Below are 57,671 nucleotides of genomic sequence, written 5' to 3' on the forward strand. Positions count from 1 at the left end.
GGAGCAGACATTCACGCGCAAGATCGTGGAAATACTGCTGGCCCCGGAAATCGAAAAGGAATACTCCAAAGCAGATATCATGGAGTTCTACTGCAATACCAATTTCTATGGCCATCAGTGTTATGGGGTGGAGGCTGCCAGCCGGTACTATTTCGGCAAGCATGCAGCTGACCTGAGGGTGGATGAGGCCGCTGTCCTTGTGGGCATCAGCAACAGTCCCTCCGCCTATGACCCGGTGGCACATCCTGAAGCATCCCTTGAAAAGCGAAACGATGTCCTAAAGAGCATGCACGAGATCGGTGAGCTCTCGGATGAAGATTACCAGTCAGCCGCTGCCCGCCCATTGATCGTGGTGCAGCAGGAATCCGAGGGCACGGACGAGAATTACCAGAGCAGCTATGCTATCCACTGCGCGGCCCTGGAACTGATGAAAAAAGATGGATTTGATTTCCGGTACACATTTGAGGACAAGGAAGACTACACGGAATATACAAACCGGTATAAAAGCGCGTACACGGAAAAGTCGGACCTGATCCGGGCAGGCGGCTTTCAGATCTATACCTCCCTTGACAGCAGCCTTCAGGAAATGCTCCAGTCTGACATTGACCAGGGTCTTTCCTCCTACACCGAACTCCAGGAAAACGGCAAATTCGCCCTCCAGGGCGCCGGCGTGGTGGTGGACAACCGCAGCAATTATGTGGTTGCCATTGTGGGGGGCCGGGGCACAGAGGACCAGTTTAACCGGGCCTACCTGAGCGCCAGGCAGCCGGGAAGCACGATCAAGCCCCTGATTGATTACGGCCCTGCTTTTGACACGGGCGAATACTACCCCACCAGGATCATGGACGACCACAAATGGGAAGACGGCCCCTCCAACAGCGGCGAACACTACTACGGAAATGTGACCGTGAGGGAAGCCCTGAACCGAAGCCTGAACACGGTGGCCTGGCAGATACTGGAGGACATTGGCGTAAACTACGGCCTGGACTACCTTGGCAGGATGGAATTCCAGAAACTGACCTATGTGGATAACGGAGTGCCCTCCTTGAGCATCGGCGGCTTTACCAACGGCGTGCGGGTGGTAGACATGGCCAAGGGATACAGTACGCTGGCCAATAACGGCGTGTACAATGACCGGACCTGTATCACAAAGATCCTCCACGAACATGACGGTGAACTTTCCAAAGATATGAAGCCTTCCGCCAGTCAGGTGTACCGCGATGATTCCGCCTTTATGCTCACGGACATCCTGAAGGGCACCCTGAACGAGAGCTACGGCACGGGCCATGGCCTGGCCCTGGACAACGGTATGCCTGCCGCCGGCAAGACAGGCACCACCAACAGCAGCAAGGATACCTGGTTCTGCGGTTATACCCGTTACTACACCACCGCTATCTGGGTGGGGTACGACATTCCCAGGGACATGCCGGGCATCTACGGCGCCACCTATGCCGGGAGAATCTGGAAAAATATTATGAATCAGATCCACTCCGGCCTGGAGCCATGGGATTGGGAGCAGCCCGAGACCGTGGAGCGGCGGGCCGATACCAAAACAGGAATCGAGGATTATTTCAGCACCACAGCAGAGCTGCGGTCCCAGCAGAGCCTTCATGACAAGGAGCAGAGGGCGCTCACCGCTCAGCTGGAAGCTGACGTGGAGGATTTTACCGCCCGTGAGATCAGCACGGTGGAGGATACCTACGCGGTCAGGAGTCTTTACCAGAGCATCACTTCCCGCCTTCCCCTTCTGGATGACGGGGATCTGCGCGCCCGTATGCTGGATCAGGTCGAAAGCCGTTACGATTATTTTGAGGGGATCATTTCCCAGATGTCGGACACCATTGCCCTGTATGAAAAGCAGAAGGCGGCTGACGAGGCCCGGGCCCAGGAACAGGCCATGAAGGACGCCGAGCAGCGGCGCATACAGACAGAAAAGGATACAAAAAAGAACGAATTCCTTCAGGCTCTGCGTCTTGTGGAGGAACTTGAATACCAGCAGGACAACGCACAGTCCCTGGTACAGGATGCCATTACCAAGCTCCCCCTGGTGTCCGGCGACCCGGAACAGCAGGCATTTGCAGACCGGCTCCAGGCAGCGATCCAGAGGATCTCCACACTGCCCACCGAGGATGAATGGAATGCGGCCCAGGAACAGGAGCGGGCCGCCCAGGAGCAGGCTCAGATCCAGGCAGACCATCAGGCTCAGATGCAGCAGAACCAGCTGCAGTCAGCCCTGGACAGGGAGAAGTTTAAGTGGAACAATCTGGAATACTATGGACCAGGAGGAAGACCGGACTATGACAAATAAGATATGGAAAAAAATAAAACATAAGCGCACCGCCTCCGTTCCTGCCTGTCCCAAGGGAACAAACCCTTATTCCATGCCCTGCAGCGCCTGGTTCTTCACCTTTATGTGCATGAATATCCCCATTGCCGGATGGATCTACCTGCTGCATCTGGCTTTTGGAAAAAAAGAAAACCAGCTGCGGGATTTCGCCAAAGCCTATCTGGTATATAAACTGGTATTCCTGGCGATCGCACTGGTGCTGCTCGGGATCATGGTCTGGATCGGCCTGGATCTCGCAGATAAGGTGCTGGCTTATATGGAAATGCTGTGACGATTTTTGCTGCGGCAACCTTTGCTGTATCAACTTTTACCCCATCAACAAAATGCGGCCCGCCTACAGAGTTTTCTTCTGTAGGACGGGCCGCATTATAGTTCAAGCCTGCATCTGCGCCAGCTGCTCCTTAAGGGAAGCGATCTCGGCCTCATATTCCTGAAGCTTCCTGTCCTTCTCCTCCAGCTTTCTCTTCTGTTCTTCCACAATGCGCTGGACCATATTGCGGTCCATCATGGATTCGATCATAAGTCTCAGCTCATCCACGGTTTCTCCGGGAGTCTTGCCTTCCTCATCTATGGTGATATCCGCATATTTTTCATAATAAGGCACCCTTTCATTGTAAAGGTCCCTCAGGGTAAAGCCCGGCTTTAGGGCCACGCCCCGGTCCACCACGTTGCCGATACGGTTCTCCATCTCCTCATAACTCATCTTCAGGTAAACCACCTCGCTGATCTCCTTCAGATGCTTCATGGCTTCCTCACCGTAGATTACGCTGCCTCCCGGTGCAATGACGGAAAGCTGTACATCCAGCCCTGCATTGATGCGTTCCTCCACCTTCAGGAATCCATCCATGCCTTCCTCTGCTATGATTTCCTTCAGCAGCCGGCCCTCCTTTTCCTGGATCACAATATCCACATCCACAAAGGAAAATCCCAGCCTTTTGGCCAGCAGCACGCCTATGGTGCTCTTACCGGAAGAGGGCATCCCTATCATGGTTATATTTGGTTTCACTGCAGTATCCTCCTGGTCTATTTCTTCTTGGACGTATTCCTGCCCTTTTTTGCAGGAGCAGCGGACGTCTTCCGTTTTTTAATGGTCTTTTTCACCGAATACCCGAAGCTGCCCAGCTTTTTCCCCAGCTCAAAATATTCGCCGTGGGAATAACTCACAAGCCCGGAGGCATTCAGATTGAATTTCCCCCTGTCGTCCATATACTGGTTATCAATGGTCACACCCATCACCTTGGCGATAAACATGTCATGGCTTCCCAGTTCTTTTATTTCCACTACCTTGCACTCAATGTTCACCGGACTCTCCTCAATCCCCGGAGCCTTTACATACCGGGATTTCTGGGGCGTCAGCCTGGTCTCCGCGAATTTATCCACATCCCGGCCGGATTTGACGCCGCAGTAATCCGTGGCGCGCACCAGCTTCTTATTCACCAGGTTGATGACAAACTCCCCGGTATCCTTGATAATATCATGGGAAAAACGTTCTTTTCTCACAGAGATGGACACCATGGCCGGATCGGAGCAGATGGTTCCCGCCCATGCCACTGTCACAATATTGGGCGTCTCCTCCTCACGTCCGCAGCTTACCATTACCGCCGGTACAGGGTACAGCATGTTGCCCGGCTTCCAATACTCTTTTGCCATATATTCTCTCCTAATCCTGTTCCGCCAGCATCAGCTCCGGAATCAACTGCTTTTTACGTGACACCACTCCGGGAAGGTTAAGGATGGGTTCCTCCTTTTGTGTTGCCTCCTCCAAATCCAGATGAAATGCCTTGGCCGCAAGCTGTACGGCGCCCTGGCCCTGGCAGATCAGATCCGTGGACTCTGTCAATATGTTGGTCAGCATAAAGAATACCATATCCAGTCCGCTTCCCTCCCTGGCCTTTTCCATAAATTCCGGCATACGGTGTTTCAGCCCTTCCAGCTCTCCCCCGTTCAGGGAAGTGATCTGGCCCACGCCGATCATCACCTTGCCTGCGGTAAATCGCTTAAAGTCCTGGTAAAAAATCTCTTCATCGGACTTATCTTTCAGGTTGCTGCCCGCCCCAAACATTTCCATTGCGTATTTCTCTATGTCCAGTCCTGCAATGGCTGCCAGGGATCTGGCCGCCATCTCATCCACCGGCGTACAGGTGGGTGAACGGAACAAAAGGGTATCGGACACAATGGCGCTGCACAAAAGCCCTGCAATCTTTTTCTCTATGTCCACACCGGCTTCCTGGTACATCTGATAGATAATGGTGGCCGTACAGCCAAGAGGCTGGTTACGGAAAAATACAGGAGCCATGGTCTGGACCGTGCCCAGCCTGTGGTGGTCGATGATCTCCTGGATCTCCGCGCTCTCGATCCCTGCCACTGCCTGGCTCTTCTCATTGTGATCCACCAGGATCACCTGCTTGCCCTTTGCGCCCAGCAGGTTCCGGCGTGAGATCATTCCCAGGTATCTGCCTTCCTTGTCAAGAATGGGGAAATCGCGGTGACGCTTGCTGGCCATCACCTCCCGTATCTCATCCGTATAATCATCACTGTTAAATGTGATCAGATGTTCCCTTGTCATAAAGTAACTGATGGGCATGCTTTGATTGATCAGACGTGCTGCCGTATAAGTATCATAGGTGGTGGCGATCACCGTGCATCCCCTGTCCTGTGCGATCTTCTTAATGGTCATGGAAACGCCCGCGCCCTCGCACACGATAATTGCGGCCGCGCCCATCTCAATGGCGCACAGCTGGGACTCGTACCTGTTTCCCAGGATCACCAGGTCGTGGGGTTCAATGTAGAATTCCATCAGATCAGGGTTGGCTGCAGCGATCAGCACCTTACCCTTATCAAAATACACATCCGCGTCCCCCACCAGCAGGTCCGCCTCCAGAGTCTCAATAATATTGGAATACTGGGTATTGGCTTTGGACAAAATGCTGCTGTCGTAAATATTCATGTAGGTCTTTGTAATATCGCCCACCGTGATCAGCCCCTCCAGGGTTCCGTCCGGACGTACCGAGGGAATGGTCACCACGTTATTCTCCTGCATGATCTTCCACGCCTTTTTCAGGGAAATGTTGTCCGCCACCCCCCTGGTCTTGCGGATCTCAATATCCTTGACCTGGGTCCTTACATCCTCCACCAGTTTGGGCTCCTCCACCCCAAAGTAGTCCAGCACAAACTGGGTTTCCCCGTTCACATGGCCCGCCCTGGCAGGCACATACTCCTCTCCTGTCAGCTTATTCTTTAAGTTGGCATAGCAGATGGCCGAACAGATGGAATCCGTATCCGGGTTCCTGTGGCCGATCACTGTGGTCTTTCTCTTTAAATCATGTTCCATCTTTCTTCCTCTTCTCTCTCCCTCTGTTCTTCAAGTCTATGGTAATTTTGTGGTATTCCGGAATCTTTCATAATCTGTTTACATGGGATTCACATTTCGTTCACATTTATTTTTTATACTATTTTCATAAGAGTTATATAATTTCAAACAAGTTTAATAGTAAAATTGCACATAGATTTTTCATAATTGCCCCGGTTGAATTTGGACCGGGGTCTCCTCATATTATGGGATATCCGGATCCCTTTTAATATCACGATTCTTCCCGCCATTTCAGTATATCAAACCAGTTTTCTTTTTTCAACCAGATTCATCTCGTAAATCCGGACAACAAATAGGTTTCCTTTCAGCAAAAGAGGCCGCAGCCCGCGGTTAACAGCGGTTGCGGCCATATTTCCAGGCCATATTTCCAGACATATTCCAGACTATATTTCAGGCCTGGGTCCGGCCTGGTGCCTACTTCAGCTTATACTCCTTCTCACACTTAAATTCCGGAAGTTTTTCACCCTTTTCCAGCTTCTTTCCTTTGTTCCCGCTGCTGTCCGCACTGTAAACAGTTCCGGAATCCACACGGTATGTGTACTGATCATCCACCTTATATGCCTTTTCATTGGTCTGTATCTTGCCGGCAGCGTTCACCAGGTATATTTTCCCATCTACCTGAAACGCCTGGTAATCCATGTCATCCCCTGCTTTCACCAGAAGTCCCTCTGAGTACAGGAATCCATCCTTTTCCCCTGTGTATCCGGAGCCTTTTGCGGAGCCGGATGTGGCAAAATAAAATGTCTGCATTTCTCCCGATCCGTCCTCGACCCCATCAATCCGGCCCGTGCGCATCCGGCCATCGGAATCTTTATCGCCAAAATACCCGTTCAGTACCAGATTCCCTGAGATCACTCTCACAAGCCCGGTCTGACGGCATCCATACTGATCCAGGAAATAGCTTTCCCCATTGACCTTGGTAATGGCGCCGTTCATGGTCGTGGCCGTGGTCTTCAGATAGGCAGGTGTACCGTCATTCTCAAAGTAATACCACTCTTTATCCCCTTCCTTTGGCCCTTTGCCGGAATCCAGTTCTTTCAGCACAGTTTGATCCGAGGAGTTTCCGGGATGCTCAGAAAGCTGCTTCCACTGTCCTTTTGTCATATATCCCTCATCCGGTCCGCCCAGGTAGATAAAACGGCTGATCCCCACAGCGTCCCCTGACTGGGCTGAGTTTTTAACCGCATGCCATCCCGTAAGCATGACCCCATTCTCATCAAAGTAATACTTCTTCCCATCTATGGTCGCAGGATTGTACTCCTTGGATGTGGAGCGCTTTGCCTTTCCATTGGACTGGAAATAGAACCACCTTGCATTTTCTCCGGCCTTTTTGTACTCCTTGGAGCTGTCGCCTTCCCGGGGCAGCTGATCTTCGTCAAACTCCAGACACTGCCAGCCCCTTCGCATGGCTCCGTCATCTTTATCCCCCAGATAATAGATGTTGTTACCCTCGTAATACCAACCCGTGCGCATTCTCCCATCGCTGTCAAAGCAGTACCTGCCATCCTCTATATTCTTCCAGCCGTCCTCCTCAGCCTTGCCGTCCCGGCCCAGGAAATACCAGCCCGCCTCCTTCAGACCATCCTTACCGTCAGTATGGATCCAGGAATTTCTGACCATGGCCCCCTCGCCGTCCACATAGTACGTGTTGGCAATCCAGGTGTTTTTCTCCACGGTTCCTTCACTGCCCAGATAGTAGGACACCCCGTCCCTGGTCTTCCAGTCATTAGTCACATAATTGCCCTTGCTGTCCGTGTAGCGCATGGTTCCGTTCTCTTCCACCCAGCCGCTGTCAGCCTTTTTCACCCCTGCTGCCACCGTGCCGTCCGCCGGTCCTATCTCTTTTGTCTCCTCTTTCCTGACTCCTGGGGCAGCAGTCCCTGACACCGGCCCTTTGCCCGCGGGAACGGCTTCCTCTCCCATGGCCGTTCCTGCTGCTATGGACGCCATCCAAAGACCTGCCGTTATTCCCCATATTAATCTCTTTACGGTCATAAACACCACCTCCTGGTTATGAGCACTTCAATACATGTTCTGCTGAGCGCAATGGCTTATATAAATCATTTTACCAGAAAGCGGGTAAAAATAACAGGAATACAAAAGGCAAAAATACATAAGAATTCTTTAATATTCCTGTGTCAGCCATCTCCGGTACGTGAGATCCACAAGAAAGGCTCCCAGCGGCGCTGTGATCAGGATTGCCAGCACAGCCACGGTGAGCACAATATTTCCGCAGGCCAGCCCCATGGACAGAGGCACTCCGCCGATGGCGGCCTGTACCGTGGCCTTTGGCATATACGCCGCCATGCAGAACATCCGCTCCTTCAGATTCAGCTTTGTTCCCACAAGACAGCACATTACCCCTGCCATGCGAAATACCAGCACGCCCAGGATCAGAAGAACAGCCGCGCCCCCAGCAGCAGCGGCGTAGCTTATATCCACAGTTGCACCCACCAGCACAAACAGCAGGATCTCCGCCCCAACCCACAGCTTATTAAATTTAAGTGACAGGCGCCTTGCAACCGGTTCCCGTTTTTTCTGAAGGGCGATCCCCATACACATCACGGAAATAAGGGAAGAAAAGCTGAAAACGCCCTTTAATGAGTCCTCAAGGGATACCAGCACAAAGGAAATACACAGCAGGATAATGACCTTGACCGTGTCCCTGATATGCATTTTCTTAAAATAAACAGCCAGCAGGATCCCCACAGCCGCTCCGATGAGTATGCCCGCCAAGATGGAAAGGGGGATCTGCACAAAGCTGGCTGCAGATACCTGCGCGCCCTGGGCCAGGCCCGTGAAAGCGGAAAACAGCACGATCACAAACACATCATCCACGGAAGCGCCTGCCAGTATCAGCTGAGGAATGCTGTTTTCAGTGCCGTATCCCTCCTCCATCAGCCTGATCATCTTTGGCACGACCACGGCAGGGGACACCGCCGCCACCACCGATCCCATGATGGCTGCCTCCAGCATGGAAATTCCCAGCAGCCGCGGCGCCAGCGCCACCATGCCAACGATCTCAAAACATGCGGGCACAAAACACATCAATATGGCAGGGCGCCCCACCCGTTTAAGGTCATCCACATCCAGGGACAGGCCGGCCCGCATCAGAATGATGATCAGGGCAATCTTCCTGAGTTCAGCCGAAATCCCCAGTATGGACCCATCGATCAGGTCCAGGACATAGGGCCCCAGGACAATCCCCGTAAGGATCATTCCAGCCAGACTTGGCAGGTGCAGCTTTCTGCAAAGCCACCCTGCGGCCATGCCCACCATTAATACATACGCAATACTTAAAAGCATTTTATTTCCTCCTTAAAACGCAGAAAAGCCGATGGTTTCTGCGTAAATTTACGCAGAAGTCATCAGCTTGATAAGCGGTTTTAGTATTCACTAAGGGAGAACCTCATTCCCATACTCACGTTATATAATATAACCTGCGGCGGGATGTTTGTCAATACTATATGATATTTGAGTTGGTTCTAAGGTTTTTGTCCTAAGATTTTTGTGCTCTCTCTGACCACAAGCCTTGGTTCATAGATCGTGGTCCTCTCTATCTTTTTATCTGGGTACATCAGGTTTTCAATGATCTTCTCAGCCGCCTTGTATCCCATATCAAAGGCCGGCTGATGGACCGTTGTCAGACCGGGGCTGAAAAAGTCCGAGTACGCAATATCGTCATACCCCACCACCGATATCCGCTCCGGTATATCAACCGCCTGCTCCCTTGCCCATTTATAAACACCATAGGCGATCAGATCATTAGAAGCAAAAATTCCGGTCACCCCCTGCTTTACCAGGCGTCCAGCCTGACGGTACCCAGAATCAATATGGAAGTCCCCGTAAGCGATCCATTCCGCTGTCCCCCTGATGCCGGCTTCCCGGAGCGCACTTTTATAGCCGAGAAGGCGCAGGTTTGCCGTGCAGGTATCATTGTTAATGGGGCCCGTGATGCAACCGACCCTGCGGTGTCCCAAATCAATGAGATGTTTTGTGGCCAGGTAACCGCCCAGCTTATTATCCAGCCTTACATTCATCACATGACTGAAATCCGTCATATAATCAATTGCCACTGCCCGGATACCGAATTTTCTGACATAGGCGGTCACCTTTTGAGCGGTTTCCTCCTCCACGCCGGCTGAAAAGGAGATAATGATGCCATCCACTCCGCGGTCTATCATCAAATTAATATAATCAAAATCCTTTTCCCGCTGGTCATTGGTGTTGCAGATGATCAGGCTATAGCCCATATCGGTACACTTTGCCTCTGCTCCGCTTGCCAGCTCCGCAAAGTATGCATTCTTTATATCAGCCACCACAATACCGATTGTTCTGGTCCGATTGGTCACAAGGCTGGCTGCCATCCTGTTGGGCCTGTAGTCCAGCCGTTTCGCTGTCTCTAGCACCCGCTTTCTGGTTTCCTCGGACAGCCGGTGAGGCTTGTTATTCAGTACAAGTGAAACCGTGGAGGGAGATAAATGGGTCTCCCTTGCAATATCTTTTATGGTAGCCCTCATCCGCTGCCTCCTGTCACTGGATAAATCCGTTGGCCTTGTGCATTTCAATGATATCACTTACATTTTCCGAATCCACAATGATCGGCTGAATCAGGTACTCCTCCGGCTCCGTGATCTTCCCCTCTGCCATATCCACCGCAAGTCTGGCCGCATTGGCCCCCATATCCGCCGCATCCTGGAGAACAGAAGCCGTCATCTCGCCGTCCGCAATCGACATGCATGAATCTGCCAGCCCGTCAATCCCATAAAACTGCATGGTCTGCACATCCTTGCCGTCCGCTTTGCAGGCTTCCACGCATCCCAGAGCCATACCATCGTTCATGGCCAGAACCGCGTCTATTTCCGGATAGATCTGAAGCCAGTCTTCCATGATCTTCATAGCCTTTTCCTTAGCCCATGTCTCATTATTCTTTACATCCAATATCTCCACGTCATCGCGTCCGGCCTCCTTTAAGGCATCCTGATACCCCTTCCAGCGGTCTTCACTGGCTGAATCTCCAGGCGTGGAGAGAATTGCAAGGCATTTTGCATTCTGAGGCAGACCGGCGGCGGCCGCCTCCCCTGCGGCATGTCCCAGAAGATAATGTGAGGCTCCTGAGCTGGAGGACACACCGTCCTTAATATCGCAGTTATTTGTGATAACCACGCTGATCCCCTTTTCCTTAAATGCCTGTGCCCACTGGTCCGTATCCTGACTGTTGCTTACCTTATCCAGGATCAGCGCATTGTAGCCTTCCACCTCACACTGGTCAAAGATCGATTGTGTATTTGCCGGGTCTGCCATCAGATCCACTACCTTATACTCCACATCCTGATACTTCTCCTCCAAAGCTTTGGTCGTGGAATTACACAGCCAGCTGTGAAATGGGTCAGCCATATTCTTAGCGGTTACAAATACTTTGATCTTTCCTGTTCCGTCTTCAGACGTATTCCCTGTTTCAACACCCGTGGCTTCCGTTTTCTGCGTATTGGTCTCCGCACCTGTTTCCTTCGCACACTCGGACAGCAGTATCCCCCCCAAAGTCAGCCCTGTTAACAACACTCCTAATTGAAATCGTTTCATTTTTACTTCCTCCTTTTTTTATAAATGATCCCAGCTCCATTTGATATTTACTGGGTTTTTACTGATTTTTTCCGTATTCTCCGGTTTTTACTGATTAGATCCATTGCCACTGCGCCGATAATGATCAAGCCTTTCACAACGTTCTGTACATAGGACTGCACTCCTGTCAGGTTCAATATATTGCTGATAATACCCATAATGACGGAGCCGATAAAGGTTCCGGGAGCAGTGCCGATCCCTCCCGTAAAACTGGTGCCTCCGATTACAGTGGAAGCGATCGCATCCCCATGGTAATTCATGGCCGTGTCAGGCAGGCCGGAATTCACACGGGCAATCTGCAGCACGGCCGCCACCCCGGTCAATATGCCTGCCACTGCATAAACCAGGATAGTGGTGCGCTTAACATTGATACCGGATGCATTGACAGCATCCTGATTTCCGCCAATGGCATAGATATTCCGCCCAAAGGTAGTCTTGCTCAAAAGGATCCACACAATGACTGCAATGACCATAAGAAACACCACCGGTATGGGAACCGGCCCTATGTATCCGGATGAGATCTTCCCATAATCCCCAATCTTATAAATAGGCTGTCCGTTGGTATACATATAGCAGGCACCGCGGGCAATGCTGTCCATGGCCATGGTTGCAATAAACGCGGGAAGCTTAATCTTAGCAACCAGAAAACCGCTGCAGGAACAGCAGATCACCGCCACGGTTATGGCCGTCAGGAATGTCATCAGATAGGAGCCCGTGGACAGGTATGCATTAACCGATACCATGCCGGAGAACGCAACCACCGCACCCAGGGACAGGTCAATATAACCGCTAATGATGAGAAGCATTTCTGCAAATGCCAGGATTCCTGTAATGCTGATCTGCCGGAGCACGCTTGTCACGTTTTTTACGGTCAGGAATGCAGGGCTTAACATGCTGCACACAATGATCAGTATGATGAAAATCAGATAGTTGCCATATTTTTTCATCAGGGTGTTCATACCCTGATCCATATTAATTTGTTTCATGTTCCCCTCCTGTTGATAACATTACAATATTTTCCTGTGTCATTTCTTCCCTGGTAAGCTCGCCGGTGATCCTTCCCCCATACATCACGTAAGCCCTGTCGCACATTCCAATGAATTCCGGTAATTCGGAGGAGATCATGACAATCGCAATTCCCTGTTTTGCAAGCTCCACCATCAGCTTATAGATCTCGTATTTGGCGCCTACGTCAATTCCCCTGGTAGGCTCGTCCAGGATCAGTACCTTGGGATCCGACATGAGCCATTTTGCCAGAACCACCTTTTGCTGGTTCCCCCCACTTAGGTTCTGCACGATCATCTCATCCCCGGGTGCTTTGATCTTCAGCTGCCCAAAGAATGCGGCGACCATATTCTTTTCTTTTTTCTTATTTAAAAAATGAAGGGCAGATACTTTCTTTAAACTTGAAATGGAAATATTCTCCCGTATATCACGGCACATGATCAGGCCAAACCGTCTTCTGTCCTCGGATGCCATGGCAATACCGCTGCGGACCGCGTCCTCTACATTCCGGATGTGTACTTCCCTTCCATCCACCTTCACGCGTCCGGCCTCAAACGGATCCAGCCCAAAGATACACCGCACAGTTTCCGTGCGGCCCGCTCCCATCAAGCCGCCCAGCCCCAGGATCTCTCCTTTTCGGACCTTAAAGCTTACATCTTTCAGCTTATTATAGGATGATGTGAGTCCCTCCACTTCCAGGACCACATTGCCCGGCTCTACATGTTCCTTAGGATATGTATTGCTGAGTTCCCGTCCCACCATCATCTTCACCAGGCTCTCATTGGTAAAGTCCGCTGCAGGCGCTGTCTCGATATGTTTTCCGTCCCTCATGACCGTAATGTAGTCGGCGATGCGGAAGATTTCATCCATCTTGTGGGAAATATAAATGATAGTGATCCCCCGTTCCTTTAATTTCTGTATGTTGGCAAACAGGCGGTCCACCTCGGCATTGGACAGCGCCGAGGTCGGTTCATCCATGATCAGGATGTCCACCTTATTAGCCTTTATAGCTCTGGTGATCTCTAAAAGCTGGATATCAGAGACGGTCAGATTTCTCATGGTTTCTTTTGGATCATACTGCAGATCCTCGTCTTTTAAGATTTTTTCCGCCTCTTTTGTCACTGCCCTCCAGTTAATAAATCCAAGTTTTCTCGGCTCCCGGCACATCATCAGGTATTTTTCCACAGTAAAATCCGGCAGATACTGCAATTCCTGATAGATCATGGCTACTCCGTTGGCCTCCGCGTCCAACGCGCTCTTAAACCGTGCTTCTTTTCCGCTGATCATTACCTTTCCGTCCGTCTGAATGTAGGAACCGTTTAATATCTTCATAAGGGTGGATTTTCCCGCCCCGTTTTCCCCCATCATGATGTGAACCGTACCCTTTTTTATGCCGAAGCTCACGTCATCCAATGCCAGTACTCCCGGAAATGCCATGGTAATATGTTCAAACCATATCTTATAATCTTCATTCACTAAAGCCTGTCTCATTTTCCTTCCTCTCCCAGCCCGCTGATTCTGAAATCATAGGTCCCTGATCCTGCTTCAACAATTACCCATTGGCCAGATGCGATATCCCGAAGCTGAATTCCCGGTAATTCCATGGCTTGGTCCCCATGAATCAGCACCTCCCCATTGGATTCAATGTGCATGGTCTTCTGTCCAGTCCCCTTGACGGGCAGATATATGGATGCCCTGCAGTTAACCGGGATCCTGACATGCAGATCCAGCCCTTCCTCGGTCTTCTCCCAACCGCTGCTGATCCTTCCGCGGATGGAATCCAGGCTGCATTCCACGCAGCGCAGCTGTTTCGGGATAACCGGTTTTATCACCACATGCTCAAAACCCGGATGTGATTCATCTGCCCGGACTCCTCCCAGATACTTGTGAAAGCATACTCCCACCGCCCCATTCATCGGGTGGTTATGGGAAGCCATACCGGCCAGCGGTCCTGGCGCATCCACCTTCTCCCATCTCTCCCAGATGGTAGTGGCTCCGTTTTCGATCATATAGCCCCAGCTTGGGTACTCTGTCTGTGTCAGAAGTTCATAGGCCAGATCCTCTTCTCCATTCTGAAACAGCACCTCTATAATATATCTGCTGCACAGGTTTCCGGTGGTAAGGTGCATGTAATGCTTTAAAATATCATCCTTGATCTGATGCAGCACTGCTTTCCTGTCCGCTTCAGGCACCAGTCCAAGATACATGGGAAATGTATTTCCTGCCTGGCTGTTATTAGCATAGTATTTTTTATCCTTATGATAAAACCTGGCCTGGAACGCTTCCCTGATCTTCCCTGCTTCTTCCAGATAAAACGTTTCATCTTCCCCCAGTCCAAGTACGCGGGCCATCTTCGCCATCAGGACGCAGTCATAATAGAAATACCCCGTTCCCATGAGCACCGTGGGGGTGATCGTGGATACTGCTCCGGAGCCAATGCTCCCAAGGTCCGTTCCTGATACGGGCGCCGCCCAGTCCCCCATCTGCGAATACCTCAGGACATATCCGTTGGAATTGCGCTTAAGATACCCCACCCACCGCCTCATTGCCTCATAGTTCTGTTCAATGATCCTGACATCTCCATAATGAAGATAGGTATTCCACGGAATAAGAAGAAAGGATGTGCTGACAGGGTCAGCCGGTCTCAGGCCATACCGGATGAACGGCGCCGTGTCCGTGATGGCGCCGGTGCGTTCTCCCTGGGCATCCCTGATATCCTGAAGCCATTTCTCATACAGCTGAGGCAGCCTGTAATTGTACAGGGCGCATTCATTTCTCACCGTCATGTCATTCAGCCATCCCAGACGTTCGTCCCGCTGAGGGCAATCTGTGGGCAGTCCGTGAAGATTGCTCCCTTCAGTCCATACAATATTGCTGTAAAGCTGGTTCAGAAGTTTGTTATCACAGGAAAATGCTCCCACCCGGCACACATCTGATCTTACTACACATCCGGTGAACCTATCGGCCCCGGGCCGTTCCTCCAGTCCATAGATCTGAACATACCGGAATCCGTGATAGGTAAATCTGGGTTCATAAATCTCCTCTTCCCCGCCTTTTAACGTATAGATGTCCGTAGCCCTGGCACGCCGTAGGCTGATGGGATTGATGCTGTAGTCCTCATGGATCAGCTCCGCGTATTTCAGCATGATCCGGGTCCCTGCTTTTCCACTGATCCTGATCCTGACCCAGCCAGCAAAATTCTGTCCAAAATCCAGAGTATAGCTTCCGTCTCCTGCCTCATAAACCGCTCTGACCGGCAGTTCCTTAACAACACGGATCGGCTCCAGGATCTGTGACCGGATGATCCCCGGCATTGGTTCGTGCTCCACCACTTCCCGCCAGCTTTGGTCCATGGTATATCCCGGGCAATCCCATCCCGGCCGTTCAAGCCCTGCATCATATTGCTCTCCATGATAGATACTGTTCTTCACCATGGGGCCTGACGTGGTATAGTACCAGCCATTCAGGTCACTGAAGATCCATTCCCGGGTGCCGTCCCCGTATTCAAGGAGAAACTCTGCTGAAAACAGGTTCTCACCCCAGCCCACCCCGTCCTCGCTCTCCCGAAGGTTGTGCCATCCATTTCCGCATTCAATTCCAAACGCATTGTCCCCCAAAGACAGTTTATCCGTAATAATATAGCTGGCATACAGAACTGTCTTTTTACAATCCGTCCACGCATTATTCAATACAGATGTATCTGCTTTTTTCCCATTTATCGTAAGCACGTAATAGCATGGGGATGCCACAAAAGCCATGGCATGGCGGACCGGCTTTTCCAAGGTAAACTCCTTCCTGTACCAAAAGCAGCTTCGCTCCACAGCAGGCCCCCCGATCCAGAGGGCTTCCCACGGTTCCCCATTGGCCAGCCCGGTGGTAAAGCTGGTAATCCGGCTCTCCACCGCCTGGCCGTCATCCAGCAGTGCGGTCACTTTTATGTCAAACGTTTTAGCGCTCTGCAAATTTTTCCCCTGATACCAGACACAGGATGACTCGCTGCTTTCAACCATACCACTGTCCCATAAAGTCCCTTCGCCCCGCTCCAGCTGTTCTTCTGTCTCCCCTACCAGGATGCGGTACGCCCTCTGTGATCTCCCTGTTCCATCCCCTTCGTAGCTCCAGCTGAATCTGGGGTTCTGCATATCAAGTCCTATGGGATCGCGCATATATTCACAGTACACTTTCAAATCCATGTTGCATGTCCCTCCTCACTTATAGTGTGTACTCCCGGAGACTCCGAGAGTACACATAGTGTCAAACGTTTTAGCGCAGGATAAAATCCGGCCTTACCCGGATGTGACTAAAAATATCCCGTAACCCTGTGGAAGCTCCATGTTGATCCGGAAGCCATGCCCCCATTCACTCTCTGCTTCTGAAACAACATCAGCCGGTTCGATCCGGCCGGTAAACGGATCCCAGATCTCCGGATGCTTCCCTGCCTTTACATCCACCACCAGGTTCTGTATTTCCTTTGTATAATTAATAAAATAATATTTACGTTCATTTCCCTCAAACAGGCACCAGGATATGCCGTCCATGTCCTCTCCTGTATGGATATACGGATCGCTGATCCAGTCTGGATAATGGCGGATGTTCTTTCTGCACTCTGCCGGCCCGGCCACGATCTTCAGTGCCCGCGGACATGCCTGATCCAGCCATTTACAGATCTGATCCCCGTCCATTGCCTCAAAGAATTCGGTTTGAGAAGACTCCATTATGTGGTTTACACACCTTTTGACAGTTTCATCTTCCTTCCTGTTTCCTCCATAAGCCGGAACACTTTCCACAACCGCGATCCGGCCGCCCCGGCCTGCAAATGTTTCCAGCAGCCGTGCCATCTCCTGCGGCAGCACCTCGCACATGGGCAGGATAAATGCTTGATAGGATTGACCTGTTATCCGGTTGACCAGCATTTTATCCTTCACATCAAATAATTCTGCCGCATCTGATGGAACCATGGTAAAGTCCCTGTTTTTCTCCTGAAGTTTATGCAGCAGGCACTGCTCTTCCCGGTCAATGGCAGCTGCCCTTTCATCCTCGATCACAGGTCCCATATGGTATCCATGTCTGAATCCCTGATCCGCAATATAATGCATCCAGTAAGATTCCGTGGGATGATAGATCAGTACGTCTGTTTTTCTCCGGCAGTCCTCCGTCATGCCGTATATTCTGCGGCACATCCGGTTGGCCTGGTCCATGTGCTCCCATTCCTGCCATTGGAAGAACTGGGACGGAGGCCAGTCATCCTTTCTGAAGCCACGGATGGAATAAAAAAATCCATGGTTTGTAATGGTCATTACGCCCTGGGAATACAGCCAGGATATCATGCGTATATACTCTTCAAAGGTAAGCTCCCATCCGCTTGCAGCAAATGCCTCGCATACAAGGCCTGATTTTCCATATACCTCTGCGGCCGAGGCTGCGAATTTGATATTCAGGCTGCCGATCCCCTTTCCAAGATGATCCACGCCCGGTCTTCCAAACTCCCTGAACTGACGCATGAAATCCCCGCTGAACCGAACCTGCCCTGCCATAGTCTCCTCTCCCAGCAGATGGGGACAGTAATCAATGTTATGGGCTTCACACCATTCGCGGATCGTCCTGTGGTAATGTTCTCTGTACAGATCGCTGATGAGCTGAAAATAATCACAGCGCGTCCTGCCCGCCTCGCAGCCCGGCAGCACCAAATCCGGCAGCCGTTCCTCCAAACGGTATCCAAACCTCTCCTCAAACAATTCCAGCAGCCTGTCCGTCCATGGAAAGGCATGGCAGAAACGTGTTTCATCGTTAAAGCTGGCTGTGATCACACTTCCAAATGCGTCAGGAAAGCGTTTATAATATGCTTCATACGTGGTTTCCAGAAAATACTCTGTAGCTTCTTTGTTAAGGTAATCCGGAGTAAGCATCCCCTCCCCCTGATAGAGCTCTGTCTGTATTCTGGCCTCAAACACAATGGTGTCCCGGTCCCTGCAGATCTCAAAGTCATTTTCAGACAGGTTGAACAGGCATCCGCTTTTGTCATCGGGCTGGAACTGCCTGATATCCAATGGTTCCATTGTCTTTGCATCATAGCAGAAGAGGTTGTTGATACTTCGTCTGCCCTCCCTATCCCTGACCGGATCATCCGGTGCTGTTTTCCCTGTCCGGCAGATATCCTCAGGCTGTCTGCGGAATCTGACTCCGGACCCCACATGAAACATCTGGATGGATAAATATTTTTCGCGGAATGCCTCGTGCCTCGTTACTTGGCCGTTGGCAATTCCGGCCGGCCAGTTAAATTCATCATACAGCCACATGGTCTCGCTGTGCCTGGTTTTATATTCGATCACGGTTTTTATGTGCTCCATCCATGCATCATCCAGATAGCCGCCCTCAAATCCGCTTCTCGCATGGGGCGCGCTGCATGTGATCCCCTTTTCACTCATTATGGACATCTGGCGCACAAGCTCGTCCCTTTTAAGTCTGTCATTCCAAAACCAAAGGGGGACCTGGGCCTCGTTCCATTCCCGCACCTGTTCCGGACTTTTAAAAAAGTCTTTTTGCATTCAATGTCTCCTTAAATACCTTTTATTGCTTGCCTGATTCGTATTAGAGTATAAAAGAAAAGAGAGCCAAGATATATCATTTTTCTTGGCTCTCTATCATATTTCTTATATTTTAATCGATTTCTGCTTAAAAGGTATCCTTTCCATACAACAGCTTATACTCATTGGGGGATATACCCGTATACTCCTTAAAGATCTTACCAAAATGGCTCTGGCTGGAAAACCCCAGGTAATTGCTAATGGATTTGCAGTCATAGGGTGAATACATCAAAAGATTTTTAGCCAGCTTTACCTTTTCCTCCAAAATATACCGGCTGATCTTGACCCCCTCGCACCGCACAAACAGATGAGACAGGTAATCCGGGTTCACATACAGGGCTTTTGCAATGGTCTTTACAGTCAAGCGTTCATGCATATGCTGGAAGATATGGTACTTACACTGCGCAACCAGTTTATTCTCCTGCTCCTTCTTCTCCCTCTGTACCTGTGCGTGCTCATATACCATACGTGTAAAAAACCTGGCCATATCCTGAACATAGAGCGCTACCTCTTCCCGGCTCTTCGCCTCATCGATCCTGATCGCCCAGGAATCCCCCGCTGAAAAAGCTTCATCGGAAATAATACCGCCGTCAATGGCTGCTCTGGCGTAAATGGCCATCGCGCACATTGCCACATTTTTATCGGAACGCAGCACATCCCTTGACAGGGTTCCCAGCTTTCCTCCGTATGGCTCCGTGATGCATTTCTCCATCCCCTCCATATCGCCCTGACGGATACACTCCAGTTCACGTTTTTCCCTCTGATAGGAATTATGGATGATATTATTTTCCTGCATACTGAATTTCAGACGGGCAATATCCTTTTTTACCGTTTCTTCATTTATCTTATTCTCCATATCAAATGGCCCCGCTTGCAGTTATTGTAATGTCTTTTACGGAATGATTATATTATATATGTCAATTTTACCGGACAAGCTGTTAAAAATCATGAACAGAACGTGGAAAAAATGTCAAATAGGTGCTAGAATAGGAGAAAAATACATTGGACAAACAAGGAGAAAAACCATGACAAGCCCCCTTACCATCAGGACCGCATCAGTCAGTGATGCACCGGCCCTGCTCTCCATCTACGCCCCCTATGTGGAGAAAACCGCCGTCACCTTTGAGTACACAGTGCCCAGTCCGGAGGAGTTTCAGACACGGATCGCCCACACCCTTGACCGCTACCCCTATCTGGTTGCAGAGAGAAACCGGGAGATCATCGGATACGCCTATGCCTCCGCATTTAAAGAGAGAGCCGCCTATGACTGGGCTGTGGAGACTTCTGTCTATGTCTCGGAGAACGCAAGAGGCACCGGAGCCGGAACCACCCTCTATAAAGCCCTGGAGCAGGCACTGGAAAAACAGAATGTGCTGAATGTCAATGCATGCATCTCCTACCCCAACCCTGGCAGCATTTCCTTTCATGAAAAGCTGGGTTACAAAACCGTGGGCCATTTCACCCGGTGCGGCTACAAGCTGGACCAGTGGTGGGACATGATCTGGATGGAAAAAATGCTGGGAGAGCATCCCGCTTCCCCCAGCCCCTTTATTCCCTTTTCCAAACTTTGATTTCTGTTTTAGAGCTCTGTTTCAGAGCTCTGTTTCAGAACTCTGATCACAGCCGGCCGTATATGTCTGCCATGCGCCTGCATTTTCGGATCAGTCCGTCCTCCAGATCACCGGAGCGCATCCTCCACCTCCAGTTCTTGCCCAGGGTGGAGGGTTCATTGGTTCTGGCCTCAGTTCCAAGCCCCAGATAGTCCTGAACAGGGATTACCGCCAGCTTTGCCACGCTGGACATGGCCAGCCGTATAAAATCCCAGTGCACCTGGTCCTCAGGTGTATGCTCATTGCCTATGTATTCCCTGGCAAACGCCCTGTCATGGTCATTCATGCCTGCAAACCAGCTGACCAGCGTGTCATTGTCATGGGTGCCTGTATAGACCACGCAGTTTTCCCCATATTTATGAGGCAGGTATGCGCTGTCCTCTGTCTGGTCAAATGCAAACTCCAGCACCTTCATTCCCGGAAAACCGCTGTCCCTTACCAGCTGTAATACGGTAGGAGTCAGAAATCCCAGGTCCTCGGCTATGATGGGAAGGTCCTCTTTCCCAAAGCAGGTCTGCATTTTGCGGAATATCTCGATTCCCGGTCCTTTTTCCCAGTGTCCGTACTCCGCTGTTTTATCCCCATATGGTATGGAATAGTACTCGTCAAATCCACGGAAATGATCCACCCGCACCACATCATACAGATAAAAACTGTATTCCATGCGCTTCATCCACCAATTATACTCCGTGCGCCTGTGATATCCCCAATCATACAGGGGATTTCCCCAAAGCTGTCCGGTGGCGGAAAACCCGTCCGGCGGACAGCCGGCCACTGCCACAGGAGTCCCCTTTTCATCAAACTGGAACAGTTCCGGATGGGACCAGCTGTCAGCCCCGTCAAATGCCACATAGATGGGGATGTCTCCAATGATGCGTATGCCCTGCTCATTAGCATACTGCTTCAGGGAAGTCCACTGCTCCTCAAACTTGATCTGCTGGAATTCATAAAATCCGATCTCATCTGACAGCTGCTCCCTGTACCGGGCAACCGCTTCCCCTTTTCTGAGCCGGATATCTTCATCCCACAAATTCCAGCTTTTAGATCCAAAGTGATTCTTTATGGCCATGTAAAGACAGTATTCCCTTGTCTCCTCCCCCAGCGTACGGGCGGCCAGATCATGGACCGCGCTCCCCCATTCCAGACCGGATTTCCACCTCTCATACGCCTTTCTCAGTAAAGGGAAACGGCCGTCATACAGCTTTTTGTAGTCAATATCCCTTTCATTGCCGCCAAAATCCACTTCCCTGCACTCTTCTTCTGTGAGAAGCCCCTCTGCAGTGAGCTTTTCCAGATCGATAAAATATGGGTTACCGGCAAAAGCAGAAAAAGACTGGTAAGGCGAATCCCCGAACCCGGTGGGTCCCAGAGGCAGTATCTGCCAGTACTTCTGTCCCGCGGCTTTTAATATATTAACGAACTCATACCCTTCCTTAGAAAATGCTCCAATGCCGTACCGCGAAGGCAGACTGGCAATCGGGAGCAGCATACCACATTCCCGCATCTTATTTATCTCCTTTGATCCGGGCAGCACCTTGTCCTGCTCTGCCTGTTCCCGGAAAATGTCGCTTAATTTTACCACAATTGACAGCGGGATACAAGTTAATCCTTTTAAGGCTTTAAAGGGGGAACTGACGCCGGACAGACATACCGCCGCTTTCCCCTGCTGTGCGTTCCGTACTCAATGGCCTCACTGGGGCAGCGGCAGATACATGCCATGCAGTGGGTACAGTTCTTTCCCCACAAAGGCCTTCCCTTTTCAAGGCGGATATTGTTAAGCGGACAGACCCTAACGCATTTTCCACAGGAAATACAGGAGTCATCCGCATAAAACTTTTTCGCATGGACAAACAGAGGATAGAAGATATCATTCACAATCCCGCTGTTCATCTTATCCTTAAAGCCCAGGCCGGGCTGTGAAAATATCTCCCCGCCCTTGATCCGGCGGGCGGCTTCATCTATAACCCATTCCGCCTGGCGGATGATCCTTTGCGCTTCCTCCTGTGTGGGGACGGAAAACATGGCAATGTAGTTCTCCGGCATGACAATTGCAGCGCACCCCCGGTAATCCATTTTTTTTACAGCGCACAGTTTTTTCAGATATCTGCCTGCATTTCCAATGTCTCCTCCGCAGGTCATTACAAAGTAAATGTCCCTGTTTCCGGCAAGAGGCGTGTTCTCCAGCCATTCCTGCACAATACGCGGTATTCTCCAGGCATAGGTGGGTGCCACCACGACCCATGGACGGTCCGAGCGCATCTCCCAATGATCGCGGCTTCGGATCTTGCCCAACAGGTCCAAACTGTCATCGCCGGTCTCTCTGCCAATCCTCTTTGCAACATATTCGCTGTTTCCTGTTCCTGAAAAATATAAGATCATCCCAATTGCCTCCCGCCGTATTATTTTTATAGTTTGTTCCTGTTCATTTACCATTATACCGGACAAAAACAGTTAATACAACATTCCCCTTTTCCTATTCCCCTCTCCTGTACTCTCCCGGAGTCCGATGGTACTTTATCCTGAACAGCCTGTTAAAATAAGAAATATTGTCAAATCCGCACCGCTGGGCCACGTCCGTCATCGACATGGCCGTGGAGCGCAGAAATCCGGCCGCCTTTTCCAGCCTGTAGTCATTGAGATACTGGATAAAAGGCATTCCCATATACTTTTTAAAGTATTTCATAAAGTGGGACGTACTGTAAAAACACAGGGCAGCCCCGTCTTCCACGGTAATCTTCTCACCGTAATGGTTCTCAATATATTCCAGGATCAGCTTCATTTTCTCCCTTGATTTTCTCAGCCTCTCCCCTCCTGCCGGAATATTGTCCTCTGACAGCAGGCCCAGAAGCAGAAACAGAACGCCTTTTACACCCAGTTGGTAGCCATATGCCTTATCTTTGCAGAGAATATCCATATAATGGATACCGTCCATCACATGCTGATAGATATCCATTCCTTCCCTGATATGAATCGGACTGTATGCCTGCCCCTGGGACAATGGCTGAAGGAAATCCGCCGTGCATACATCCTCCTGTGTTGTCATGAGCATGGATAAACGGAATATAATATTCTCATATTCCATCACCTCCTGGCCGGACTGGCTGATCCCGTGAAGCTGTCCCGGGAATATCACCACTGCCTCCCCGGCCTGTACCCTCAGGGGCTCCATATCCACGGTCACCACTCCCCGGCCTTTTTTTACGGAAATGATCTCCAGTTCCTCATGCCAGTGGACCTGTACCTGCTTAAAATCAAGGGGAATGGAACAGGGATAAATATTAAAGGGAAATTCCCTTCCCGCATGTTCCTTGACTTCACGGTAATCATAATAATGACCGGTTCCATGACCATCCAGCATATTTTCCTCCCCAAACCATAATTTTGATAGTATTGTACTATATATTAACATGATTCTGCAAGATTTTCTTATATTATAAAACTATAATACAGACAAACGTACAAGTACTGTCCCCTTGGGGATTCGAGATCACTCTATAAACAGATTGATTGTTTTGAAAGGAAGGAATACCATGAATCAAAAATCATTGGAAGAAATGCTTACCGCCTTATGTAAAAAGGACCTGTCCCTGTGCACGGACCAAGAATTGTACACCGGGCTGCTGCTCCTGGTAAAGGGCATGGCAAAGGAGCGCGCCGCTGCCAGGGGAAAGAAGAAACTCTATTATATTTCCGCTGAATTTCTCATTGGAAAGCTTCTTTCCAACAATTTGATCAACCTTGGGATTTACGACAATGTAAAGGACATCCTGGCAAAGCACGGAAAGTCCTTAAGCCATATGGAGGACATGGAACCGGAACCTTCATTGGGCAACGGCGGCCTGGGCCGTCTGGCAGCCTGTTTCCTGGACTCCATTGCAACCCTTGGCTTAAACGGGGACGGGATTGGGCTAAACTATCACTTCGGTCTGTTTAAACAGCTGTTTTGCAGCAATCTCCAGGACGAAGAGCCTAATCCCTGGATTGAGAATACCTCATGGCTTACCAAAACTAATGTGACCTACCAGGTTCCTTACAAGGGGTTTACCCTTACCTCCAGAATGTATGACATCCAGGTTACGGGTTATGGAAACAGGACCAACACCCTTCATCTCTTTGATGTGGAAACCGTGGATGAATCCCTGGTAACCGAGGGCATTTCCTTTGACAAGACCAATGTTGAGAAGAACCTGACCCTGTTCCTGTACCCGGATGACAGCGACAGGGCCGGACAGGTGCTGCGCATCTGCCAGCAGTATTTTATGGTCAGCAATGCCGCCCGGCTGATCCTGGCAGAAGCCCTTGAAAAAGGCTCCACCCTCTACGATCTGCCCGATTATGCGGTGATCCAGATCAATGACACCCATCCTACCATGGTCATCCCCGAGCTGATCCGTCTTCTCACCTCAGAGCATGGCATGGAAATGGACGATGCCATCCAGGTGGTAAGCAGGACCTGCGCCTATACCAACCACACCATCCTGGCAGAAGCCCTGGAAACATGGCCCATGGAATACTTTAAGGATACGGTTCCCCAGCTCATCCCCATTATGGAAATCCTGGACGACAAGGTGAGAAGGAAATTTGACGACCAGTCAGTGGCCATCATTGACAGAGGTGACCGGGTCCACATGGCCCATATCGATATCCACTACGGCTTCAGCGTCAACGGCGTGGCAGCCCTTCACACCGATATTTTAAAGGAAAATGAACTCCATAACTTTTATGAGATATACCCCGGCAAGTTCAATAATAAAACCAATGGGATCACCTTCCGCAGATGGCTCCTCCACTGCAATCCGCAGCTGTCCGCTTTTATCAGCGGATTGATCGGGGAAGGTTTTAAAAAGGATGCCATGGAGCTTCAGAACCTGAATGATCCTGCATTTACAGGCAATATCAAAACACTACACCGCCTTTTGTCCATTAAGGACAGCAAAAAGGAGGATCTGGCCGTTTATCTTAAGGAAACCCAGGGGTTGGATGTAAATCCGCAGTCCATCTTTGACATTCAGATCAAACGCCTTCATGAGTATAAGCGCCAGCAGATGAACGCCCTGTACCTGATCCATAAATATCTGGAGATCAAACAGGGAAAGAAGCCAACCACTCCCATCACTGCCATTTTCGGGGCCAAGGCAGCTCCTGCCTATGTCATTGCAAAGGATATCATCCATATGATCCTCTGTCTGCAGCAGATCATTGACAATGATCCTGATGTAAAGCCCTGCCTCCAGGTGGTGATGGTGAGCAATTACAATGTAACCCTGGCGGAAAAACTGATCCCGGCCTGCGACATTTCCGAGCAGATCTCCCTTGCTTCCAAGGAGGCCAGCGGCACGGGCAATATGAAGTTCATGCTCAACGGAGCCGTTACCCTGGGCACGGATGACGGCGCCAATGTGGAGATCCATCAGCTGGTGGGGGATGACAATATTTATATTTTCGGCGATTCCAGCCAGACAGTCATTGACCGGTATAAGGACGGAAGCTACTGCTCCAGGGACTACTATGAATCCAATCCCGCCATCAGGGAAGCGGTTGACTTTATCACAGGACCGGCCATGCTCGCTGTCGGATGCAAGGAAAATCTGACCCGCCTTTCCAATGAATTGCTGAACAAAGACTGGTTTATGACCTTCCCTGATTTTGATGCCTACTGCAAAACCAAGGAACAGGCATACAGCGATTATGAAAACCGCACCCAGTGGGCAAAAAAAATGCTTGTAAATATCAGTCAGGCCGGATTCTTCTCCTCCGACCGCACAATTTTGGAATATAACAGGGATATATGGAAGCTGGATGAGGAATAGCAGACCGCCGGGGGGATAATTGTAATAAATTTGCCATAATTTTCATAAAATCTTCAAATTCATGTGGTATCTTCTGTGTTATACTTGAGTGAGTTTGAACTTTCATTCCAGTATGACTGAAATCAGATCCATATCGAAAAGGAGTAATTATATTATGAATCAATTAGCGGCAATGGCCCTTTCGCTTGCCCTGGGTACAGCGCTTGCGGCTACCCCTTATAGTACGGCTTCTCTTAACACGGCCTCGTTTCACACCTCCGGGGCCGTGGATTCACCGGAGGCATTTTCCACCTTTGCAGTGGGTCCCGGCCTTAACAACCTCTCTGTAAAAGACGACTATGCCTCCTACCAATGGGCATTACGCAATGACGGCCAGGTGCAGAGAATTGAGCGCAAGCTGGATATTAAAACCGTGGACCCCATTATAAACACGGACGAAAACGGGGTGGACAGCATTTCCCTGCCTCCCCTGGGTCCCAGCAACTTTAAAGCCTTGACCACTGATGCGGTCAAGGGGATCGATATCAACATCCAGCCGGCCTGGGAATTCTATGACCAGCTTGAGGCAAAGCGCCCCGTTGTCGTAGCTGTCATAGATACAGGCATCGATACCACTCATCCCGACCTTAAGGATTCCATGTGGGTCAACGAGGATGAGATACCCGGCGATGGCATTGACAATGACGGAAATGGTTACATTGATGACGTGAACGGATGGAATTTCCTTGACAATACCAATCAGCTCTATGTGGGAAAGGAAGACAATCACGGCACCCACGCTGCGGGCACCATTGCTGCGTCCCGCGGCAACGGCGGTATTGCGGGGATCAATGACGGCCAGTATGTAAAGATCATGTCTTTAAAAGCCCTGGGCGGTGAAAGCGGCAAGGGAAGCCCGGAAAGTGTCATAGCCGCCATCCGCTATGCGGAGGCCAACGGCGCCCAGATATGCAATCTGAGCTTTGGCTCTGAAAACTATACCGAGGAATTCATGGCAGTCATACAGAATTCCAAGATGCTCTTTGTGGTGGCTGCCGGAAATGGGGATGAAAATGAAAAGGGATACAGCATTGACCAGAATCCCGTATATCCTGCCAGCCTTCCCTTTGACAATGTGATCACGGTGGCCAACCTTATGTTTGACGGCAAGCTGGACCGAAGCTCCAATTACGGACCTGTGAATGTGGACCTTGCCGCTCCGGGCTGTTTTATCCTGAGCACGATCCCGGACCGTTCCTACGCGTTCATGACCGGCACCTCCATGGCAGCCCCCATGGTAACAGGAGCCGCTGCTATGATCTATTCCGCCAGACCGGATCTGGATCTGATCGGGGTCAAGAACGTCCTTCTGGCCTCAGCAAAAAAACTGGATACCCTAAACGGCAGGGTACTCAGCGGAGGTATGCTGGATGTGTACTCGGCATTGCAGTGGGGAAGGCCGCAGTAAGATGCGGGTGTTTGGATGGGGCGGAGTACGGGGATAAGGATTCAAGCAGCCGTTGGGTAATGAGTTACAGGTTTTAGTATTTTAGCAAGTTTTATTTTTCTCCCCCCTTCCCATCGCATCATACAGCCAAAAAAAGGCATTGTCCACGACCGCATGGTTTGGACAATGCCTTTTTATTATCACTTATAAATCAATCACGCCATAAGCCATATCTGCTTATATTATACGGGATATGCCTTGCTCTCCTTGTCGGCCACGGAGCTGTCCACCTTTGTCTGCTGGGCTGCTCTGTACTCGAAGAAGTCCTTTGCAACAGCCGGGAACAATGCATAGCTGAGCACGTCCTCATCCTGCTGTTTCCACTGCGCGCATTCTTTCTCAAACTGAGGCAGCTGCGGCGGGATCAGGTCTGCAGGTCTGCAGGTGATAGGGGTCTCGTCACCGATGATCTTCTTCTGAACCTCGGCGTTAAACGGCTTAACCGTCTGGCCGAACTCACCTAACATGATCTTCTTGGATTCCTTCGGAACCATCTTGTAGCGCTCACCCATGATCACGTTCATAACAGCCTGTGTACCAACGATCTGGGATGATGGTGTAACCAAAGGCGGCTCGCCAAAGTCCTTACGCACTCTGGGGATCTCCTCCAGAACTTCGCGGTACTTGTCTTCCTGCCCTGCGTCCTTAAGCTGCTTTACCAGGTTGGAAAGCATGCCGCCCGGAACCTGATACTGAAGGGTCTTGATGTTAACGCCTAATACCTTTGGATTGAGAAGGCCGCTCTTAAGCGCCTCGTCACGTATGGGCTGGAAGTGATCTGCGATCTCAGCCAGCAGTGCCTGGTCATATCCTGTGTCATATGGAGTTCCGCGGAAGGTCTCCACCATTACCTCGGTAGCCGGCTGGCTGGTTCCCAGTGCCAGAGGCGACATAGCGCAGTCAATGATCTCACAGCCTGCTTCCACTGCCTTTAAGTAGGTCATGGATGCAACGCCGGAGGTGTAGTGGGTGTGCAGGTCGATAGGAAGCTTTGTCCCTTCCTTCAGCGCCTGTACCAACTCTGCTGCTGCGTATGGTGTCAGCAGACCTGCCATATCCTTGATACACAGGGAGTCAGCTCCCATATCCTCAATTCGTTTGGCAATGTCCTTCCAGTAATCCAGTGTATATGCATCACCCAGCGTGTAGCACAGGGCGATCTGTGCATGTCCCTTTTCTTTATTGGTTGCCCTGACGGCTGTCTCCAGGTTACGGATATCATTCAGACAGTCGAAAATACGGATGATATCAATACCATTGGAAATGGACTTCTGTACAAAATATTCCACCACATCATCTGCATAGTGATTGTATCCCAGGATGTTCTGTCCACGGAACAGCATCTGCAGTTTGGTGTTCTTAAATCCGTCCCTCAGTTTCCTAAGTCTATCCCATGGATCTTCCTTCAGGAAACGAAGGCAGGAGTCAAATGTCGCACCGCCCCAGCACTCAACTGCGTGGTAGCCTACCTTGTCCATCTTATCAATAATGGGCAGCATCTGCTCAGTAGACATTCTGGTTGCAAGCAAAGACTGATGAGCGTCACGAAGGACGGTCTCCACAATCTTTACTGGCCTCTTCTCTATCTCTGCCATAGTAATAATTCCTCCTCGTTATGAGCATTAGCGCCTGTCCTTAAGGCGCTTACGTGCGATACAGACCACCGCCGCTCCGACAGGTTTCACACCTGCCTCGCGCAGCGGCTGTCATTGTCAAAATGTGTTGCCACTATACACCAAATATTGCCATGAACGTACCGGCTGCAACTGCTGTACCGATAACGCCTGCAACGTTGGGTCCCATAGCGTGCATCAGCAGGAAGTTGGTAGGATCAGCTTCAGCTCCCACCTTCTGGGATACACGTGCTGCCATGGGAACCGCGGACACGCCTGCGGATCCGATCAGCGGGTTGATCTTGCCTCCGGTCAGCTTGCACAGAAGCTTTCCTAAGAGCACGCCGCCGATGGTGCCGAAGATAAATGCGGTAAGGCCCAGGGCTACGATCTTAATGGTTGTAACATTCAAAAATGCCTCAGCACTTGTGGTTGCGCCTACGGAAGTTCCCAGCAGGATAACAACAATGTACATCAGCGCATTGCTTGCCGTATCAGCCAGCTGCTTCACAACGCCGCTCTCACGGAACAGGTTGCCCAGCATCAGCATACCTACAAGAGGAGCTGTGGATGGCAGGATCAGACACACCACAATGGTTACAATGATGGGGAATAAGATCTTCTCCAGTCTGGAAACCGGACGAAGCTGTTCCATCTTAATCTTGCGCTCTTTCTCAGTTGTAAGCAGCTTCATAAACGGCGGCTGGATAATGGGTACCAGCGCCATATAGGAATATGCTGCCACTGCAATGGGTCCCATGATCTGGGTCTGTCCCAGCTTACTGCACAGGAACAGGGAAGTAGGTCCGTCCGCGCCTCCAATGATGGAGATGGCAGCTGATTCCTTGCCTGAGAATCCTAACAGTATGGCAAAGAAATAGGCGGAATAAATACCCAGCTGTGCGGCAGCACCCATCAAGAAGCTGATGGGGTTTGCGATCAGCGGACCAAAGTCTGTCATGGCTCCCACGCCCAGGAAGATAAGGGAAGGCAAGATGCTCCACTCATCCAGCTGGAAGAAGTACCACAGAAGTCCTCCGGTGCCATTGGAGGTCTCCTCCGGAGAGTACATGATCTCCGGATAAATATTAACCAGCAGCATACCGAAAGCAATCGGAATCAGCAGCAGGGGTTCAAATCCTTTTCTGATCGCAAGGTATAAGAACACCAGGGCTACTAAGATCATCACATAATTCCCCACTCCCAGATGGAAAAACGCCATCTGGTTCAGCAGGTTGTTTATCAAATTGCCAAAATCCATAATGTTCCCTCCATAATGAATCCCATATTGCTATGGGTCCATCTTTTCTATTAGTTCAGAGTAGCCAAAACCGCGCCGGATTCAACGGAATCGCCAGTGGATACATTAATGCTGGCAATGGTTCCATCCTGAGGAGCCACAATATCGTTTTCCATCTTCATGGCTTCCAGAACCAGAATAACATCACCCTTCTTAACAGCCTGTCCAACAGCGCTCTTTACTGCAACTACCTTGCCGGGCATGGGAGCTGCCACCTGTACGGAGCCTGCTGCGCCTGCGGGAGCTGCCGCTGGTGCAGGAGCTGCTGCAGGGGCTGCGGCCGGTGCAGGAGCTGCCACCGGTGCTGCGGCCACTGGTGCAGCACCGGCTGCTGCGCCCTCTTCAACGGTTACTGCATATGCTTTTCCATTTACTGTAATTGTATATGTCTTCATTATATAATTCCTCCTGAAATTAAGAATAATTACGGAATCCCTGTTCCTTATCTCCGCCTGGAACCCTGTACCCGGCGGATGGAACGAACCACCAGTCCGTTAGAAGAAGTTCCCTCATAAGCGGCAATGGCCGCTGTTATAACTGCCACAAGTTCTGCGTCATCAGACAGATCCGCACTTACTGCCGGTGCCGCTGTATTAACCGGTACCGCCGGTACTGGTGCCGGAGTGTCTTTCTTTGTATTCTTTCCTGTCTCCCACTGATGGATGAACTTAAAGCAGGCGATCAAAAGGCTGATGAAGATAAGTACCGCGAACACGGTTCCGATACCGATCGCGGAATAAACCGTTGCCGATTCCATCAAACTGCCTACATCCTTGGCGTCATCATCGTTCCCCAGGTCGGTGAACTCTGTCTTAAGTTCCTGTGTGGCCATATTCAGGTTCAGCACGTACTGCATGGAACCCTCTGTAAAGGTAACAGGAATCATCACCGTATAACTGCCGTCTGCCAAAAGCACTACGCTTGCGCTGTCCAGGTCAATTCCCTTAACATCTCCCAGCTCATGTCTGATCTCGATCTGGGTATTGTACAGGTTTGCGCTTTCCTGATCCCCCTGGGCCTCGGTCAATGCCTTCTGGATGATCATCTGCTCCATGGATGTTCCCAGGGTCTGGGCCGCTGAAAGCTTCAGGGACTGGGCCATGGCGTCATCTACAAGAGTTCCCTCCGTACTGATCTCGGGAACCTTTGCCGCAGCATCTTCCTGTTTTGCAGTACAGGCTGACAGGCTCACCAGGCAGGCAGCCATGAGAACCGCTGCTGCCACTCGTTTCATTAATCGTCTCATATACCTGTCACCTCTCTTTAAACCGTGCCATGCTTCTTAGACGGACGGTCCTCTCTCTTTGTGAACAGCATTTCAAAGGCTGCGATCACCCGCTGACGGGTCTCCTCTGCCTTGATAATATCATCTACATATCCTCTCTTAGCTGCGGAAACAGCGCTGGACTGCAGGGATGTGTACTCTGCTGTCTTCTCTGCGATCAGGGCTGCTGCCTGATCTGATGCAGCGATCTCCTTTGCATACATGATCTTAACAGCCTCGGAAGGATTCATCATTCCAATGACTGCGCCCGGCCATGCGTAAACCACATCCGCCCCAATGGACTTGCTGCCCATGGACAGGTATGCGCTGCCAAATGCATCCTTAACAACAACAGTTACCTTGGGCACGCTTGCATTGGCGTATGCATAGGTAAGGCGTGCCGCTGCCTTTGCCATTCTTCTCTCGCTGCAGATCTTTGCCTTGTAGCCCTTTACGTTCACCAGGGTGAGCACAGGGATATTGAACGCATCGCAGAAATTAATAAAATCAGTTGCCTTGTCACAGCCCTTGCCGGACAATACAGCCTCAAACTCTTCCTTCTTCTCTCCGTTGTCATAAACTTCGGTACGGTTGGCGACACAGCCAACGGTTGTCCCATTCAGCCGGATGAAGCCGGTAACCATGGAAGGTTCATATGCTTTCTTCACTTCCATGAAAAAATTATTATCAGAAATCATGGTCAGGGCCAGACCTGTATCCCCGGTACAAGCTTCCAGATTCCCGCACATGCGGTTTAAGTCATCCTGACACTCGCCGTAAGACATATCATCCTCATTGTTGGACGGTAAAATAGATACCAGGCTGCGGATCTGAGCCATGATAGATGCCTCATCACCTGCAAAATCAACCAGTCCAGACTCTTTAGCCTGGAAGTCAGCCGAGGAGGTGTCACATTTTTCAATGTAATTGCCGTCAATTGCGTTCGGTGCATTAACAAACAGCTTTCCGGACTTCTCTTCCATGAAAGTGAAGTCTGTGATGCCTGCTGATACCGCCATACCCCCGCCGCAGGTTCCAAAGATCGCTGTTATCTGTGGAATCACGCCGGAAGCCATTGTCTGGCTTAAATACAGCTTTCCAAAGCCGTCCAGTGCATCAGTTGCCTCCTGGAGACGAAGCCCTGCGCAGTCTACCAGGCCAATGACAGGTGCTCCCATCTTCATTGCCATGGAATAGATGTTGCAGATTTTCTTTGCATGCATTTCACCCATGGATCCGCCTAATACAGACGCATCCTGGCTGTATACATACACCAGGCATCCACCGATGGTACCATAACCGGTAACCACACCATCAGCCGGGGTCTCCTGCTCAGTCATGTTAAAGTCCGTACTTCTGGCAGTGATGTACGCGCCGACTTCAACAAAACTGTTCTCATCAAGCAGGGCTGCAATGCGGCTGCTTGCTGAAGTTTGTGCTGAATTACTCATTTTCCAGTCCTCCATCATTCATAAGTTTAACAATACCTAAACATCAGAACCTGAATTTAGCCCTGACGTCAAAAAAAGCAGAAATATTGCCACATACAATTATAATAATAAATTTGTCAAATATCAAGTTCTTTCGGCATAAAAAAGTGAAAATATTAACGAAATCCCGGATCAGGGTAACAGAAAGGAGTTGTAGCATTTCCAAAAGAAAAGGAAAGGCTGCAACTCCATTTTTGTTACATAGTGATCACCGCCTGCAAACAGGGGTATTTATGTCATTGAAAAAAACTTGTCGTGAATGACCTGCACTGCTTTCTCCGCATCCTTTTTGTCCACCAGAACGGATATCTTGATCTCACTGGTGGAGATCATATTGATATTGATGTTGGCGTCATAGAGCGCTTCAAATAATTTGGCTGCAACACCGGGATTGTTGATCATACCCGCTCCCACCACGGAAACCTTGGCGATCTCTGAGTTGGTCTCCAGACGGCCGTAGCGGATCTCCTCTCTGTGCTCCTTAAGAAGGGCTGCCGCCCGCTCCAGGTCCGGCCCGGCCACGGTAAAGCAAATATCCTTTCCCTCCTCATGGCCGATGCCCTGAAGGATGATATCCACATTGATATGGTGCTGTGCCAGCAGCGAAAATACCTTAAAGGAGGTTCCGATCTCATTGGGCACCCCGATCAGTGCAATCCTTGAAATATCCTTGTCCTTGGCAACGCTGCTGATATATGATTTTTCCATGCGTTTTGCTACCCCCTTGATTTTTGTACCCGGATGGCCTGTGAAGCTTGACAGGACCTCCAGCTTTATATTGTATTTCTTTGCCATTTCCACGGATCTGTTATGTAATACCTGTGCTCCCAGGGTAGCCAGCTCCAGCATCTCGTTGTAGGTAACTTCCTCCAGCTTCCTTGCGCCCTTTACCGTCCTGGGATCAGCGGTGTACACGCCGTCCACATCCGTATAGATCTGGCACAGGTCAGCGTCCAGGGATGCTGCCAGGGCCACCGCGGAGGTGTCGGATCCGCCCCGCCCCAGGGTGGTAATGTCCTCGTTCCTGTTCACGCCCTGAAACCCGGTCACGATAACGATCCTGCGCTGGTTCAGCTCCGCCTCGATGCGCTCCGTGTCCACCTTTTTGATCCGGGCATTCATGGAGACCGTATTGGTCATCATTCCGGCCTGCCATCCGGTAAGGGAAATGACCGGGCAGCCCAGGGCCTCAATGGCCATGGCGCACAGGGATACGGATATCTGCTCCCCTGTGGACAGCAGCATGTCCATCTCCCGGTTGGATGCATTGGGATTGATCTCCTTTGCTTTTTCAATCAGGTCATCGGTGGTATCCCCCTGTGCGGAGAGCACTGCGACCACCTGGTTCCCGGCCTTGTAAGTGTCAGTGATGATCCTCGCCACATTGCGGAGCCTTTCTGCGTCAGCCACAGAAGTGCCTCCGAATTTCTGTACAATTAAACCCATAGTTATTCCTTTCCAGGTACCGGCCTCTGTCACCCGGTACTCCTTGCAAAAAAGCGGTGTCCCCCCAGGGCCACCGCTCCTGTGCCGCCTGGCGGCACCAGCGTTCTACTAAATATTTTACACGCAGACCTTTATTTGTCAACCACTCAATTCTCCAGGTTTCTCCACTTAAAGTTGGGAATCACATCGGACCACTTGCTGATGCCGATAATGGATTTTGCAAACTCCGTGGCTTCCAGGGTGGAGTTCTTCTTATCAATATCCCGGAATACCTGCCAGATCTTCTTGCGTTTGGTTGCCACGATCAGATTGGGCTGGTTCATATCACACTCCCAGAGTCCGAACTTCAGCCCGTCCTTTGCCTCGGACGGAGCATCCACCTGGCGGCTTACTGTGTAGGCGTCAATATAGGGATTGCTGTCCACCAGATAATAGGAGTATGCATAGGCGGCTGCCTGGATCTCAGGTATGTTGCCCCTGGTGGGACTGTAGGAGGTAAAGCCCTGCTCAGTCAGAATAATGTGGCGCACATGACCGGATGGCGTGCGCAGTGTTTCCTGGACAAAATAATCCGTGAGCACGTTCAGATTGGCAAAGTTGATCACCGGTGAATTAAAATCATTGGTGAACAGGCCCGTGGTCTGGGGATCATCCCAAAATTCCGGTTCTGTCATGGGACAGGGATAAGGATGGTATGCAAGACCCCAGTCCATCTGTCCCTCGGTGTTTGCAATGGAGTTAAAACTGTCCACAATCTGCTTGCCGCCGTACTTCAGCTTTCCATCGATCTCGTTCATCCAGTTGTAATCCAGGGAAAAATATACCCTGTCATTGGCATTGGTGCTCTTGATCGCAGTATAGATAACCCGGAACGCCTTCTGATATGCCTTTACATAGCTGGTCAGATCCGTGGCACCCATGTAGTTCCACTGCTGGTTGTTGATCTCGTTGCCGATGATCCAGTTAGACACCTTGCCGTAGCTGGAGTTGGACCCGCTGTAATGGTCTGCCAGGAAGGAGGCAATGGCCTTTGTCTGCTCAAATCCGCTCTCCGTCTCAGCATTGAACATGTAATAAAATGCATTGGAGCTTTTCTGGGTCCCCGGATAGATCAAGTCCGGCGTATTGGGGTTCCAGTCATTTAACAAAATAACCGTTACGGTCATACCCTTATTGGACAGCGCGCTGATGGTCTTGTCATAGGCATCCACCACAGCCTTGTTAAAATGATAGGTCTTTCCGTCATACTGATATGTGATTCCTGTTCCCATAATCTGGGAAAACGCAATATTGGTGGTCACATGCTTTACACCCAGGTCAAAGGCGTCCTCCAGCATGTCAATCTCAATATTCAGTCCTTTTTTGGAAAGGGGATCCTTAAATGCCGCGGTATTCTTAGCCACGATCTCAGGATTGGTGATATAGTGAGGTTTGCTGACGGATATAAATTGGGTCCCGTCATATACGGCCAGCTGGAATTTGCTGTACAGGCGGTCCTGAGCCGTTCCCAGGTTTAACGGTATGGTCACCGAAGTGCTGCCCAGGGCTGCCGCCGATGCTGCAAAGTCCCTTCTGCCTCCCAGCTCCTCCTCATAAGGCTGCATCTCAAACACGTAGACATTGCCGTCCGTACCAGCTGCGTCTCCGCTGCTGTTAAATGCAATCTCTATGTTTTGTTTATCTCCTGTAATCTTACAGGAAGTAATCTGTCCTGACACTGCGGGAGCTGCCGGCTCTGTCCCGGCCGTGGTTTCAGTCTGGGCCGTATCCGCCAGGGCCATACCGGTTCCAAAAGCAGCTGTCCCGCAGACCAGGAGCGCTGCCAGAGCCAGCGCCTTACCTCCCATTAACATATTTCTCTTCATTTTCATTTCCTCCCAACTTTCTCCAGAATAGGATACAAGGTACATCATACAAAAAGAAGTTTACTTTTTCCGTGAACTTTTTATTACATGTATCTTAATTATTTGTATGATGGATTCCCGATTTTTAAGTGGATTTTTTATCCAATTTATGGCATGATAATATGGATAGGTATATAATGGAAGTGTGAATTGAATGTCTGGATCCTTCCAACACATAAGGAGGTAACTAACTTGGCTAGCAGAGCAGAATTAAAAGCGCGGGCAAAAGCATGTTTAAAAAAATACTATTGGATGGCTCTTTTGGTGAGCCTTGTGGCAACCATATTGGGCGGAGGCGGCAATACCTCCGTTAATTTCAGTATACCGGGCCGTTCCGGCTCCCGTTATCTGACGGAAGACTTTGATCTGGCGGCCCTGATCGCTGTTATGTTCATCGTTATCATCATGTCTGTCATCATTTTTATTGTATGTGTCCTGATACAGACCTTTCTGAGCAACGTGGTGCGGGTGGGACTGTGCTCCTACTTTATTGAAAGCAGGCAGAGACAGGCGGACGCGGGCTTTGAACGCCTGTTTTACGGATTTGGCGGCGGCAGATATCTTAAGATCGTAAAGGCAATGTTTATGAAGGACCTGATCATATTCGGCTGGACCCTGCTTCTCATCATTCCCGGCATTATCAAGACATACCAGTACGCAATGGTTCCATATATCCTGGCCGAATACCCGGATATGGATTACCGCAGCGCCCTGGACCAGAGCAGAAACATGATGGATGGGCACAAATTCCAGTTCTTTGTATTGCAGCTGTCCTTTATCGGCTGGGAAATTCTAGGTATACTGGCATGCTGTATCGGTATCATCTTTGTGCTTCCTTATGAAAATGCAACCTATGCGGAATATTATGAGGAATTAAAACAGATGGGGTACAGACAGGAATATAACGGAACTTACTGATACAGTCCAGAAGACATGGCTTACCGGTACGGTCCAGAATACGGAAATTGCCGGTACGGTCCATAAGACGGAAAAAGCAGGATTTCAGGGAGGCAAATCCCTGTAAATCCTGTTTTTTAGTTTTGGGACAGCGGCGGATCGGTCTATCCCGGGATGGTTCCCGTCACAGTGCAGTTACATCCATCACAGTCCGGTCACATCGATCACAGCTCCTGTATCCGCCGAACTGACCAGGGCAGCGTATTTGGCCAACGCAGGTTTTCTGGGCTTTCTCACAGGAACAAAGGCCATTTTTCTTTTCTCCAGTTCCTCCTGGGACACTTCAAGGTGAAGGCCGCGGCCTGCAATATCGATTTCGATCACGTCCCCATCTTCCACCAGTCCGATGGGACCTCCCAAGGCGGCTTCCGGGGACACATGGCCCACGCAGGGACCGTGGGTGGCCCCGGAAAAGCGGCCGTCCGTTACCAGGGCGCAATCCTCATCCATTCCCCGTCCCATAATCAGAGCCGTGGTGGAGAGCATTTCCCTCATTCCCGGCCCTCCCTTGGGTCCTTCATATCGGATCACAATCACGGTTCCCTTTTCAACCGTATTGTTGCTGATGGCTTCGTCCGCCTCCTCCATGGAGTTGAATACACGGGCTTTCCCCTTAAAATGATACATGGACGATTTAACCCCCGACTGCTTGACCACGGCGCCCCTTGGCGCCAGATTTCCGCGGAGCACCGCGATGCCGCCCTCAGGCTTCTGGGGGGATTCCATGCTCTTTAACACATCATCAGGAGCGGCTTTGACCTGTTGAAGCAGTTCCCTTAAGGTGCTGCCTGTTACCGTAAGTACATCCCCGTGGATCCTGCTCTCTATGGTTTTTAACACGGCTGAGATCCCGCCGCTTGCATCCAGTGATACAATGGGGTATTTTCCGGAGGGCTGCAGGTTACACACAAAGGGAACCTGCCGGCTGATCCGGTCAAAATCCTCCAGGTCCAGCTTTACTCCTGCCTCATGGGCAATTGCCATCAGGTGCAGGACCAGGTTGGTGGAGGAACCAGTGGCCATGGCTCCGGCAACACCGTTCAGCATGGACTCCCGGGTGAGGATCTTCCTGGGTGTGATCCCCTTTCTCAGAAGTTCCATCACACATCTGCCTGATGCCTTGGCAATCCGCTTTCTCTTGTTGGATACCGCTGGTGCTGTCCCTGCTCCGGGCAGGGCCATGCCCAGCACCTCCGTGAGCATACACATGGAATTGGCGGTTCCCAGGTGGGCACAGCTTCCAACCGTTGGAAGGGCTGCTTTCTCAGCCTCCTTCATCTCCTCCACAGTCACAGTCCCCATTTCCACACGTCCGGGATATTCCCTGAGTTCAGAGGAACAAAACAGCGGATTGCCCCCCACATTTCCGGGAAGCATGGGGCCGCCCGGCACAATGACGGCCGGGATATCCAGCCTGGCGGCCGCCATCAGCATGCCCGGTATGATCTTGTCACATCCCGGCAGCAGCACCATTGCGTCAAAATGATGGGCCTCCACCACCATTTCCACGGAATCGGCGATCAGGTCCCTGCTGGCCAGCGGATAACACATCCCCTTATGCCCCTGGCACAGGCCATCGCAGATAGCGATCGTCTCCGACTGCCTTGGTACGCCTCCCGCCTCTATGATCCCCTGTTTCACATACTCTGCCAGTTCACGCAGATGCACATGCCCGGGCACCATTTCGCTGAAGGAACCGATGACCGCCACAAAAGGCTTTTTCATATCCTCCTCATCCATACCCGCGGCATACAAAAGCGCCCTCTGCCCCGACCGCCCAAGGCCATTGGTCAGAGTGCTGCTGCGGTATTTCCTGTCTTTCATCTCAAACGCATCTTTGTAGTTCTTTTTGTAGTCCTCTTTGTACTCCATATCGTACTCCATAACACCCTCCTTATATGCAGTTGCTTACTGTATAGGTAACGGTTCAGGACGGTTCATTTTCTTGACCGGAAAAGCCGGTCAAGAAGCATCGGATGTTCCCTCTATTTCACCCATTTTCCCGCCGTCCTTAACTGTTACGTGTATATTATAATTCGTTACCTTTGATAAGTAAAATTAATAGTTTTACACTTACTGTTAATTTTTTTAACAGTATCTTTCCTGCCCTGTTGTATTTCCCCACATTTCCATTTATAATTAAGGTAGTGGAGCACAAGGAGGTTTTCATGAATCTAAAGGAGATAGAGTATATTGTAAAAATCGCGGAGGAGCGCAATGTGACAAGGGCGGCAAAAAAACTGTTTCTCACCCCCTCTGCCCTGAACCAGCAGCTGCTCCATCTGGAACGCGAGATCGGCACGCCCCTCTTTTTCCGTTCGCGCACCGGATGGTCTCCCACGGAAGCCGGGGAGGTCTACCTCAGCGCTGCCAGGGAAATGCTGCGTCTAAAGCGTGAGACCTATCATCGCCTCCAGGATATCACTGACGCAAAAAAAGGCTCTCTCTCCATCGGTTTCCCGCCGGAAAGAGGCGCCCACATGTTCACCAGTATCTATCCTGTTTTTCATAAAGAGTATCCAGGTATTGTGATCAATGTATCGGAGGTAAGCGTCCGAAGGCAGCAGCAGATGATCATCCAGGGCAGCCTGGACATAGGGTTCATGACCCTGCAGGATAATCAGCGCACAGATGATGAGTATCTGCCTATCAGCGCCGAGGAGCTGGTGCTGGCCGTCCCGTCCGTCCATCCCCTGTGCAGCCAGGCAAAGCCCGGCGGCAAGGGTCCTTATCCGGAACTGGATCTGGAAGGCCTTAAGTACGAACCCTTTGCCCTGATGTACAGGGAATCCACCATCCGCCAATGGGTTGACACCATCTTCCGGCAGGCAGGCTTTGTTCCCAATGTACTGTTTGAGACAGCCAGGGCCCGGACCATTCTCCATATGGTGGGAGCGAGGATGTGCTGCGGCCTGGTGCCTGAGTCAGATACACTGGCTCTGCGGGAGGATGTATCCTATTTTTGCCTGCCGGACCACCCTTCATGGAAGATTGTGGCCAGCTACCGCAAAAACAGTTACCTGAGCAGTCCTGCCATGTACCTGGTCCAGCTGGCATCACAGTATTGGCAGGATCCTAGCAGAGTTTCTCCATAACTGAGGCCGATGTCTTTTCATTGTTCACACTGCAGGTATCATAGTATCTTCTGTAATACTCGGTGTACAAAAGGTCAATGAGGAACAGCTGGCTGATCTCCGCCGATGAAGAACCAGCCTGCAGCGGACTTTCATTGGCGCCGCACAGCAGTACCATGTCGCCGTAAGCAGTCAGAGGGGACTTGACGAAACGGGTGATACATACAATTTCCGCCCCTGCCTGTTTGGCCAGCTGTGCCACATGGATGGTATCCTTGGTGGCTCCCGAATAGGAGAACACCACAGCCACCTCACCCTTGGTCATGGTGGAGGCCATCATGGCCTGGATATGGGAGTCTGATGCGCAGTACACCTTGGACTCTATTTTAAGGAATTTGTCGGCCGCCTTCATGGCCGTGGTCATGCTGGTGCCCACGCCGTAAAAACAGATGCGCGTGGCGTTGTGGAAACACTGGATAACCTGTTCAAAATGGTCTCTCTTAAGAAGGGATTGGGTCTCCTTAAGTGCGTTTATATTGGAAGCCAGCACCTTCTGGACCACCTCGTCAAAGGTGTCATCCAGGTCGATATCCCCTTCCATCTGTCCCATGCCCTGCCTGCCCTCATTAAGGCTCAGGGACAGAAGCATTTTAAATTCCTGATACCCTTTGCAGTTCATGGTCTTGCAAAACCGGAACACACTGGTATCACCCACGTTGCAGACCTCGGCCAGTTCCGTGATGGACATGAACAGAACTTTTTTAGGATAGTTGAGGATATAGTCCGCCACCTTTTTTTCCGCTTTTGTAAACTGGTTGTACTCTCCTCTGATCCTCACTAAAAAATCCGCTGTCATTTGCCTTCCTCCTTTGGCTGCCCGAAGCCTGAAAAATAAATTTATTAACAGTTCAGAACGGCGTGAAAATGGGTACAAAAGCGGGCGTTAAGCTTGCTCATAAGTCCGTTTTTGCACCCATTTTCACATTGGATGGACATCCGATGCTTCTTGACCGGCTTTTCCGGTCAAGAAGATGAGCCGTACTGAACAGTTACAATTTATCTATATTATAAAAAAAAATATTTCTTTTAGCAAGAGAGGGGTGTACTTCTTATGAAGCATTTGTCTAAAAAAGAACTTTTCTCAATTCCTAACCTGATGGGATATTTCCGCCTTGTCATGATTCCGGTATTTGTATGGCTGTATCTCCACGCTGTGACGGACGCAGACTATTACAGGGCTGCCATGGTCATGGGCATTTCCTCCATCACCGATATGTTTGACGGTATGGTTGCCAGGAAATTCAACATGATCACGGAATTCGGCAAGTTCCTGGACCCTCTGGCCGACAAACTGACCCACGGCGCCATCCTTCTCTGCCTTTTAAACCGCTATCCTCTGATCCTCCTGTTAGTCGTCCTTTTTGTGGCAAAGGAAGGGTTCATGCTCGTTATGGGCGCCATCAAGCTGCGCCAGGGCAAAAAGCTAGACGGCGCCATGTGGTTTGGGAAATGCTGCACCGCCCTGCTTTTTGTAGTCCTCTTCCTTTTCCTCCTGTTCCCCCATATGCCTATCCCTCTGGTCAATGGGCTGATCCTGCTGTGCGGGGTAGTGATGGCGGTGACTCTTGTGATGTATGTACGGGTGTTTAGACGGATGTAGGGCCGGCCTTAAACCGGTATCCCCTCCTTGATCGCCGCCACAAACCTCCTTGTAATATCTCCTGGCTCATCGCACTCCTCCCCTTTCTAAAAATGGAACATATCCAGTTCCTCTGCCTGATACTTTTCCTTAATTCTGAGAATCTCTTCCTTAAGGCCCGTGAGTTCTGAATCCTCATAGTTGTAGAACGGCTTTCTGGAGTACCCGGATTCCAGCCCTCTCCAGTTCATCATACCGTGGAGCACGGATGGGAAATCATATTTCAGGGCCGCTAAGATCACCTCATCCGCAATCTTCTGAAGCCTCATTCCTCCCTTGATATCGCTCTCCTCCACCTTGGCCAGAATCTTCTTGTACAGATCCGGGAACAGGTTGTAGAAGGAACCGATGATACCGTCCGCCCCTGCGCACATGCCGGAAAATGCCATCTCATCACAGCCTGAATAGATCATGAAATCACTGCCCAGCTTTTCCTTCAGGTATCCCATCTCATCATGGGATCTTGCCGTGTATTTGAGGCCGTGCACATTGGGAAGGTCCGCCAGCTTCAGCAACAGGCCCATGTCCATAAGCCCTGCCAGCTGGATGTTATAGACCACCATGGGAAGGGGCGTTGCCTCAGAGATATCTTTGTAATAGCTGTAAATATCATCCGCCCTGAACTTCCAATAGAAAGGAGGCACAGACGAAATGGCGTCCGCCCCTGCCTCATAGGCGTGCTTTGCCAGTTCAATGGATTTCTTTGTGCCAATATCCCCCACATGTACGATTACCGGAACCCGCCCTTTAACCTGATCGATCACAGTGTCCACCACCAGGTTCCGCTCCTCGGCGGTCATGGTAAAGCATTCTCCCGTACTGCCGGTGAGATAAAATCCGTCTGCTCCATGGTCCAGCATAAAATCCACCATACGTCTGGTGCACTGGATATCAACATTTTCCTCTTTGTCAAAAAATGTCATCATTGCCGGGATGACTCCCTTGATCTGTGTCATTTTAAATTTACTCATGATTGCCTCCTGTTGTTTGAACCTCTTTCTTTGCAGCTGCCTGCTCGCTGACGCGGTGGCAGCATACCATATGTTCCCTCCCTTCCTGCATGATAATGGTGGGATGGGGTATCTCGGTCCTGCATTTTTCCATACACTCCGGGCACCTTGGGTGGAAGGTGCAGCCGGACGGCGGGTTCACCGGGCTGGGTACATCGCCCTGAAGCGGGATCCTCTTGCGCCTCTTATCTATATCCGCAATGGGAATCGCGCTGAGCAGCGCCTTTGTGTAAGGATGGAGCGTATGTTCAAATAGCTCTTCCGTATCCGCCATCTCCACTACCCGCCCCAGGTACATGACCACGATCCGGTCACTGATGTATTCCACCACGGACAGGTCATGGGTGATAAACATGTAAGTGAGGCCGCGCTCCACCTGGAGCTTTTTCAGAAGCTGCAGCACCTGGGCCTGAATGGATACGTCCAGGGCCGACACAGCCTCATCGCACACAATAAATTCAGGGGATACGGACAAGGCTCTGGCTATGCCGATCCTCTGCCTCTGGCCGCCTGAAAACTCATTGGGATACCGCTCCATGTACTCCGGAGGCAGGTTAACTGCTTCCAGAAGCTTTGCTATCTTTTCCTTCCTGACCTTTTTGCTCCTCTCCCCAAACCGGATCAGGGGTTCCTGCATGGAACCGAATATGGTAAAGGACGGATTCAGGGAGGAATATGGATCCTGGAACACGATCTGCATCTTGCACCGGGCTTCATCCAGCTCCCTCTTATTCATACCGATCAGCTCCCTCTCCCCTGTCTCAAAGGAATATCGGATACTGCCCTCCGTGGGTTTGATCAGCTGAAGGATACTTTTCCCCAGGGTGGTCTTGCCGCAGCCGCTTTCTCCTACCACACCCAGTATTTCCCCCTTGTATATGTCAAGGTTCACATCATCCACTGCCTTCACATACCCCACGGTCCGCTTAAATACCCCCTGTTTCACAGGGTAATACGTCTTCAGGCCGTTTACCTTAATGAGCACATCCTTTTTGTCTGCCATTATCTCACCCCTCCTTTCCCATCAGGTCATGAAAGCATCTGCAGTAATGGCCCGGCTCCAACTGGACCTCGGGGGGCATTTCCTCCATACACCGGTCGGCGGCGAATTCACACCTTGGCGCAAACTGGCAGCCTTTGGGACGGTTATATGGATCGGGTGTAGAGCCTTTGATGGGTTCCAGCTCCTGCTTCTTGCCCCGTCCCAGCACAGGTATGGACTTAAGAAGGGCTCTTGTATAGGGATGGGCCGAATGGGTCAGCACAGCTCTGGCATCCCCGCTCTCCACAATATTGCCCATGTACATTACAGCCACATTGTCGGCCAGCTCGGCAACCACACCCATATCATGGGTGATGAGCAGGATAGCCGCATCATGATTATTCTTAAGGGCCAGCATCAGCTCAAATATCTGCGCCTGGATCGTCACATCCAGGGCCGTGGTGGGCTCATCCGCTATGAGCACCCTGGGCTGGCAGCTCATGGCCATGGCGATCATGGCCCTCTGGCACATGCCCCCTGAAAACTGGTAAGGGTATTCATCCACCCGCTTCTCAGGAAGTGGGATCCCCATGTCCTTTAACAGGCTGACCGCCTTCTCCTTTGCATCGCTCTTGCTCTTTGCCCTGTTATGATAGAGAAGGGATTCGTTGATCTGGTATCCCACTGTAAAGACCGGATTCAGGGCCGTCATAGGGTCCTGGAATATCATGGCGATCCCATCTCCGCGGATCTCACGCATCTCTTTTCCCTTTCGCTTTAACCGGTCGATCCTTATATCCTTACCCTTGTCGTAAAAATGTATCTCCCCCTTCTCAATCCTGGAAAGATCAGGCAGCAGGCCCATAATGGAATTGGCGGTCACGGATTTGCCGCACCCGCTCTCTCCCACGATACACATGATCTTCCCCTTCTCCAGCTGGAAGGACACGCCCCGAAGGACTTTGTTGCATCTCTCATTGTTATAAAAATTAACTTCCAGGTCCTGGACTTTCAATACTACGTTATCGCTCATGATGTATTATCACACTCCTTGCATTGAGCACTTAGCGTCTGTCTTTTAGACGCTTATGTGCGAAAGCACTTCACGATTCTTAGCGAGGTCCTTTCGAGCTTAGTATCGTGAAGTTTCCCCTGGCACTTAGCGTCTGTCTTTTAGACGCTTATGTGCGAAAGCACTTCACGATTCTTAGCGAGGTCCTTTCAAGCTTAGTATCGTGAAGTTTCCCCTGGCACTTAGCGTCTGTCTTTTAGACGCTTATGTGCGAAAGCACTTCACGATTCTTAGCGAGGTCCTTTCAAGCTTAGTATCGTGAAGTTTCCCCTGGCACTTAGCGTCTGTCTTTTAGACGCTTATGTGCGAAAGCACTTCACGGAAGCACATTGGTTATCCGATCTGGGACGGGTCCGTGGCATCCCTCAGACCGTCACCGATAAAATTGATACCCACCACAAACAGCGTCACCACAATACCTGTTGGCAGCCATACCCACCAGGAATTCTTCAGTATCATCAGGTCCTGGGCCGCATTCAGGATATTGCCCCAGGTGGCCACCTCCAGAGGAACACCCAGTCCAAGAAAGCTTAGGGATGCCTCCTGGAGGATGAACATGGCAGTGGAAAGGGTTATGTTTACAAAAATGGGGCCGATGGCATTGGGCAGCATGTGGACAAATGCGATCCTCATGCTTCCGATTCCAAAAGCTTTCAGCGCCTGTACATATTCTTCCTCCCTCAGGGACAGCATCTGGGACCTGGCCATACGGTACATGGAAGGCCAGCCCGTAATGGAAAATATAAATATCAGGTTCCATAAACTCTGGCCCGTAATGGTCACCAGGATCAGAACCAGGATGATCTGGGGAAATGACATAAGAATCTCTGATATCTTCATAATGATACCGTCAAACCAGCCGCCCTTGTAACCTGCAATGGTTCCCAGGGATACGCCTAAAACCGTTGCGATCAGCGCGCTTCCAAGGCCCACGCCTATGGATATGCGCCCCCCATAGAGAACCCTGGCCCATATATCCCTGCCGATTTTATCAGTTCCCATAATATGGGAGGCAGTAGGCGGGCTCAGGATGTTGCGCAGGTCCACCTTGGTGGAACTGTACTGGGTAAACAGGGGCGCACACAGGCACATGAACATGATCACAAAGAATATGATAAATCCCAGTACGGACAGTTTGTTGGCAAACAGCTTCCTGAGGGCACGGTTCTTGATCCCTTTTTTTATACGGCCGGAGTTTTCCCTCTCCAGGATCCGGTCCATTTTCCGTTCAAGTGAACTTTTCATCCCGCACCTCCTAACTCAGTTTAATCCGCGGATCCAGCACTGCTGTGATGATATCCACGATGATGCTGGCCACAAGCACCAGCAGGACACTGAAGAAACCGATGATCATGACCAGGGGTGTATTCTGGGAGCGCACAGCTGAGACAAAGAGCACACCGATACCCGGCCACTGGAACACCTCCTCCACCACCACAGCACCTCCGATGAGCATGGGAAGGCGGAAACCGATCAATACCACCACCGGCGTCATGGCAGCCCTCAGCCCATGGAGAAGATTGACCCTCCACTCAGGCAGGCCCTTGCTTCTGGCTGTCTTCATATAATCGCGCCCCATGGAATCCAGCATGCTGGAGCGTCCATAACGCATAACTCCTGATGTCAGGGAAAATCCCAGCACAGTGGCAGGCATGATCAGATAGGGCAGCCGTTGAATAAAGTTCTGTCCCGCATAGGCCATCCGGCCTCCCACCGGAAGGATGCTGGTGTGGAGTGCAAATGCATTAATGCAGATGAGTCCCAGCAGGAACTGGGGGATCGCCACACCTACCATTCCAACAATACTCAAGATCTGGTCCAGGACCGTTCCCTTTTTAAGGGCACAGACAATCCCCAAAAGAATACCGAAAACAGAGGACATGACCAGGGAGGTAAAGGTCAGCTCAATGGTTGCCGGAAGGTGGTTCTTCATCAGGGTAATGACAGGGACACCGCTCTGCAGGCTGTATCCGAAATCACCGTGAAGCATTCCGGCCAGCCACTTTAAATAGCGCAGGAAAAACGGGTCGTTCAGGCCCAGGGCCTCTCTCATGGCATTCAGCTGTTCCGGCGACATGGTGGCAAGGGCATCGGGCGGAATCAGGAAATCAACCGCATCACCCGGCATCAGCTCCATGCCCAGATAGATCAGGAAGCTGATTACCAGCATCATGGGAATGAGGGTCAGAATTTTACGTATTATGTAATTACTCATTAAAATTCCTCCTTGCATTGAGCACTTGCGCCAGGTTTTCCGGCGCTTTGTGCGAAAGCCCTTCGCAATACGAAGCAAGATCATCCATAGCTTCGCATCATGGAAGTTCTCTTGTTAAAAAACAGGGCGGACCGTTTTATTACCGGCCCGCCACAGTCCAATCATCCTACTTTATATTCGCATCATGAGGGAACTGGTTGATATAGAAACATCTGGTATAGCGGATATTTGCCGCCGTCACCGTCATACCGTCCATGGCTTCGATGGCCTTTGCATCATCTGTGGATTTGCTCCATGCATAATCGATCTTGCCCGCTCCCGCATTCTTAACCAGATTGCCGTCATTCTCTCCGCTGGCAAACATATAGATGGTATCAATATTTCCTGTTCCGGTCTTGTAGTATCCGTCCCATCTCTTCAGGGTTGCATAGTTGTTGAGGACCACCTCATCAACTTTGTATGGGCCTGAACCGATTGGTTTCTGCCAGAACTGATCTTGCTGCAGCGTCTCGGGGCTTGCTTTCTCCAGACAATGCTTCGGAAGGATGGGCCACTGTGAAAATACCGCAAGGGCATTAGCAGATACCGTGTCAAAGTTTACTGTAATCTTGTTTCCATCGATCTCAACGCCTTCCAGGTTGTCGGTCTTGCCCTCCAGGAAATCAGCTGAGCCCTGGATGGCCTTCATTACCTCGGATGCAACCGCATTGGTTCCCGGGGTCCTTAACATCAGTTCCAGTGTGAACTTAACATCCTCTGCAGTGAGGGGTTCATCATCATGCCACTTTAACCCGTCCCTTAAGACAAACTCAATGGACTTGTCATCCTCAGACACAGCATAGCTCTCAGCCAGCATTCCCTCTGTGGGATTCAGGGAACTGTCCGCATTGATCAGCTTGTCGAAGATCAGCTCAGTGTTGATCATGTAACCCGGATTAACCATGGGATACCAGAAAAATTCTTCCGGTCCGCCGTTGGTGTACATGGTATTGTCCGCCCGGTCGATCTTCCAGTCCAGAATGTTCTTCTCATAGGAAAACTGGTCGTTGCCGAATTTGCTGCCCGCAGTGTCCAGCTTGTCGCTGGTATAGATAAAGCATACCTGGTGATACAGCGGCATGGCCAGTTCATTCTCTGCCACAAACTGCTGGATCTTAAAAAATGCTTCCTTCTGCTCATTGGTATCCATGGTTGCGTTGGATGCTGCAATCATCTCATCCAAGCCATCCTGCTTGGGAACCGAGGAGTTGTTGGATGCAGTGGATGCAAAGCGGTTATAGAACTCACTCTCCGCCAGGGCTGCAACGGCTGCATAGGCCAGATCCCACTTCACAGCGGACGGTCCCTTCTCCTTGTCTGCGGGCGGTACCCAAAGCTGGGCTGCCAGGTCGCCTTCCAGCTTCCTGAACTGGGCCTTCACGCCAACCTCCTGCCAGTACTGGCCGATAATGGTCATCAAATCCACGGTCTGCTGGTCATCATAGTAGTAGACCACGTCCAGGGTATAGTCTGCCGGCCATCCTGCTTCCTTCAGCAGCTCCTTGGCCTTTTCCGGATTATACTCATAGACCGGGATCTCAGGGTTCAGCCAGTCGCCGGGGGCGGTAAAGCTCTTAGCCACTTCCGCCTTTCCCTCAAAAAGGCTGTCCACAATGGCTTCCATGTCAATGGCGTAGGCCAGTGCCTGCCGCACCCTTACATCCGCCAGAGGTGTTCCCAGATCTGTTGCCCCTGCCCCGTCTGCGGAGCTGCCTGAGGTCCCGCCTGCAGGTGCCTGTGTGGTCTGGGCGCCCTGCCCCGCAGCAGTGGTCTCAGCCGTCTTTCCTCCCGAACCACAGCCGGCCAGGGATCCCACGGCAAGAGTTGCTGCCAAAAGCAGGCTTGCTAATCTTCTTTTCTTCATAATCCGTAACCTCCATTTCTTAGTTTGTACTTTGTACTACAAAGTTTTGTAACCTTCATTGCTTTTTCAAGCTATCGTGACTTTATTGTATGATAATTGCACATACATGTCAACATATAATTTATTTTCCCGTGTGTATAATGTACGTATTACGGATATTATCTTGTCGAATTATGTACATTTATAACAGTTCATTGACTTTTTTACTAATATGCAATATGATAAACATATAGTTAGAACTTTATCATACAAATCATACAGCACAGGGAGAATCACAGGTATGGCAGAAGCCAATGGAATGAAAAATCTAAAATCCCGCAAGTTATATCTGCAGGTTTACGATGAAATTAAAAGTTATATAGAGAAGAACCATCTGATGCCGGGAGATAAGCTGCCCTCTGAGATGAAGATGTGCGAAATGCTGGGGGTAAGCCGTAATGTGCTGAGGGAAGCCATCAAATCCCTGGAGATTACGGGCACGGTCTGCTCCACTCCCGGTGTGGGGATTGTCATTCAGGAGTTTAACACTGATTTTTTCCTCAGCAACCTGATCTACAGTATCAGCGATGAGGACCAGCTGCACAAGGAGATCGAGGAACTGCGCCGGGTGCTGGAGCTGGGTTTTGCAAAGGATGCATATGAGAGCATCACCCCGGAGTCCCTGGAGAGCCTGACCAAGGAAGCCAAAACCATGGAGAGCCTGTTTGTCCAGATCAAACAGTCACGCTCCTCCGTATATGGTGCCAGGTTCGCTGAGGCTGACGCATCTTTTCACAAGATACTGTTCCAGGCAGTGGACAATCACCTGTTAAAGTCCATTATTGAGTTTTTCTGGGCATGTGACCGGTATTATAAAGTCAAGACCACCCACAGCAACATGGAGCTCACCGTGGAAAAGCACCTGCGCATCTGCAATGCCATCAAAGCCCGGGATTATCAGAAGTACTATGATGCAATGCAGTTCCATTTTAATGTGGGATATTTTAAGAGATAGACAGGGGGATATTTATGGATCATCTGATACAATCCCAAATGCAGTATGATATTCTGGTCACCGGCGCCGGCCTGGCCGGTATACGGGCAGCCGTAAGCTGCGCCCGGGAAAACCGGAATGTACTCCTCATAACCTCCTCCCGCCTGTGTTCCGGCTCCAGTTTCTATCCTCTGATGGATACCATACACTGCCTGTGTACTGCCGGTCCCCAGGACAGGGAACGTTTCTTTAAGGATATAGAAGACTGCAGCCAAGGCATGAACGACCCATGGATGGGAAGATATTATATCGATCATATTGAAGAGTGTATAGGGAACCTGCCTGAGATGGGCATTGATTTTCACAGGCTTCCTGAAAAGAAGCTGGCATGTTTTGGCCATACGGCCCGGGATCTGTATTACTGGAAGAACTGGGACGCGCTGAGGACAAGGGTGCACCAAGCCATCCGGAAAACCGGGCGCATCACGGTGATGGAGCACACGGACCTGGTACAGCTTCTGGTGTCGGAAAACCGGATCATCGGCGCTCTGCTCCTGGGGCCGGAGGGAATACTGACCATATCCGCCAAGGCAGTAATCCTGGCAGGGGGAGGCATGGGAGGGCTCTATCTCCACAACCTGAACACTGCGGATGTGAACGGAAGCACCCAGGCCATTGCCCTGAAAGCCGGTGCCAAATTGATCAATCTGGAATACAACCAGTTTATTCCGGGTTTTCTGTCCCCTCTCTATAAAACCGTGTTCAGGGAGGGTAGCCTGCGATACTGCACCGGGCTGATCGGACCGGATGGAGAAGATGTGCTGAAGGGACTTCTGCCCCACCAGGCGGATTATGAGGAGTGCCTCATGCTCCGGGAACCCCACGGCCCTTTTACCTTCTCGGATAATTCCAGATATTTTGACATTGCCCTTATGAAGTCCGCGCTGCAGCGTATCGAGGCAGAAGGAGGTACATTTGATGAGTCCTCAGGGTGTCTGATCCGCTACAGCCCTGATATCCTGAAGGATAAACGCGGCTATGTACGGGATTATACGGACTGGCTGCTCAGGGAACACAATATACATATTGAAAAGGACCCCATTTCCATTGCTCCCTTTTTCCATGCGGCCAATGGAGGGATCTGGGTGGATCACGGCTGCTGTACCGGGGTGGAGGGGCTCTTTGCCTGCGGCGAAGGAGCCGGGGGCATCCATGGAGCCGACCGCCTGGGAGGCATGGCCTCAGGAAGCTGCCTGGTATTCGGCACTTTGGCAGCCAGGTCTGCCTGCGGTCATGCTGGAAAGAATCACTTTTCCCCTGTCCCAGTGGATGATATCCGCGGCCAGCTGTACGCCTCCTACCAATGCTGCCCTCCCTATATAAAACAGCCTTTGTCTGATACCGGCCGTATCCCGGATTCTCCCCAGAAGATTTGCCGGCGGGTAAAGGAACTGATGTGGCGGTACGGTGGCATTATACGGACTGAAAAGGGACTGGTCACAGCCCTTGAAGCCATGGATGCCATGGGACTGGTTCTGGATCAGAATATGGGGCTTGATGACTGCGAAGATGCTCCCCAGCTTAAGGCATTCCTAAAAGCCCACCAGTATCTGGATCTGGGCCGTGCCCTGCTGGCATCCATGCTGGCCCGGAGGGAAAGCAGAGGAAGCCATTACAGGGAGGATCATCCTCAGACAGATCCGCTGGCCGGCGCATGGCGTACCGCGGTCAGCCTGACGGACGGGAAATATGTTGTCTCCCAAACACCTGCCCCGGGTTATACGGAACCTTCCTCCTGTTCCTGATACATCTGCTCCTGATAGGCGGAATCCTGATACACACGTTTTAATGTGAATCCCCGCCCTCTCACCTCGTTGATCTGGTTGATGATCATGAAGGCCTCCGGGTCTTCATTCATCACCAGCTGGTTCAGCCTGGGCAGGTCACGCCTGGCGATAACAGCCAGGATCATCTCCTGCTCCCGGTGCAGGTACCCTGTCTCCATGTGGAGAAGGGAGGTGCCGCAGTCCAGGCGCTCTGCAATCAGCCGGTTGATGGTTTCGTATTTCCTGGACACGATCTTCACCTGTATCCTGACATTTCCGGACATCAGAACCTTATTAAGTACCATGGTATATACAATGATCAGCAGGATACCGTAAAGAATGGCATGGGAGTCCGCAGAGATCAGCTGCAGACCCAGGATGATGCAGTCCATGAGATAGAGGCTGAAGGACACATTGATCTCAAATTTTTTCTTGAGGATCAGGGATGGAATATCCATTCCCCCGGTGGAGGCTCCGGCCCTCATGACAATGCCGATACCTGCCCCTATGAGGATGCCCGCATAGATCACGGCCACCAGCTTTTCCTGCATCACAAAACCGCCGAATCCCAGTCCCTCCAACAGTCCCAGCATAAGGGGATAAATAACCGTGCTCAACGCCGTGGTCAGGGCAAACTGTCTGCCCAGGATCCATGCCCCGAACAGGAACATGGTAATATTAAAAATGCTGACAAACAGGCTGATGGGAATTCCCAGGGTATGGGAGGCAAACAGCGCCAGTCCCGTGGTCCCTCCGGTAATCAGCCCATTAGGAACAATAAACAATACCACTGCCGCCGCATACATTGCATTTCCCAGAACAATCTGGCACAACCTTATAATCTCCCTTACCGCTGTCTGTTTCTTTTCCATTATCTTTCATCCTTTCCCACTCTACCCGAATAAAATCCGCAATAAAAAACAGCAGATTTCTCTGCTGTTATAATATACTGTATTGGGTTTTACCATACCAGGCCCTGTACTGTGTTAACCTGATCTTCATCTGTCAATTACCTCAATTCCCTATGGGCAGCATCATTATCTTCCTGATGAACCCATTTATCCGGATGGATCCGCACGCGAATCCAGAGGTTATCGTACCACGTTTTGTGCAGCCTGTCAAGCAGCCCTTCCAATCCCCCAGTTCTTGTGTTACACTGTAAATATAAAAATAAAATCAAGGAGGTACCACCATGAGAAAACTCATCCGCTGTGCAAACCAGTACATCTGGGAATCCGACTGGAAATTCATCAGCCTGCTGAAGTTCTGCCTTTTGTCCCTGGGTATATGCATTGGACTGCGTATTCCCAACCCCAAGAAGAAAACTGTGTTTACCATAGCCGCCATTACATTCATGGTGAGCTACATTCCGCTCATGGCGCGTTTTGTCCAAATTCTGTGCGCGGATGAGGAATAGCGGCTCACCCATAAGATCTGCATTTGATCTACCTGCCTACAGCTTCACTGCTTCAGGGTATCTTAGGGTCTTAGCGCACACATTCAGTTTCTCCAGACGGCGCACCACCTCCCCGGTACACTCCCATCCGCTGTGGAACAGAATGACCTCCCGGGCCCTGATCCTGCTGCAGAGAGCTACAACATCATCATCATCCATGTGCACCTTAAACACGATCTTTTCTCCTATTGCCCTGATCTTACACTGTTCTCTACAGGTCTTGTCCAGAACCGCGTATCCCATTGTTCCCAGGGCGGCATGGCCTGTGATGATGATCTTATTACCGTAGTCCCCTTTAAGAAATTCATAATATTCAAGACTTACCGGAGTTGTGATCATTCCATCCGGTGTCAGATACACGGCAGCCCCTTCTGATCTAAGGGCTACCTTTCGTTCTTCCCCGGAACGTATGATTGTCACCTCAGGCCCTGAGCGCCCTTCCATCCCCGGCTTAATCCACCGGGTCTGACCTGACAGTTCCATCCGGCTGTCCGCCACTGACTGCTCCGCATACAATCTGATTCCGGGCAGGTTCTTTTCCAGATATATCAGTATATCTATACCCCGCCCTTTGGATGGGACAGGTAAAAGGACTTTCCCACCCGAGTGTACGGTTTCCAGTATGGAGTCTAATAGCGCCCGGTACTGATGGGCCTGGTTCATAACATTCCCTGCATACGCGCAGTTCATGATAGCACCATCACATGGTCCAGGCAGATCAATGGCAAGGCCTGAGGAATCCAAGCACATGTCTCCTGTATAAAGTATCTTTTTTCCTTCCAATGAGAACATATACCAGCATCCCCCCAGCACATGGCCGGAACGGCCTGCGGTCACATGGAATCCGCCGATTTCCTGCTCCCCCAGAGCGACTCGGGCATAGCGTATCTGGCCCGCTTTCTCCATCCCAAAGGGAAGAGTTCCCCCTTGGGAATCTACATAGGACATCCACTTATTAATAAATCCGGGAACCTGGTCCAAAGTCTCAGCAGTCCCGTACACCAGTCCCTCATACCCCAGCTCATACAAAAGAGGAAGTGCCGCTACATGGTCCTCGTGACAGTGGGACAGGAACACTGCTTGAATGCGTGATACGATCTCCCTGGTCAGCTCCGGATAAAAGCCCACACTGTCCCCGCAGATCTCCCGCTTCACGCCACAGTCCAGCAATATATATCCACCCCTAATCCCTATGAGATGGCAGTTTCTCCCATTCTCTCCGCTTCCGCCAAAAGATGACAGGTAAATTCCTTCCTCCGTCATATCTTCATCATCTTTTTTCATTCTCTTCCACATCCTTATTTCATATTTCTTTCATCTGTCCTTGTGACGGGCCACTGGCTCATGCACCATATTTCCTGGTAAGTTCCAGGTAATCCATTATGGTAGCCATGAACTGGCTTCCCGTGTATTGATTCAGGATGCCTCCGGCACAAGCCCTTTCCCCAAACAGCTCCACCCCGTCCCGGCGCACACCGGGACCTGCCAGGAATGAGGGTACCGGGTCTGCAGAATGTTCCCGTTGACAGCAGGGTGTGGAATGATCGGCTGTCATCCCATAGTAACAGTCTTCCTCCCCTATCTGCTCCAGCCAGCAGGAAAACATCCGGTCCACCTTTTCTATGATTTCAGCCTTCCTGTAAGGAAGGTTATCATGGCCGCATAAATCCGTACCTTTTACATGGACCACCACCAGGTCATAATCCTTTAACAGCTTAACCGCTAGTCGGGCTTTGCCCATATGGTCTGTGTCAAACCCTCCGGTAAATCCATCTTCCCGATAACCGTCAAATCCGCACATCCTGCCGATTCCGGTAATTGTGGAATCACCGGCGATCACAGCAACCCTGGCGCCCGGATACCGGTCTGTAAAGGGCGGAAGCACCATGGCCTTTCCGCATCCCCTTGTTAATATAAAGTTAGCCGGAAGCAGGCCCCGTTCTACCCTCTGCCTGTTGATATCGCTTTTCTCCCAGATACGATGTATTTGCTGCTGGAATTTCCACAGGATATCTGCGGTCCGTTTATTCCCGGCATCCTTAAGATCTTGAGGACGTATGACTGCTTCCCCTTCCCTGGCAGTACCAGGGTCTGTATCAGGAACGCTCCACCCCAATCCGCTTCCCCGTATCACCATGGCCAGACGATGCTCTGTCAGCGGCTTTAAGATCAAGCGGCAGCCGTCTACTTCAAGTCCGTTCACCTCTTCCACCAAACCCGCTATATCCCGGGGATCTGAGATCCTTCCCGACCTTCTGTCAATCACCTTAAGATCTTGATCTACAGTGGCAAGATTCCCTCTAAATGCAACATCTCCCAGTTTAAGGGTCATACCTGCGCTATAGGCCTCAATGGACCCTCTACCCGTGTAATACGGCTCAGGATCATAACCAAATAGGCACAGATGTCCCCAGTCAGTACCGCACCTGGCCCCCGGGCGGTAGGGATGCACAAGGCCAGTCATTCCTCTCCTGCACAGTTCATCCAACACAGGGGTTCTGGCATATTCCAGCGGAGTTTTTCCATTCAGTTCATCCACTGGACGGTCCCCAAGACCATCTGCAATGAGCATGATACCTTTGCGCTTTAATCTCCCTGTCACATCTGTCCCTCCCTTGCTTTTTTCAGCCTGTCGGTCATAACAGCCAGTCCCGGCACCAGACAGATTACCCATACCGCTGCCTTTCCCGCCATAGATGCAGTAAAAGGCACATCATATGTGAAGTCCAGGTTTACCGTACCTGCGGGAGCAATTCCCTTTGACACGCCTACTGCCCTTATACCATGTTCCTCTGATAGGATAAAGTCCGCGTAGGCAGTTGGTTTTGTCACCTTGACCACCTGGTTCCCCTGGGGGAGCTCAATGGTCAAGGTGTATTTTCCTATCTTCTCAGGAAAGTAATTGGTAAACTTGTAGGAGATCGGGTAATCCTCTCCTCCATTGACATCTGCTACCTTCTTGCTGCTATAGAAACCAGGACATAAAAACTGTGCTGTCAGCGCCGCACTGCTGTCCTTGTCCGCTGCCTTGATCCTATAAAATCCCACACTTCCAACAGAGACCGGCTCCATGTTTACACCTTCCAGATTTTGGCCTGAAACCTCCCCAAAAGGCTCCATATCCTTAACAGAAGAGATCACATACAGATACCCCTCCTGATCCGGCTCCCCCTCCAGCTGGATGGTAAGAATACCGTCTTTTGTACCAGAGGGCTTAAATGTCTCTTGATAAGAGGACAGGGAAACATATTCCTCTGCCTGTACCTGAAAGGAGGCAACAAATATTCCTATTAAGATTCCTGTCATCAGCGCTGCTGTTTTCATTCTTTTTTTCATCACATTCCCTCCTATACAAGACCTACAATCCTGAACCAGGTGAAATACGCCACCCCTAATATCAGCCATTTTGCCAACAGGACCAGCATGCCATAGATAAACTGATCTTTTACTGAGAAATAACCGGTGCTGTAGAAAATAAGATTGGGCTTGCAGTGGGGCGGCAGTGTAATACTGTCACAGATAGTAAAGCAGGCCGGCAATGCCAGAAGCAGAGGATTCACACCCAGGTTCCCTGCCAGAATGATAATAGCCGGAAGCAGGATGACAACCCTTACATTTTTGCTGGTAAACACCAGATGGCTGAAACTGGCAAC

General features: G+C 50.7%; 45 protein-coding genes, 1 pseudogene and 1 riboswitch (2 of these 47 cut by a window edge). Of the genes and pseudogenes, 11 read left to right on the forward strand and 35 right to left on the reverse strand.

What is annotated here, in order from left to right:
• Both CLFS41_RS21885 and CLFS41_RS21890 read left to right on the forward strand, forming a co-directional pair.
• Positions 1-2,308 carry the 3' portion of a transglycosylase domain-containing protein gene (locus tag CLFS41_RS21885; protein ID WP_045093482.1) on the forward strand. It extends 512 nt beyond the left edge of the window, so only the last 2,308 of its 2,820 coding nucleotides appear in the window; its start codon lies beyond the left edge, outside the window; it ends in the stop codon at positions 2,306-2,308.
• Positions 2,298-2,618: a hypothetical protein gene (locus tag CLFS41_RS21890; RefSeq protein ID WP_143111154.1), complete on the forward strand. Its 321-nt coding sequence runs from the start codon at positions 2,298-2,300 to the stop codon at positions 2,616-2,618. The genes CLFS41_RS21885 and CLFS41_RS21890 overlap by 11 nt, the downstream gene beginning before the upstream one ends.
• Before the next feature lie 240 nt (positions 2,619-2,858).
• On the opposite strand, the pseudogene CLFS41_RS21895 reads toward CLFS41_RS21890, so the two are convergent.
• The 12 genes and pseudogenes from CLFS41_RS21895 to CLFS41_RS21950 all read right to left on the reverse strand — a co-directional run.
• A pseudogene (locus CLFS41_RS21895) lies at positions 2,859-3,335 on the reverse strand (shikimate kinase); the annotation flags it as partial.
• Positions 3,336-3,370: 35 nt separating this feature from the next.
• The gene (locus tag CLFS41_RS21900) at positions 3,371-3,997 is read right to left on the reverse strand and encodes a flavin reductase family protein (protein WP_007866326.1); all 627 of its coding nucleotides are present in this window, start codon (positions 3,995-3,997) and stop codon (positions 3,371-3,373) included.
• Positions 3,998-4,007: 10 nt separating this feature from the next.
• On the reverse strand, positions 4,008-5,678 hold the full coding sequence (locus tag CLFS41_RS21905; protein ID WP_007866329.1) for a putative manganese-dependent inorganic diphosphatase: 1,671 nt from the start codon (positions 5,676-5,678) through the stop codon (positions 4,008-4,010).
• Between the two features lie 453 nt (positions 5,679-6,131).
• A complete protein-coding gene (locus CLFS41_RS21910) occupies positions 6,132-7,712 on the reverse strand; it encodes a cell wall-binding protein (RefSeq protein WP_242856900.1) in 1,581 nt (526 codons plus the stop codon).
• Between the two features lie 129 nt (positions 7,713-7,841).
• A complete protein-coding gene (locus CLFS41_RS21915; RefSeq protein ID WP_045093483.1) occupies positions 7,842-9,023 on the reverse strand; it encodes a cation:proton antiporter in 1,182 nt (393 codons plus the stop codon).
• Positions 9,024-9,069: 46 nt separating this feature from the next.
• Positions 9,070-9,143: riboswitch (Fluoride riboswitch) on the reverse strand.
• A 59-nt stretch (positions 9,144-9,202) separates the two neighbouring features.
• Positions 9,203-10,237, reverse strand: coding sequence for a LacI family DNA-binding transcriptional regulator (locus CLFS41_RS21920; protein WP_007866332.1), 1,035 nt, complete (start codon positions 10,235-10,237; stop codon positions 9,203-9,205).
• 13 nt (positions 10,238-10,250) lie between these two features.
• Complete coding sequence (locus CLFS41_RS21925) at positions 10,251-11,300, reverse strand: sugar ABC transporter substrate-binding protein (RefSeq protein WP_045093484.1); 1,050 nt, start codon at positions 11,298-11,300, stop codon at positions 10,251-10,253.
• A 47-nt stretch (positions 11,301-11,347) separates the two neighbouring features.
• Positions 11,348-12,325, reverse strand: a complete 978-nt coding sequence (locus CLFS41_RS21930) for an ABC transporter permease (protein WP_045093485.1) — start codon at positions 12,323-12,325, stop codon at positions 11,348-11,350.
• Positions 12,312-13,835 (reverse strand): sugar ABC transporter ATP-binding protein, encoded by a 1,524-nt coding sequence (locus tag CLFS41_RS21935; protein ID WP_007866336.1) that lies wholly within the window; start codon positions 13,833-13,835, stop codon positions 12,312-12,314. Before CLFS41_RS21935 ends, CLFS41_RS21930 begins: the two co-directional genes overlap by 14 nt.
• Complete coding sequence (locus CLFS41_RS21940) at positions 13,832-16,537, reverse strand: alpha-L-rhamnosidase (protein WP_045093486.1); 2,706 nt, start codon at positions 16,535-16,537, stop codon at positions 13,832-13,834. The genes CLFS41_RS21935 and CLFS41_RS21940 overlap by 4 nt, the downstream gene beginning before the upstream one ends.
• A gap of 93 nt (positions 16,538-16,630) precedes the next feature.
• Positions 16,631-18,889 (reverse strand): glycosyl hydrolase, encoded by a 2,259-nt coding sequence (locus tag CLFS41_RS21945; protein ID WP_007866338.1) that lies wholly within the window; start codon positions 18,887-18,889, stop codon positions 16,631-16,633.
• A 127-nt stretch (positions 18,890-19,016) separates the two neighbouring features.
• The gene (locus CLFS41_RS21950) at positions 19,017-19,784 is read right to left on the reverse strand and encodes a helix-turn-helix domain-containing protein (RefSeq protein ID WP_007866340.1); all 768 of its coding nucleotides are present in this window, start codon (positions 19,782-19,784) and stop codon (positions 19,017-19,019) included.
• Positions 19,785-19,953: 169 nt separating this feature from the next.
• On the opposite strand from CLFS41_RS21950, the gene CLFS41_RS21955 reads away from it, so the two are divergent.
• Entirely contained in the window at positions 19,954-20,499 is a 546-nt protein-coding gene (locus CLFS41_RS21955) for a GNAT family N-acetyltransferase (protein WP_007866343.1), read from the forward strand.
• A gap of 46 nt (positions 20,500-20,545) precedes the next feature.
• On the opposite strand, the gene malQ is transcribed toward CLFS41_RS21955, so the two are convergent.
• From malQ to CLFS41_RS21970, 3 genes are all read right to left on the reverse strand, one after another.
• Entirely contained in the window at positions 20,546-22,042 is a 1,497-nt protein-coding gene (gene malQ / locus CLFS41_RS21960; RefSeq protein ID WP_007866344.1) for a 4-alpha-glucanotransferase, read from the reverse strand.
• Positions 22,043-22,149: 107 nt separating this feature from the next.
• Positions 22,150-22,917: an EFR1 family ferrodoxin gene (locus CLFS41_RS21965; protein ID WP_045093487.1), complete on the reverse strand. Its 768-nt coding sequence runs from the start codon at positions 22,915-22,917 to the stop codon at positions 22,150-22,152.
• Positions 22,918-23,011: 94 nt separating this feature from the next.
• Positions 23,012-23,896, reverse strand: coding sequence for an AraC family transcriptional regulator (locus CLFS41_RS21970; protein WP_045093488.1), 885 nt, complete (start codon positions 23,894-23,896; stop codon positions 23,012-23,014).
• 172 nt (positions 23,897-24,068) lie between these two features.
• Between CLFS41_RS21970 and CLFS41_RS21975 the strand changes: the two genes are divergently transcribed.
• On the forward strand, positions 24,069-26,348 hold the full coding sequence (locus CLFS41_RS21975; RefSeq protein ID WP_045093489.1) for a glycogen/starch/alpha-glucan phosphorylase: 2,280 nt from the start codon (positions 24,069-24,071) through the stop codon (positions 26,346-26,348).
• Positions 26,349-26,502: 154 nt separating this feature from the next.
• Positions 26,503-27,795 (forward strand): S8 family peptidase, encoded by a 1,293-nt coding sequence (locus CLFS41_RS21980; protein WP_045093490.1) that lies wholly within the window; start codon positions 26,503-26,505, stop codon positions 27,793-27,795.
• A gap of 221 nt (positions 27,796-28,016) precedes the next feature.
• On the opposite strand, the gene CLFS41_RS21985 is transcribed toward CLFS41_RS21980, so the two are convergent.
• From CLFS41_RS21985 to CLFS41_RS22015, 7 genes are all read right to left on the reverse strand, one after another.
• Entirely contained in the window at positions 28,017-29,429 is a 1,413-nt protein-coding gene (locus tag CLFS41_RS21985) for an oxaloacetate decarboxylase subunit alpha (protein WP_045093491.1), read from the reverse strand.
• Between the two features lie 133 nt (positions 29,430-29,562).
• Complete coding sequence (locus CLFS41_RS21990) at positions 29,563-30,708, reverse strand: sodium ion-translocating decarboxylase subunit beta (protein WP_045093492.1); 1,146 nt, start codon at positions 30,706-30,708, stop codon at positions 29,563-29,565.
• A 50-nt stretch (positions 30,709-30,758) separates the two neighbouring features.
• A complete protein-coding gene (locus CLFS41_RS21995; protein ID WP_045093493.1) occupies positions 30,759-31,142 on the reverse strand; it encodes a biotin/lipoyl-containing protein in 384 nt (127 codons plus the stop codon).
• Positions 31,143-31,189: 47 nt separating this feature from the next.
• On the reverse strand, positions 31,190-31,993 hold the full coding sequence (locus CLFS41_RS22000) for an OadG family transporter subunit (protein ID WP_007866377.1): 804 nt from the start codon (positions 31,991-31,993) through the stop codon (positions 31,190-31,192).
• 17 nt (positions 31,994-32,010) lie between these two features.
• The gene (locus tag CLFS41_RS22005) at positions 32,011-33,462 is read right to left on the reverse strand and encodes a carboxyl transferase domain-containing protein (RefSeq protein ID WP_045093494.1); all 1,452 of its coding nucleotides are present in this window, start codon (positions 33,460-33,462) and stop codon (positions 32,011-32,013) included.
• A 270-nt stretch (positions 33,463-33,732) separates the two neighbouring features.
• Positions 33,733-34,947 carry an aspartate kinase gene (locus CLFS41_RS22010; protein WP_040417036.1) on the reverse strand — a complete coding sequence of 405 codons (1,215 nt, stop codon included), beginning with the start codon at positions 34,945-34,947 and terminating at the stop codon, positions 33,733-33,735.
• 146 nt (positions 34,948-35,093) lie between these two features.
• Complete coding sequence (locus tag CLFS41_RS22015; RefSeq protein WP_045093495.1) at positions 35,094-36,812, reverse strand: DUF5722 domain-containing protein; 1,719 nt, start codon at positions 36,810-36,812, stop codon at positions 35,094-35,096.
• 231 nt (positions 36,813-37,043) lie between these two features.
• Here CLFS41_RS22015 and CLFS41_RS22020 point away from each other — a divergent pair, with 231 nt between their 5' ends.
• On the forward strand, positions 37,044-37,769 hold the full coding sequence (locus CLFS41_RS22020; RefSeq protein ID WP_007866387.1) for a DUF975 family protein: 726 nt from the start codon (positions 37,044-37,046) through the stop codon (positions 37,767-37,769).
• 183 nt (positions 37,770-37,952) lie between these two features.
• Here CLFS41_RS22020 and ilvD read toward each other — a convergent pair whose 3' ends face one another.
• Positions 37,953-39,632 carry a dihydroxy-acid dehydratase gene (gene ilvD, locus CLFS41_RS22025; protein WP_045093675.1) on the reverse strand — a complete coding sequence of 560 codons (1,680 nt, stop codon included), beginning with the start codon at positions 39,630-39,632 and terminating at the stop codon, positions 37,953-37,955.
• A gap of 344 nt (positions 39,633-39,976) precedes the next feature.
• On the opposite strand from ilvD, the gene CLFS41_RS22030 reads away from it, so the two are divergent.
• Entirely contained in the window at positions 39,977-40,903 is a 927-nt protein-coding gene (locus CLFS41_RS22030) for a LysR family transcriptional regulator (protein WP_045093496.1), read from the forward strand.
• On the opposite strand, the gene CLFS41_RS22035 is transcribed toward CLFS41_RS22030, so the two are convergent.
• A complete protein-coding gene (locus CLFS41_RS22035) occupies positions 40,884-41,738 on the reverse strand; it encodes a MurR/RpiR family transcriptional regulator (protein ID WP_007866402.1) in 855 nt (284 codons plus the stop codon). The genes CLFS41_RS22030 and CLFS41_RS22035 overlap by 20 nt on opposite strands.
• Positions 41,739-41,993: 255 nt before the next feature.
• Here CLFS41_RS22035 and CLFS41_RS22040 point away from each other — a divergent pair, with 255 nt between their 5' ends.
• Positions 41,994-42,542 (forward strand): CDP-alcohol phosphatidyltransferase family protein, encoded by a 549-nt coding sequence (locus CLFS41_RS22040; protein ID WP_045093497.1) that lies wholly within the window; start codon positions 41,994-41,996, stop codon positions 42,540-42,542.
• Positions 42,543-42,628: 86 nt separating this feature from the next.
• Here CLFS41_RS22040 and CLFS41_RS22045 read toward each other — a convergent pair whose 3' ends face one another.
• The 6 genes from CLFS41_RS22045 to CLFS41_RS22070 form a co-directional block, all read right to left on the reverse strand.
• Positions 42,629-43,552 (reverse strand): dihydrodipicolinate synthase family protein, encoded by a 924-nt coding sequence (locus CLFS41_RS22045; protein ID WP_045093498.1) that lies wholly within the window; start codon positions 43,550-43,552, stop codon positions 42,629-42,631.
• Positions 43,545-44,594 carry an ABC transporter ATP-binding protein gene (locus CLFS41_RS22050; RefSeq protein WP_007866410.1) on the reverse strand — a complete coding sequence of 350 codons (1,050 nt, stop codon included), beginning with the start codon at positions 44,592-44,594 and terminating at the stop codon, positions 43,545-43,547. The genes CLFS41_RS22045 and CLFS41_RS22050 overlap by 8 nt, the downstream gene beginning before the upstream one ends.
• Before the next feature lie 4 nt (positions 44,595-44,598).
• Entirely contained in the window at positions 44,599-45,606 is a 1,008-nt protein-coding gene (locus CLFS41_RS22055; RefSeq protein WP_045093499.1) for an ABC transporter ATP-binding protein, read from the reverse strand.
• 372 nt (positions 45,607-45,978) lie between these two features.
• On the reverse strand, positions 45,979-46,890 hold the full coding sequence (locus tag CLFS41_RS22060) for an ABC transporter permease (RefSeq protein WP_007866416.1): 912 nt from the start codon (positions 46,888-46,890) through the stop codon (positions 45,979-45,981).
• Positions 46,891-46,900: 10 nt separating this feature from the next.
• Entirely contained in the window at positions 46,901-47,860 is a 960-nt protein-coding gene (locus CLFS41_RS22065) for an ABC transporter permease (protein WP_007866418.1), read from the reverse strand.
• Between the two features lie 166 nt (positions 47,861-48,026).
• On the reverse strand, positions 48,027-49,763 hold the full coding sequence (locus CLFS41_RS22070; protein ID WP_007866420.1) for an ABC transporter substrate-binding protein: 1,737 nt from the start codon (positions 49,761-49,763) through the stop codon (positions 48,027-48,029).
• A 280-nt stretch (positions 49,764-50,043) separates the two neighbouring features.
• On the opposite strand from CLFS41_RS22070, the gene CLFS41_RS22075 reads away from it, so the two are divergent.
• Positions 50,044-50,757 (forward strand): FadR/GntR family transcriptional regulator, encoded by a 714-nt coding sequence (locus tag CLFS41_RS22075; protein ID WP_045093500.1) that lies wholly within the window; start codon positions 50,044-50,046, stop codon positions 50,755-50,757.
• Between the two features lie 14 nt (positions 50,758-50,771).
• Positions 50,772-52,541 carry an FAD-binding protein gene (locus CLFS41_RS22080; RefSeq protein ID WP_045093501.1) on the forward strand — a complete coding sequence of 590 codons (1,770 nt, stop codon included), beginning with the start codon at positions 50,772-50,774 and terminating at the stop codon, positions 52,539-52,541.
• Here CLFS41_RS22080 and CLFS41_RS22085 read toward each other — a convergent pair.
• Positions 52,514-53,434 carry a YitT family protein gene (locus tag CLFS41_RS22085; RefSeq protein ID WP_045093502.1) on the reverse strand — a complete coding sequence of 307 codons (921 nt, stop codon included), beginning with the start codon at positions 53,432-53,434 and terminating at the stop codon, positions 52,514-52,516. The genes CLFS41_RS22080 and CLFS41_RS22085 overlap by 28 nt on opposite strands.
• Positions 53,435-53,754: 320 nt before the next feature.
• On the opposite strand from CLFS41_RS22085, the gene CLFS41_RS22090 reads away from it, so the two are divergent.
• The gene (locus CLFS41_RS22090) at positions 53,755-53,979 is read left to right on the forward strand and encodes a hypothetical protein (RefSeq protein WP_007866431.1); all 225 of its coding nucleotides are present in this window, start codon (positions 53,755-53,757) and stop codon (positions 53,977-53,979) included.
• Positions 53,980-54,015: 36 nt separating this feature from the next.
• Here the strand turns inward: CLFS41_RS22090 and CLFS41_RS22095 are convergent, their stop codons facing one another.
• The 4 genes in view from CLFS41_RS22095 to CLFS41_RS22110 are tightly spaced (at most 58 nt apart) and all read right to left on the reverse strand, a layout consistent with a single transcriptional unit that may run on beyond the window.
• On the reverse strand, positions 54,016-55,302 hold the full coding sequence (locus CLFS41_RS22095) for an MBL fold metallo-hydrolase (RefSeq protein ID WP_007866434.1): 1,287 nt from the start codon (positions 55,300-55,302) through the stop codon (positions 54,016-54,018).
• 58 nt (positions 55,303-55,360) lie between these two features.
• Positions 55,361-56,620, reverse strand: coding sequence for a 2,3-bisphosphoglycerate-independent phosphoglycerate mutase (gene apgM / locus CLFS41_RS22100; RefSeq protein ID WP_007866437.1), 1,260 nt, complete (start codon positions 56,618-56,620; stop codon positions 55,361-55,363).
• Positions 56,617-57,354 carry a hypothetical protein gene (locus CLFS41_RS22105; protein WP_007866440.1) on the reverse strand — a complete coding sequence of 246 codons (738 nt, stop codon included), beginning with the start codon at positions 57,352-57,354 and terminating at the stop codon, positions 56,617-56,619. Before CLFS41_RS22105 ends, apgM begins: the two co-directional genes overlap by 4 nt.
• Positions 57,355-57,365: 11 nt before the next feature.
• Positions 57,366-57,671, reverse strand: partial view of a DASS family sodium-coupled anion symporter gene (locus CLFS41_RS22110; RefSeq protein ID WP_007866443.1) — the 3' end only. Its footprint extends 1,173 nt past the window's final position; 306 of the gene's 1,479 nt are visible here — the last part of the coding sequence; the start codon falls outside the window, past its right edge; it ends in the stop codon at positions 57,366-57,368.

The sequence above is a fragment of the Clostridium sp. FS41 genome, from assembly GCF_000954015.1.
Taxonomy (GTDB): Bacteria; Bacillota; Clostridia; order Lachnospirales; family Lachnospiraceae; genus Enterocloster; species Enterocloster citroniae.

Coding starts and splice junctions, on each gene's coding strand:
- CLFS41_RS22055 (WP_045093499.1), bottom strand. CDS start 45,606: ATGAGCGATAACGTAGTATTGAAAGTCCAGGACCTGGAAGTTAATTTT.
- CLFS41_RS21955 (WP_007866343.1), top strand. CDS start 19,954: ATGACAAGCCCCCTTACCATCAGGACCGCATCAGTCAGTGATGCACCG.
- CLFS41_RS21925 (WP_045093484.1), bottom strand. CDS start 11,300: ATGAAACGATTTCAATTAGGAGTGTTGTTAACAGGGCTGACTTTGGGG.
- CLFS41_RS21940 (WP_045093486.1), bottom strand. CDS start 16,537: ATGGATTTGAAAGTGTACTGTGAATATATGCGCGATCCCATAGGACTT.
- malQ (WP_007866344.1), bottom strand. CDS start 22,042: ATGCGGGAATGTGGTATGCTGCTCCCGATTGCCAGTCTGCCTTCGCGG.
- ilvD (WP_045093675.1), bottom strand. CDS start 39,632: ATGAAAGACAGGAAATACCGCAGCAGCACTCTGACCAATGGCCTTGGG.
- CLFS41_RS22080 (WP_045093501.1), top strand. CDS start 50,772: ATGGATCATCTGATACAATCCCAAATGCAGTATGATATTCTGGTCACC.
- CLFS41_RS22030 (WP_045093496.1), top strand. CDS start 39,977: ATGAATCTAAAGGAGATAGAGTATATTGTAAAAATCGCGGAGGAGCGC.
- CLFS41_RS22050 (WP_007866410.1), bottom strand. CDS start 44,594: ATGGCAGACAAAAAGGATGTGCTCATTAAGGTAAACGGCCTGAAGACG.
- CLFS41_RS21890 (WP_143111154.1), top strand. CDS start 2,298: ATGACAAATAAGATATGGAAAAAAATAAAACATAAGCGCACCGCCTCC.
- CLFS41_RS21905 (WP_007866329.1), bottom strand. CDS start 5,678: ATGGAACATGATTTAAAGAGAAAGACCACAGTGATCGGCCACAGGAAC.
- CLFS41_RS22000 (WP_007866377.1), bottom strand. CDS start 31,993: ATGAGACGATTAATGAAACGAGTGGCAGCAGCGGTTCTCATGGCTGCC.
- CLFS41_RS22035 (WP_007866402.1), bottom strand. CDS start 41,738: ATGACAGCGGATTTTTTAGTGAGGATCAGAGGAGAGTACAACCAGTTT.
- CLFS41_RS21995 (WP_045093493.1), bottom strand. CDS start 31,142: ATGAAGACATATACAATTACAGTAAATGGAAAAGCATATGCAGTAACC.
- CLFS41_RS21900 (WP_007866326.1), bottom strand. CDS start 3,997: ATGGCAAAAGAGTATTGGAAGCCGGGCAACATGCTGTACCCTGTACCG.
- CLFS41_RS22040 (WP_045093497.1), top strand. CDS start 41,994: ATGAAGCATTTGTCTAAAAAAGAACTTTTCTCAATTCCTAACCTGATG.
- CLFS41_RS22005 (WP_045093494.1), bottom strand. CDS start 33,462: ATGAGTAATTCAGCACAAACTTCAGCAAGCAGCCGCATTGCAGCCCTG.
- CLFS41_RS21970 (WP_045093488.1), bottom strand. CDS start 23,896: ATGCTGGATGGTCATGGAACCGGTCATTATTATGATTACCGTGAAGTC.
- CLFS41_RS21980 (WP_045093490.1), top strand. CDS start 26,503: ATGAATCAATTAGCGGCAATGGCCCTTTCGCTTGCCCTGGGTACAGCG.
- CLFS41_RS21975 (WP_045093489.1), top strand. CDS start 24,069: ATGAATCAAAAATCATTGGAAGAAATGCTTACCGCCTTATGTAAAAAG.
- CLFS41_RS21965 (WP_045093487.1), bottom strand. CDS start 22,917: ATGATCTTATATTTTTCAGGAACAGGAAACAGCGAATATGTTGCAAAG.
- CLFS41_RS21985 (WP_045093491.1), bottom strand. CDS start 29,429: ATGGCAGAGATAGAGAAGAGGCCAGTAAAGATTGTGGAGACCGTCCTT.
- CLFS41_RS21935 (WP_007866336.1), bottom strand. CDS start 13,835: ATGAGACAGGCTTTAGTGAATGAAGATTATAAGATATGGTTTGAACAT.
- CLFS41_RS22065 (WP_007866418.1), bottom strand. CDS start 47,860: ATGAGTAATTACATAATACGTAAAATTCTGACCCTCATTCCCATGATG.
- CLFS41_RS22075 (WP_045093500.1), top strand. CDS start 50,044: ATGGCAGAAGCCAATGGAATGAAAAATCTAAAATCCCGCAAGTTATAT.
- CLFS41_RS22090 (WP_007866431.1), top strand. CDS start 53,755: ATGAGAAAACTCATCCGCTGTGCAAACCAGTACATCTGGGAATCCGAC.
- CLFS41_RS22010 (WP_040417036.1), bottom strand. CDS start 34,947: ATGGGTTTAATTGTACAGAAATTCGGAGGCACTTCTGTGGCTGACGCA.
- CLFS41_RS21945 (WP_007866338.1), bottom strand. CDS start 18,889: ATGCAAAAAGACTTTTTTAAAAGTCCGGAACAGGTGCGGGAATGGAAC.
- CLFS41_RS21920 (WP_007866332.1), bottom strand. CDS start 10,237: ATGAGGGCTACCATAAAAGATATTGCAAGGGAGACCCATTTATCTCCC.
- CLFS41_RS22070 (WP_007866420.1), bottom strand. CDS start 49,763: ATGAAGAAAAGAAGATTAGCAAGCCTGCTTTTGGCAGCAACTCTTGCC.
- CLFS41_RS21910 (WP_242856900.1), bottom strand. CDS start 7,712: ATGACCGTAAAGAGATTAATATGGGGAATAACGGCAGGTCTTTGGATG.
- CLFS41_RS22095 (WP_007866434.1), bottom strand. CDS start 55,302: ATGAAAAAAGATGATGAAGATATGACGGAGGAAGGAATTTACCTGTCA.
- CLFS41_RS21915 (WP_045093483.1), bottom strand. CDS start 9,023: ATGCTTTTAAGTATTGCGTATGTATTAATGGTGGGCATGGCCGCAGGG.
- CLFS41_RS21950 (WP_007866340.1), bottom strand. CDS start 19,784: ATGGAGAATAAGATAAATGAAGAAACGGTAAAAAAGGATATTGCCCGT.
- CLFS41_RS21930 (WP_045093485.1), bottom strand. CDS start 12,325: ATGAAACAAATTAATATGGATCAGGGTATGAACACCCTGATGAAAAAA.
- CLFS41_RS21990 (WP_045093492.1), bottom strand. CDS start 30,708: ATGGATTTTGGCAATTTGATAAACAACCTGCTGAACCAGATGGCGTTT.
- CLFS41_RS22015 (WP_045093495.1), bottom strand. CDS start 36,812: ATGAAGAGAAATATGTTAATGGGAGGTAAGGCGCTGGCTCTGGCAGCG.
- CLFS41_RS22060 (WP_007866416.1), bottom strand. CDS start 46,890: ATGAAAAGTTCACTTGAACGGAAAATGGACCGGATCCTGGAGAGGGAA.
- CLFS41_RS22045 (WP_045093498.1), bottom strand. CDS start 43,552: ATGAGTAAATTTAAAATGACACAGATCAAGGGAGTCATCCCGGCAATG.
- CLFS41_RS22105 (WP_007866440.1), bottom strand. CDS start 57,354: ATGAAAAAAAGAATGAAAACAGCAGCGCTGATGACAGGAATCTTAATA.
- CLFS41_RS22085 (WP_045093502.1), bottom strand. CDS start 53,434: ATGGAAAAGAAACAGACAGCGGTAAGGGAGATTATAAGGTTGTGCCAG.